At 70.9% G+C, this 41,929-nt stretch carries 41 protein-coding genes (1 of these 41 running past the window's edge); 23 read left to right on the forward strand and 18 right to left on the reverse strand.

Annotation, left to right across the window (positions count from 1 at the left end):
* On the forward strand, positions 1-182 hold the end of the coding sequence (locus KOI35_RS45035) for a site-2 protease family protein (RefSeq protein WP_308121447.1). 652 nt of this gene lie to the left of the window's left edge; the window shows 182 of its 834 coding nt (coding positions 653-834); the start codon falls outside the window, past its left edge; its stop codon occupies positions 180-182.
* A 19-nt stretch (positions 183-201) separates the two neighbouring features.
* On the opposite strand, the gene KOI35_RS45040 is transcribed toward KOI35_RS45035, so the two are convergent.
* Positions 202-1,200, reverse strand: a complete 999-nt coding sequence (locus KOI35_RS45040) for an aldo/keto reductase family protein (RefSeq protein ID WP_215795921.1) — start codon at positions 1,198-1,200, stop codon at positions 202-204.
* A gap of 20 nt (positions 1,201-1,220) precedes the next feature.
* Complete coding sequence (locus KOI35_RS45045) at positions 1,221-6,908, reverse strand: WG repeat-containing protein (RefSeq protein WP_215795922.1); 5,688 nt, start codon at positions 6,906-6,908, stop codon at positions 1,221-1,223.
* 209 nt (positions 6,909-7,117) lie between these two features.
* Between KOI35_RS45045 and KOI35_RS45050 the strand changes: the two genes are divergently transcribed.
* From KOI35_RS45050 to KOI35_RS45060, 3 genes are read left to right on the forward strand one after another with little or no spacing between them, the layout of a single operon-like run.
* Positions 7,118-7,897: an ABC transporter permease gene (locus tag KOI35_RS45050; protein WP_215795923.1), complete on the forward strand. Its 780-nt coding sequence runs from the start codon at positions 7,118-7,120 to the stop codon at positions 7,895-7,897.
* Complete coding sequence (locus tag KOI35_RS45055; protein WP_215795926.1) at positions 7,890-8,690, forward strand: ABC transporter permease; 801 nt, start codon at positions 7,890-7,892, stop codon at positions 8,688-8,690. The genes KOI35_RS45050 and KOI35_RS45055 overlap by 8 nt, the downstream gene beginning before the upstream one ends.
* Positions 8,687-9,673, forward strand: a complete 987-nt coding sequence (locus tag KOI35_RS45060; protein WP_215795927.1) for an ABC transporter ATP-binding protein — start codon at positions 8,687-8,689, stop codon at positions 9,671-9,673. Before KOI35_RS45055 ends, KOI35_RS45060 begins: the two co-directional genes overlap by 4 nt.
* Here the strand turns inward: KOI35_RS45060 and KOI35_RS45065 are convergent.
* Positions 9,622-10,176, reverse strand: a complete 555-nt coding sequence (locus tag KOI35_RS45065) for a helix-turn-helix domain-containing protein (protein WP_308121448.1) — start codon at positions 10,174-10,176, stop codon at positions 9,622-9,624. The genes KOI35_RS45060 and KOI35_RS45065 overlap by 52 nt on opposite strands.
* Before the next feature lie 67 nt (positions 10,177-10,243).
* Between KOI35_RS45065 and KOI35_RS45070 the strand changes: the two genes are divergently transcribed.
* Together KOI35_RS45070 and KOI35_RS45075 are read left to right on the forward strand one after the other, a co-directional pair.
* Positions 10,244-10,927: an AzlC family ABC transporter permease gene (locus tag KOI35_RS45070; RefSeq protein ID WP_215795930.1), complete on the forward strand. Its 684-nt coding sequence runs from the start codon at positions 10,244-10,246 to the stop codon at positions 10,925-10,927.
* Entirely contained in the window at positions 10,924-11,232 is a 309-nt protein-coding gene (locus KOI35_RS45075; protein ID WP_215795932.1) for an AzlD domain-containing protein, read from the forward strand. Before KOI35_RS45070 ends, KOI35_RS45075 begins: the two co-directional genes overlap by 4 nt.
* A gap of 28 nt (positions 11,233-11,260) precedes the next feature.
* On the opposite strand, the gene KOI35_RS45080 is transcribed toward KOI35_RS45075, so the two are convergent.
* The gene (locus KOI35_RS45080) at positions 11,261-12,046 is read right to left on the reverse strand and encodes a class I SAM-dependent methyltransferase (RefSeq protein ID WP_215795934.1); all 786 of its coding nucleotides are present in this window, start codon (positions 12,044-12,046) and stop codon (positions 11,261-11,263) included.
* A 47-nt stretch (positions 12,047-12,093) separates the two neighbouring features.
* Here KOI35_RS45080 and KOI35_RS45085 point away from each other — a divergent pair, with 47 nt between their 5' ends.
* Complete coding sequence (locus KOI35_RS45085; protein ID WP_215795936.1) at positions 12,094-12,675, forward strand: helix-turn-helix domain-containing protein; 582 nt, start codon at positions 12,094-12,096, stop codon at positions 12,673-12,675.
* Here the strand turns inward: KOI35_RS45085 and KOI35_RS45090 are convergent.
* The 3 genes from KOI35_RS45090 to nadA form a co-directional block, all read right to left on the reverse strand.
* Positions 12,672-13,292 carry a DUF3043 domain-containing protein gene (locus tag KOI35_RS45090; protein WP_215795937.1) on the reverse strand — a complete coding sequence of 207 codons (621 nt, stop codon included), beginning with the start codon at positions 13,290-13,292 and terminating at the stop codon, positions 12,672-12,674. The two genes, KOI35_RS45085 and KOI35_RS45090, sit on opposite strands and share 4 nt — an antisense overlap.
* 70 nt (positions 13,293-13,362) lie before the next feature.
* Positions 13,363-14,718, reverse strand: a complete 1,356-nt coding sequence (gene murA / locus KOI35_RS45095) for a UDP-N-acetylglucosamine 1-carboxyvinyltransferase (RefSeq protein WP_215795939.1) — start codon at positions 14,716-14,718, stop codon at positions 13,363-13,365.
* Positions 14,719-14,929: 211 nt separating this feature from the next.
* On the reverse strand, positions 14,930-16,108 hold the full coding sequence (gene nadA, locus KOI35_RS45100; RefSeq protein ID WP_215795941.1) for a quinolinate synthase NadA: 1,179 nt from the start codon (positions 16,106-16,108) through the stop codon (positions 14,930-14,932).
* Positions 16,109-16,167: 59 nt separating this feature from the next.
* Here nadA and KOI35_RS45105 point away from each other — a divergent pair, with 59 nt between their 5' ends.
* The 4 genes from KOI35_RS45105 to KOI35_RS45120 all read left to right on the forward strand — a co-directional run bounded on the left by KOI35_RS45105 (position 16,168) and on the right by KOI35_RS45120 (position 19,354).
* Positions 16,168-17,271: a glycerate kinase family protein gene (locus KOI35_RS45105; RefSeq protein WP_215795942.1), complete on the forward strand. Its 1,104-nt coding sequence runs from the start codon at positions 16,168-16,170 to the stop codon at positions 17,269-17,271.
* A gap of 99 nt (positions 17,272-17,370) precedes the next feature.
* Positions 17,371-17,739: an iron-sulfur cluster insertion protein ErpA gene (gene erpA, locus KOI35_RS45110; protein ID WP_215795943.1), complete on the forward strand. Its 369-nt coding sequence runs from the start codon at positions 17,371-17,373 to the stop codon at positions 17,737-17,739.
* Positions 17,740-17,854: 115 nt separating this feature from the next.
* Positions 17,855-18,835 (forward strand): carbohydrate kinase family protein, encoded by a 981-nt coding sequence (locus tag KOI35_RS45115; RefSeq protein WP_215795944.1) that lies wholly within the window; start codon positions 17,855-17,857, stop codon positions 18,833-18,835.
* Positions 18,836-18,850: 15 nt separating this feature from the next.
* A complete protein-coding gene (locus tag KOI35_RS45120) occupies positions 18,851-19,354 on the forward strand; it encodes a P-loop nucleotide/nucleoside kinase family protein (protein ID WP_215795945.1) in 504 nt (167 codons plus the stop codon).
* Here KOI35_RS45120 and KOI35_RS45125 read toward each other — a convergent pair.
* Both KOI35_RS45125 and KOI35_RS45130 read right to left on the reverse strand, forming a co-directional pair.
* A complete protein-coding gene (locus KOI35_RS45125; protein WP_215795946.1) occupies positions 19,347-19,559 on the reverse strand; it encodes a sulfurtransferase TusA family protein in 213 nt (70 codons plus the stop codon). The two genes, KOI35_RS45120 and KOI35_RS45125, sit on opposite strands and share 8 nt — an antisense overlap.
* Entirely contained in the window at positions 19,556-20,701 is a 1,146-nt protein-coding gene (locus KOI35_RS45130) for a cysteine desulfurase family protein (protein ID WP_215795947.1), read from the reverse strand. Before KOI35_RS45130 ends, KOI35_RS45125 begins: the two co-directional genes overlap by 4 nt.
* Positions 20,702-20,951: 250 nt before the next feature.
* Here KOI35_RS45130 and ctaC point away from each other — a divergent pair, with 250 nt between their 5' ends.
* Positions 20,952-21,833 (forward strand): aa3-type cytochrome oxidase subunit II, encoded by an 882-nt coding sequence (gene ctaC, locus KOI35_RS45135; RefSeq protein WP_215795972.1) that lies wholly within the window; start codon positions 20,952-20,954, stop codon positions 21,831-21,833.
* Between the two features lie 10 nt (positions 21,834-21,843).
* A complete protein-coding gene (locus KOI35_RS45140; RefSeq protein ID WP_215795948.1) occupies positions 21,844-22,269 on the forward strand; it encodes a cytochrome c oxidase subunit 4 in 426 nt (141 codons plus the stop codon).
* A 52-nt stretch (positions 22,270-22,321) separates the two neighbouring features.
* Here the strand turns inward: KOI35_RS45140 and KOI35_RS45145 are convergent, their stop codons facing one another.
* From KOI35_RS45145 to KOI35_RS45160, 4 genes are all read right to left on the reverse strand, one after another.
* Positions 22,322-22,513, reverse strand: a complete 192-nt coding sequence (locus KOI35_RS45145; protein ID WP_215795949.1) for a hypothetical protein — start codon at positions 22,511-22,513, stop codon at positions 22,322-22,324.
* A 121-nt stretch (positions 22,514-22,634) separates the two neighbouring features.
* Positions 22,635-23,693, reverse strand: a complete 1,059-nt coding sequence (gene trpD, locus KOI35_RS45150; protein ID WP_215795950.1) for an anthranilate phosphoribosyltransferase — start codon at positions 23,691-23,693, stop codon at positions 22,635-22,637.
* Between the two features lie 27 nt (positions 23,694-23,720).
* Positions 23,721-24,155 carry a hypothetical protein gene (locus tag KOI35_RS45155; RefSeq protein WP_215795951.1) on the reverse strand — a complete coding sequence of 145 codons (435 nt, stop codon included), beginning with the start codon at positions 24,153-24,155 and terminating at the stop codon, positions 23,721-23,723.
* A gap of 51 nt (positions 24,156-24,206) precedes the next feature.
* On the reverse strand, positions 24,207-25,199 hold the full coding sequence (locus KOI35_RS45160) for a cytochrome c oxidase assembly protein (protein WP_215795952.1): 993 nt from the start codon (positions 25,197-25,199) through the stop codon (positions 24,207-24,209).
* Positions 25,200-25,305: 106 nt separating this feature from the next.
* On the opposite strand from KOI35_RS45160, the gene ctaE reads away from it, so the two are divergent.
* From ctaE to KOI35_RS45185, 5 genes are all read left to right on the forward strand, one after another.
* Positions 25,306-25,905: an aa3-type cytochrome oxidase subunit III gene (ctaE, locus tag KOI35_RS45165; protein ID WP_215795953.1), complete on the forward strand. Its 600-nt coding sequence runs from the start codon at positions 25,306-25,308 to the stop codon at positions 25,903-25,905.
* 51 nt (positions 25,906-25,956) lie between these two features.
* Complete coding sequence (gene qcrC, locus KOI35_RS45170; RefSeq protein ID WP_215795954.1) at positions 25,957-26,805, forward strand: cytochrome bc1 complex diheme cytochrome c subunit; 849 nt, start codon at positions 25,957-25,959, stop codon at positions 26,803-26,805.
* On the forward strand, positions 26,802-27,908 hold the full coding sequence (gene qcrA / locus KOI35_RS45175; RefSeq protein ID WP_215795955.1) for a cytochrome bc1 complex Rieske iron-sulfur subunit: 1,107 nt from the start codon (positions 26,802-26,804) through the stop codon (positions 27,906-27,908). The genes qcrC and qcrA overlap by 4 nt, the downstream gene beginning before the upstream one ends.
* Entirely contained in the window at positions 27,905-29,515 is a 1,611-nt protein-coding gene (qcrB, locus tag KOI35_RS45180) for a cytochrome bc1 complex cytochrome b subunit (protein ID WP_215795956.1), read from the forward strand. Before qcrA ends, qcrB begins: the two co-directional genes overlap by 4 nt.
* A gap of 103 nt (positions 29,516-29,618) precedes the next feature.
* The gene (locus KOI35_RS45185; RefSeq protein WP_215795957.1) at positions 29,619-29,906 is read left to right on the forward strand and encodes an Lrp/AsnC family transcriptional regulator; all 288 of its coding nucleotides are present in this window, start codon (positions 29,619-29,621) and stop codon (positions 29,904-29,906) included.
* A gap of 7 nt (positions 29,907-29,913) precedes the next feature.
* Here KOI35_RS45185 and KOI35_RS45190 read toward each other — a convergent pair whose 3' ends face one another.
* Positions 29,914-30,645 (reverse strand): MarR family transcriptional regulator, encoded by a 732-nt coding sequence (locus KOI35_RS45190; protein WP_215795958.1) that lies wholly within the window; start codon positions 30,643-30,645, stop codon positions 29,914-29,916.
* Between the two features lie 263 nt (positions 30,646-30,908).
* On the opposite strand from KOI35_RS45190, the gene KOI35_RS45195 reads away from it, so the two are divergent.
* Positions 30,909-31,691, forward strand: coding sequence for an alpha/beta fold hydrolase (locus tag KOI35_RS45195; RefSeq protein ID WP_246614836.1), 783 nt, complete (start codon positions 30,909-30,911; stop codon positions 31,689-31,691).
* A gap of 10 nt (positions 31,692-31,701) precedes the next feature.
* On the opposite strand, the gene KOI35_RS45200 is transcribed toward KOI35_RS45195, so the two are convergent.
* From KOI35_RS45200 to KOI35_RS45215, 4 genes are all read right to left on the reverse strand, one after another.
* The gene (locus tag KOI35_RS45200) at positions 31,702-32,535 is read right to left on the reverse strand and encodes a nucleotidyltransferase family protein (RefSeq protein ID WP_215795959.1); all 834 of its coding nucleotides are present in this window, start codon (positions 32,533-32,535) and stop codon (positions 31,702-31,704) included.
* Positions 32,532-32,981 carry an NUDIX hydrolase gene (locus tag KOI35_RS45205; protein ID WP_215795974.1) on the reverse strand — a complete coding sequence of 150 codons (450 nt, stop codon included), beginning with the start codon at positions 32,979-32,981 and terminating at the stop codon, positions 32,532-32,534. The genes KOI35_RS45200 and KOI35_RS45205 overlap by 4 nt, the downstream gene beginning before the upstream one ends.
* An 85-nt stretch (positions 32,982-33,066) precedes the next feature.
* On the reverse strand, positions 33,067-34,854 hold the full coding sequence (locus KOI35_RS45210; protein WP_215795960.1) for a RelA/SpoT family protein: 1,788 nt from the start codon (positions 34,852-34,854) through the stop codon (positions 33,067-33,069).
* A 109-nt stretch (positions 34,855-34,963) separates the two neighbouring features.
* Complete coding sequence (locus KOI35_RS45215; protein WP_215795961.1) at positions 34,964-36,763, reverse strand: DEDD exonuclease domain-containing protein; 1,800 nt, start codon at positions 36,761-36,763, stop codon at positions 34,964-34,966.
* Between the two features lie 105 nt (positions 36,764-36,868).
* On the opposite strand from KOI35_RS45215, the gene KOI35_RS45220 reads away from it, so the two are divergent.
* The 4 genes from KOI35_RS45220 (at position 36,869) to KOI35_RS45235 (ending at position 41,045) form a co-directional block, all read left to right on the forward strand.
* Entirely contained in the window at positions 36,869-38,236 is a 1,368-nt protein-coding gene (locus KOI35_RS45220; RefSeq protein WP_215795962.1) for an NYN domain-containing protein, read from the forward strand.
* A gap of 118 nt (positions 38,237-38,354) precedes the next feature.
* Positions 38,355-38,576, forward strand: a complete 222-nt coding sequence (locus tag KOI35_RS45225; RefSeq protein WP_215795963.1) for a hypothetical protein — start codon at positions 38,355-38,357, stop codon at positions 38,574-38,576.
* A gap of 25 nt (positions 38,577-38,601) precedes the next feature.
* On the forward strand, positions 38,602-39,861 hold the full coding sequence (locus KOI35_RS45230) for a M48 family metallopeptidase (protein WP_215795964.1): 1,260 nt from the start codon (positions 38,602-38,604) through the stop codon (positions 39,859-39,861).
* Positions 39,861-41,045 (forward strand): glycosyltransferase family 4 protein, encoded by a 1,185-nt coding sequence (locus KOI35_RS45235; RefSeq protein WP_215795965.1) that lies wholly within the window; start codon positions 39,861-39,863, stop codon positions 41,043-41,045. Before KOI35_RS45230 ends, KOI35_RS45235 begins: the two co-directional genes overlap by 1 nt.
* Positions 41,046-41,929: the final 884 nt, after the last annotated feature.

Below are 41,929 nucleotides of genomic sequence, written 5' to 3' on the forward strand. Positions count from 1 at the left end.
ATCAGCGGGCGTGGAACCTTTTCGCGCCGTACGGGTTCATCCTGCTCTTCCTGCTGCTGTGGCAGACGCGGATCGGCGACTACTTCTACACGGCCGTCTTCTGGATCACCGACAAGCTGGGCGTGTCCGAGGTCCTGATCCAGGTGGGCCTGCAGTTGATGCGCTTCTGGTCCGGCAGCTGAGCTGCCGGACCAGCTTCGCCTAGGGGCGGCGGGGCGGCGACTGGGTCTTGGCCGGGTCGCGCTCGACGACCGGGTCGAGGGCCGCGTCGATCGCCTTCATCAGGTCGGCGTCGAGCTTCTTGCCCGACGCCACCGCGTTGTCGCGCACCTGCTCGGGCCGCGACGCGCCGATGATGGCGGCCGAGACGTTCTGGTTCTGCAGCACCCAGGCCACGGCCAGCTGAGCCATCGACAGCCCGGCCTGCTCGGCCAGCGGCTGCAGTTCGGCGACGGCCGACAGCACCTCGTCGTTCAGGAACCGGGAGATGAAGTTCGCGCCCGACTTCTCGTCGGTCGCCCGCGACCCGGCCGGCGGCTGCTCGCCCACCTTGTACTTGCCGGTCAGCACGCCCTGTGCGATCGGCGAGAACACGACCTGGCCGACACCGAGCTCGATCGAGGTGGGCACCACCTCGGCCTCGATGACCCGCCACAGCGCCGAATACTGGGGCTGGTTGGAGACGAACGGGATCTTCAGATCCTGGGCCATCTCCCAGCCCGCGCGGATCTCCGAGGCGGTCCACTCCGAGACACCGATGTAGAGCGCCTTGCCCTGTCGCACCACGTCGGCGAACGCCTGCATGGTCTCCTCGAGCGGCGTCGAGTAGTCGTACCGGTGGGCCTGGTAGAGGTCGACGTAGTCGGTCTGGAGGCGGCCCAGCGACGCGTCGATCGACTCCATGATGTGCTTGCGGGACAGGCTGCGGTCGTTCGGGCCGGGACCGGTCGGCCAGAACACCTTGGTGAAGATCTCCAGACCGGCGCGGCGCTCGCCCTTCAGCGCCCGGCCCAGCACCTCCTCGGCGCGCCCACCGGCGTACGCGTCGGCGGTGTCGAAGGTCGTGATGCCCACGTCGAGGGCGGCCCGCACGCACGCGACGGCGGCCTCCTCCTCGACCTGGGAACCGTGGGTGATCCAGTTGCCGTAGGCGAGCTCACTGATCAGCAGGCCGGACCGGCCGAGATGACGATGTTCCATGTCCCCGACCCTATGCCCTCTCAGAGAACGGGCCGTGTGTCCTTGATCAACTTATCGATCTCCTCGAGCACGTCGGCCCGCTCGCGGTACTTGAGCTCGACCATCGGCTCGCCCTTGCGGTCGAGCGCGCCCCACAGCCCGAACCGGTCGGCCACCAGGAACGCGGCCGGGTGAATGAGCAGCGCGGCGTGCACCGGCTGGACCAGCAGATGCCCGGCCCGGTCGACCACGCCGTAGACCTCGCCCGCGTCGACGACGGCGAGCCCTTCCTCGGTGAAGCCGTCGACCGGCTCACCCGAGGCCAGCATCGTCGCGAACGCCCGGTAGTGCGGCTGCACCACGGTCCGCGAGTGCCGGTCGATGACACCCCAGCCACCACGGCGTACGAGCGCAAGCCCGTTGTGGAACGGCCGCGCATCGTCGAACCCGCCCGGAACGATGACCCGGTTCTGCTTGTCGACGGCGTACCAGCCACCGGCGTCGTCCCGCGACACCCAGGCCAGTCCCTCGGCGAACCGTCCCGCCGCCCGGTATCCGGCCGACGCGTCGATCAGCAGCGTGCCGGCCTCGTCGATCAGCTCCCAGGCCTGCGCCTCGGGCCGGCGCACCCAGGCCACCCCGTCGGCGAACGGCTGCGCCTGAGCGAACCGCGCCGGCAACGATCCCGGATAACCCAGCAGTCCCGTGCTCTCATCCCGCGCCGGCCGGGCCGGTTGGCCGTCTCCGACGATCTCTTCCCGCGTACGCGGATAAGGTCCCCACCCCGCAGCGGCGTGCCCGGTGATCGTGTCGAGAGCCAGCTCGATCCGCTCGACCAGATCCGGATCGGCCCCCTTGCGCAGGTCGAGAGCGCTCTCCAGGTGGTTCACGGCCTCGAGCCAGCGTCCCTGCTCGAACGCGGACCGCCCGGCCAGCTCATGGATCTCGGCACTCAGCCGCGCGGGCAACTCCGGCGAATCGGCCTCGGCATAGATCCGGTCCGCCTCGGCGAACTCGCCCCGCCACTGCAACACGTGCGCCAACCGGGCCTGAACGGTCGCCACGCGCACCAGATCCCCGGTCGCCTCGGCGTGCCGCAATGCCGCGCGCGCGTCCTCGAGAGCCGGATCCAGATCGTTGAGCAGCCGCGACGCCACCGCCCGCAGACTCAGCAGCCGCGCCCGGTCGGCATCCCGCTCGGCGAACTCGAGCTTGTCGGTGAGCCGATCGATCACGACCCACATCGGCTCGGTGTCCTCGATCCGCTCCCGCAGCGTCACCGGATCGAACATGACCGGATACGCGGCCAGGATCTGCTCCGGATCGGTCCGCCGGTTGCGCGGGTCGGCCTGCTGCTCGCGCTTCTGCCGGATCGGCTGCGCCGGGCCCCGGACGATCGCTTGCGCCTGGTTTCCCGCTTGCGCCCTTTCCCCGTACGCGTCGTCGTCCGTCGTGGCTGTGCCGGCGTCCGTTTCGGTGCCGTCGTCGGTCGCGATCGTCGCGTCGCCCGTTTCGGCTGCGGCGCTGCCGGTCGCGACGTCTTCTTCCGCCGTGGCGGTACCCGACCCGGTTGCGGTGCCCTCAGCGTCACTCGCTGACTGGGCGGCCGGGTCGGTTTCGGCGGCACCCGCCTCCGGCGTGACGCTGCCCGTTCCGGTCCCGGCGTTCACCACATCGGTGGCGAAGTGGCTGCCTGCCGTGTCGTCCGGTGTTGTTGCGGTGTCGGTCGGCCGGGGTGTGGTGTTGCCGGCGTCGGTGGGGATGTGGCCGTCGCTGCCTGCCGTGTCGTCCGGTCCTGGTGCGGCGTCGGTCGGCCGGGGCGTGCTGTGGTCCGCGTCGGTTGCTACGTGGCCGGGGCGGCCCACCGCGTCGTCCGGCTCAGTCGTGACGTCGTCAGTTCCGGTTGTGGCGGCGCTCGGTGCCGTAGTGGTGTCGCCGGACCGGCTCGGTCGGCCGGCCGGGTCCGTGGCGTCGTCAGTTCTGGTTGTGGCGGCGCTCGGTGCCGTAGTGGTGTCGCCGGGCCGGCTCGGTCGGCCGGCCGGGTCCGTGGCGTCGTCAGTTCTGGTTGTGGCGGCACTCGGTGCCGCGGTGGTGTCGCCGGGCCGGCTCAGTCGGGCGGCCGCGTCGTCGGAGTGGATCGTGGTGCTGCTCGTATCGGCGCCGGCGGTCGCGGTCGGGGAGGCGAAGACCGGCTCATTCGCCTGATCGGCCGTGCCGGCCCGCCGCGTGCCACCGTCGTCGTACCCGCCGTCGGCGGACAACGGTTCGCTGTCGTGTGATCCGGCGTCGGTGTGGCTCGGCGCAGAGGTGGCGTCGGATGGCCTGTGCTGAGCGTTCCGGGGCACGGGCGCGAACGGCTCGGCCGAAAGAGCATGCGTGACCGAGGGCGCTCCGATCGCGCGCGGCTCGTCCTCGACGAGTTCGGCGTCCACGATGTCGTCGTCGGTGGTCGCCTCGGCCGGCGTAGCCCACCGGTCGGCGCCGGTGACCGAATCGAGCAACTCCGCCTCGACCGGTTCCGTGTCGTCGTGCGGGCCCAGGGCCGAGTCGGCATGGAACCGGGCCTCGGGCTCGAAGTACTCACCCGAGTACCTGTCGCCGTGCCCCGACCGCTCGGCATCGCGCGGAGGCTCCGCGATCAGCGGCGTCCCGAGGGCGTCATCGCCGGGTTGCGAGGACACGGGTTGCGAGGACACGGGTTGCGAGGACACGGGTTGAGCAGACACCGGCCGAGCGGCGACCGGTTGCGCGGAAACAGGGTCGGCCGAAACCGGCTGCGCCGAGACGGGCTGTCTGGAGAAATGTCCTGCTGTGGCGGGCGGCGCGGAGCCGGGTGGCCCGGAATCGGGGTGCGTCGAGACTGACGGCGCTGAGACGGGTTGCGCCGATACGTGCTGCGCGGTGACGGGTTGCGCGGACTCGGGCTGCGCTGAGACGGGTTGCGCCGATACGTGCTGCGCGGTGACAGGTTGCGCGGACACAGGCTGCGCGGTGACCGGTTGCGCGGACACGGGCTGGGCTGAGACGGGCTGCGCAGAAACGGGTTGCGCAGACACGGGCTGGGCTGAGACGGGTCGCGCTGAGACGGGGTGCGTCGAGACCGGCTCGGTTGAGACGGGTTCCGGCGGTAGCTGCTCGGCTATGCGCGGCTGCGTCAGGATCGACTGGACCGCGATCGGCTCGTCGTAATCGGCGTAGGGGAGGTCGGCGAACGGACGCGTCTCCGAGCGGGACGGCTCGTCGTGCGGTGAGCCGCTGGTCGGTCCCGCGGCCGGGCGGTTGGGGACGATGACCGGCTGCGCACCGGACGGCGCGAACCAGTCCTGGGTGCCGGGCACCGCGCTGACCGGTGCGGCCTCGGCGTCCGGGTCCAGCTGGGCCGAGGGTTGGCCGGGCCGAGCCCAGGGCGAGTCCTGCGGGGTGGGCTGGGCCGAGACCGGTCGGGGGCCGCTTGGCTGGGCCGAGACCGGTTCTGCCGGGGCTGGTCGCGAACTGACCGGCTGTGCGGAGACGGGCCAGGTGGAGTCCGCGTGGTCGGGGACGGCGGGCTGGGCGGAACTCGTGGGTTGCGCCGAGACCGGCCGGGCGCCGGCGAAGGGTGAAACCGGTGTCGTGGGCTGGGCCGAGACCGGGACGGCGGAGGTCGAGGCGGCGCCCGGCGGCGGCCCGGAGACTGCGGCCGGGTCCGGATCCACGATGGGCTCGAGGACGACCGGGTGGGCCACGGGTGGTTCGTCGCCGGCCTGCGGTACCGGAGGCGGCAGCGGTGTGACCGCGCCCAGGCCGCTCTGCGAGAGCAGCCAGCCCAAGCCGTGGGGTTCCTCGGCGGCCGGCGCCGGGGAATCCCACGCCGAGCCACCGGTCGGCGACTCCGGACTCGAGACGGCAGGCGGCGCGGTGACCGGTTCGACGTTCTCGGCGCGTGCGGACGGCCCGGTGGAAACCGGCCCGATCGACGGATCGTAGGGCTCCTCCGACCCGGACGAACTCGTCACCGCACCGGCGGTCTCGGCGTCGAGCCCCGGTCCGTGGTCCCGCCGATACGAACCCTCGAACTCGTCACGACGATCCCGGCCGTCCTCGGGACGCCATGTTCCCGGCGCGGAACCGCCGCCCGCCCCGGCCGAAGTCTGGTGCGGCGACACCGGCATCCCGGACGCCGGGTGGACGCCTTCAGGCTGCCCCGACGTCGGACGCGGCGCACCCGAGTAGGGCTGTCCGGATGCGGGGTGGACGCCCTGGGGCTGCCCCGAGGCCGGGCGTGGTGCGCCGGAGTAGGGCTGCGCGGAGGCTGGGCGAGCGCCGCCGGGTTGTCCTGCGCCGGGATAGGGCTGCGCGGATGTGGGGTGGGTGCCGACCGGCTGTCCCGAAGCGGGACGAGACGTGTCGGGGCGGGTGCCGTAGGGGTTCCCGGCCAAGGGCTGAGCGCTCTCCGGGTGTCCCGGCGAGTACGGCTGCTCCGAGGCGGGGCGGGTCGGCTGCGGCGGGGCCTGGTAGGCGTTCTGGGGCTGACCGGAGACCTGGCGGGGCGCGGCCGGGTAGGAACCGTGCGGCCGGCCGGAGTCCGAAGGCGAGCCGGGGCCGCCCGACGTGGGGCGTCCCGCGCCCGGTCGCATCGCCGGCGGATAGGGACCCTGCGGCGGACCGGAAGCATGCGGCGCCGCCGAGCCGGACGGGTGCTGGGCTGCCGGACCGTAGGCGCGCTGGCCCGCAGGGCTGGACGGGTGCTGAGGCGCGGGGCTACCCGGGTGCTGGGGCGAGCCAGGACCGGAAGCCGGCTGGCCCGACACCGGATGGGTCACGCCCGGCTGCCCGGGCACGACCGGACCCGAGACCGGGCGGGTGGCCGGGCCGGGCCCGTTCGGATAGGCGGGCGCGGGCGCTGCCGTGCGCGACGGGGTCACCCGGGTCGGCTGGGGCGCCGGACGGGCCTGGGCCGGCGTACCGCGTTCGGGCGGCGCCGGGCGCAGGTCGAACGGAGCCTCGCCACGCTGACCGGGAGTGGGGCGGGACGGGAGTGACCCGCGGGACGGGAAGGCGTCCGACGGCGCGGGCCGGGCGCTGCCGTAGACACCGGCGGGCGGCGACACCGGGCGCGGCGCGGGCTCGTCGGGCGCCGGCCGCCGACCGTATTGGGGTGCGGGCGAGCCCGGACCCGACGACGGTGATTCCGGCCGGCCCGAGGTCGCACGGCCCGGCGGGTAGGAACCGGAACCCGGATTGACCGGCACCGACGGCCCGCCCGAGCGGAACTGAGCCGGGGGCGGCGGCGCGGCCTCCCGCATCTGGGCCTCGCGGAACTGCACCGCGTCCCGGTACGACCCGCCACCCGGCTGGCCGGCCCCGGAACCGGTCTGACGGCCGTAGACGGGCGCCGAACCCCGCTGCTCGGGCAGAGCACCGGCCGGCCGGTTCCACAACGGCTCCTCGCGCCGGGAATCCGAAGCCGGACGGCCATCCGAAGCCGGAGCCGGACGGTCAGCACCACGGATGGGACGTGCGGGAGCCGGCGAAGAAGCGTACGGGGAACGCTCCTGATCCTCGGACGGACCGGACCAGGAGGCCGGCGCCGAAGCGGAACCCGAGTCGGACGCCTCGTAGACCGGGGTGTGCACGGCCTTGCGGCGCCCCGGATCGCCCGGATAGCGCTGGCCGGGCTGCGCCTCCCACTCCCAGGTGATCTCGTAGACCCACGCGGGCTCGTCGGCCCAGGAGCCCCAGCCGCTCATCGGGCGCTCACGGGGAGGCCCGGCGAATGGCGACGCTCCGTCACGGCTACTTCCACTTCTGGTCGAAAATGCGTCCCGTATCCCGGGTAGAGTCGCCCGGCCCTACTGCAAGGTAGGAGATTAACGGCGTGGACGGGGGTGACGCCAGGGTGCCGACGATCTCTCCCCGTCGTCCGTTGAGCGCCTCCGCCGCTACTTTCGGTGCATTGATGTGGTCGGGTTTCCGGCGCTACGCGACCTATCGGCAGGCCACGGTAGCCGGATCGTTCACCAACATAGTCTTCGGGTTTCTTCGCTGCTACGTGCTCCTGGCCGTAGCCGCCGGGGCGACCGCGGGGGCTCCCGGCGGATACGACGTCCGGCAGCTGGCAACCTTCGTCTGGGTGGGCCAGGGGTTACTCACCGTAGTCGGAATCTGGGGCTACTCCGACCTGGCCGACCGGATCCGGACCGGTGACATCGCCTCCGACCTGCTGCGGCCGGTCGCGCCGGTGACCGCCTATCTCGCCGCCGACCTGGGCCGGGCCGGTTATCAGCTGATGACCCGGTTCGTGCCGCCGGTGGTCGTCGGGGCGATCGCGTTTCCGCTGTTCGCGCCGGCGCGCTGGCAGACCGTGCCGCTTTTCGCGGTTTCTGTACTGCTCGCCGTGATCGGCAGTTTCGGCTGCCGCTATCTGGTCAACGCCACCGCCTACTGGCTGGGCGACGCGCGCGGCCCGCTGATGTTCTGGACCCTCGGCTCGGGGGTGCTGGCCGGCCTCTACTTCCCGCTGCGGCTGCTGCCCGAGTGGCTGACCATCACGATCTGGGTGGCGACCCCGCTGCCGGGGCTGTTGCAGACCCCGCTCGACGTCCTGGTCGAGCGGGACGGACCGGGGTTGCAGGCGGGGCTGGTCGCGCTGCAGGCGGTGTGGGCCGTGATCATGGTCGCACTCGCCGCCGTGGTGCAGCGCCGGGCCGAGCGCAAGCTGGTGGTGCAGGGTGGCTGAGTTCCGCGCGTACGCCGCACTGCTCGGCGGCCGGCTGCGCAGCGCGACCGCCTACCGGGCGTCGTTCGCGGTCGAGATCATCACGAACGCGGGCGGCACCGCGATCGACGTCAGCACCGTCTTCGTGCTGTTCACGGCGACCCGGCTGCTCGGCGGCTTCACGCTCGGCGAGGCGCTGATGATGACCGGGCTGACCGCGGCCGGATTCGCGCTGGCCGATCTCACCGTGGGCAACATCGACCAGCTCAAGACGTACGTGCGTCTGGGCACGCTGGACGCCGTACTGGTGCGGCCGCTGGCGGTTCTGCCCCAGCTGGTGATCGCCGATCTGCCGTTGCGCAAGCTGCTGCGGTCCGGGGTCGGACTGGCCGTGCTGATCGTGGCGGTGGCGAGCAACGACATCGTGTGGACGCCGGCCCGGGTCGCGTTGCTGGTCACGGCCCCGCTCAGTGGCGCGGTGTTCTTCGGTTCGATCTTCGTGCTCAGTGCCAGCCTGGCGTTCTGGTGGGTCGAGTCGGGCGAGGTCGGGTCGGCCTTCACGTACGGTGGTCGCGACTTCACGTCCTATCCGATCAGCGTCTACGGTGGATGGTTCCGGGCCGTGTTCGCGTACGGGCTGGGCTTCGCCTTTGTCAGTTATCACCCGGCCCTCACGTTGCTCGGCCGGGCCGATCCGCTCGGTCTGCCGGCCTGGTCGGGATATGTGTCTCCGCTGGTCGCGCTGGCCGCCGCGGGCCTGGCCGGAGTCGTCTGGAGGATCGGCGTGCGGCGCTACCGGAGCACCGGCTCATGATCGAGATGAAGAACCTCCGCAAGGATTTTCCCGTACGCGTGAAAGCGGGCCGGTTCCGCCGGGAGAAACGGGTTCTGACGGCGGTCGACGGGGTGAGCCTGTCGATCGCGGCGGGCGAGATGGTCGGTTACATCGGGCCCAACGGTGCCGGCAAGTCGACCACCCTCAAGATGCTGACCGGGGTGCTCGCGCCGTCGGCGGGTGAGGTGTCGGTGTGCGGGCTGAGCCCGGTGGCGCAGCGGACCCGGCTGGCGCTGCGCATCGGCGTGGTGTTCGGGCAGCGCTCCCAGCTGTGGTGGGATCTGCCCCTGCGCGAGTCGTTCCGCCTGCTCAAGCATGTCTACCGGGTGCCCGCAGCCGAGCACGAGACCCGCCTGCGCCGCTGCCGCGAGCTGCTCGATCTCGACGCGTTCATGGAGACGCCCGTACGCCAGTTGTCGCTCGGCCAGCGCATGCGCGGGGAACTCACGGCGGCCCTGCTGCACGGTCCCGAGGTGCTGTTCCTGGACGAGCCGACCATCGGGCTGGACGTGGTGAGCAAGCAGGCGGTCCGCTCGTTCCTGGGCGAGCTGGGCCGCGGCGGCGATGTCACGCTGGTGCTGACCACTCACGACCTGGCCGACATCGAGCGGCTGTGCAAGCGGCTGGTCGTGATCGACCACGGGCGCGTGGTGCACGACGGGACGATCGAAGACCTGCATTCCCGGTACGGGTCCAGGCGCCGTCTGGTGGCCGACCTGGACTCGCCGTTGCCGCCGGGCTTCGCGCTGCCCGGTGCTGTGCTTTCCACCGTGGAGGCGGACGGGCATCGGGTGACGTTCACGCTCGAGTCGATCGCGGCCGGGGCGGCGGTGGCTGCGCTGGTCAACGCTGCTTCCGTACGGGATCTGTCGGTCATCGAGCCGGACATCGAGGACGTGGTGGCCCGCCTCTACCGGTGTTCCATCACCAGCACGGCCCAGGACGGTTCGAGCGCCTCGTAGTGGTGGTCGACGTCGCCCGGGAAGGTCACGTAGTCGCCCGGGCCGAGCTCGACCTGCTCGCCGACCGGACCGGCCTTGATCCGGCCCGACGCCAGCACGATGTGCTCGATGCTGCCCGGGATGTGCGCGAGCGCGTCGCGGGCCTGACCCGGCTCGAGCTCCATCACGTAGAGGTCGCGCCGGGTGTGCGGCGAGCCCGCGGCCAGCAGCGTCGCCACGAAGTCGGCCTCGTCGGCCTGCAGTCGTGGCCCCTCGCCGGCCCGGATCACCCGCACCTGCGCCTCGGGCGGCTCGACCAGCCGGCTGAACGGCACGCCGAGCGCCACCCCGAGCGACCAGAGTGTCTCGATGCTGGGATTGCCGGTGCCCGACTCGAGCTGGGACAGCGTCGACTTGGCCAGACCGGCCCGGCGGGCGAGCTCGGCCAGCGAGATCCCGGCCCGCTCCCGTTCCCGGCGCAGGGCGGCCGCGATCGTGGCGAGCGGGGGCGCCGGTTCATGCACTGTTCGCTCCATCGATCGAGTTGTTCGGTTTGACGAACGCACTTCACGTCGTTCAGTATTTCGAACTATGCGTACGATACAGCGAACACTGCTCCGGGACGCGGCCGCCATCGCCGCGGCCATGGTGGCGGTGGGCGCCTCGTTCGGTGCCATCGCCATCGCGTACGGGCTGCCCACCTGGGTGCCGTTCCTCATGTCGACGGTCGTGTTCGCCGGGGGATCGCAGTTCCTGGCCGTGGGCCTGCTCGCCGCCAGCCCCGTCGCCGCCGTCCTGGCCGGCCTGCTGCTGAACGCCCGCCACTTCCCGTTCGGCATGGCGATCGGCAGCGTCATGGGCAACCGGTGGCGTGACCGTCTGATCGGCAGCCACGTGATGACCGACGAGGTCGTGGCCTTCACCCTGGCCGAGCCCGACCCCACCCAGCGCCGCCGCACGTACTGGCTGATCGGCATCACGCTGTTCACGTCGTGGAACATCGGCACCGCCCTGGGCGTGCTGCTGGGCACCGCCGTGGGCGACTACGAGTCCCTGGGCCTGGACGCCGCCTTCCCGGCCGCGCTGCTCGCCCTGATCCTGCCCTCGATGCGCGATCGCCCGACCCGGATCGTGGCCCTGGCCGGCGCCGCGATCGCCGTCGCCGCCACCCCCGTGCTCCCTGCCGGCCTACCGGTCCTGTGCGCCCTGCTGGGCTTGCTGACTTTAATCCGCCGCCCGTCCTCTTCGCGCCTGTCCTCGGAGGCTGAAGCATGATGCTCGCCGCGATCGTGATCCTCGGCCTGGGCACCTACACGATGCGTCTGGGCGGCGTCCTGCTGCGCTCCCGCGTAGGGCTCTCCGACAGCCTGCAACGCCTGCTCCCGATGGCCGCCGCCGCCCTGCTCGCCGCCCTGGCCGCGACGTCGACGTTGATGGCCGGCGCTGCTTTCGCGGGTTTCGCGCGCCCACTCGGTGTCGCCGTCGGTGCCGTGCTGGCCTGGCGCAAGGCCCCGTTCGTAGTCGTCGTCGTGGCCGCCGCCGCTACTGCCGCCCTGCTACGCCTGGCCGGCCTGGAGTAGGCGTCACCTATCCCCCCGGACACTCGCCTCAGCGGCGGCCCTGCCAGACGGTGCGCTCGGTTCGGATGGTCAGGTCGTCGCGGGTGCCCAGGCCGGTCACCAGCTTGTCCAGCTCGGCCAGCTGAGCGTCGGCCACTCGGCCCTCCAGGCGGTGCCGCATGCGGCCCAGCGACACCTCGGCATAGCGCGCCGCCGCCCGCGGCAGCGGCCCCGGCAGTTCGATCTCGAAGTGCTTCTCGGACACGCCGCTGAATCCGGCCTCGGTGATCCGGTCGAACCAGTTCTCGTGCATGTGCAGGCCCGCCTCGTGGCGCATGCGGTCGGCCTCGGTGTGCACGAGGGCTTCCAGCGGCTCGTCCGGCGTGCCGGTGAGGAAGCGCGGGAACGAGTCGAGTTCGGCGATCACCAGCAGGCCGCCGGGGCGCAGCGCCTCGCGGGCCGCGGTCAGGGCGCGGGCCGGGTCGGCCATGTGGTGCATCGACGACGCGGCCCAGATCACGTCGACCGGGCCGAAGTCGGGCCACGGCTGGTCGAGGTCGGCCTCGACCGTGCGGATCCGATCGTCCAGGCCCTCCTCGAGCGCCCGTCCGCGCAGGTGGGCCAGCATCTCGGGGGAGACGTCGACCGCGGTCACCCGGGCTCCGGGCAGTTCGCGGGCCAGGGCGAGCGAACCGGTGCCGCTGCCCGCGCCCAGGTCGACGATGTGCGGGTGGTCGCCGGCCTCGGCGCCGACGACGGCGATCAGGTTGCGGTGGTAATCGCTCAAGACCTCGGCGTCCAGGTCGAGCATTTCGATCATGTGGTCGTGTGCCATGTCTCGACGGTAGCCAAGCATTGCCCCTGGGGCATAGCATCTTGCGTATGAAGCAAGAGGAACCCGATGTGGAGAGCCTGGTCCGTCAGCGGATCCGCGGACTGCGGGTGGCCCGGGGCTGGTCGCTCGACGAGCTGGCCACCCGGTCGCTGCTCAGCCCGTCCACGCTCAGCCGCCTCGAGACCGGCCACCGGCGGATCGCCCTCGACCAGCTGACCGCCATCGCCCGGGCCTTGGGCACCACACTCGACGAGCTGGTCGAGTCGGGCTCCGACGACGACGTGGTGATCCGCCCGCACCACAGCGAGCAGCGCGGCGTCACGACCTGGCTGCTCTCGCGGGGCAGCGGTCAGACGGTGGCCAAGATGCGGATCACCCGCACGGTGCCCAAGGATCTGCGCGTGCACCCCGGCCACGACTGGTTCACCGTGCTCAGCGGCACGGTCGAGCTACGCCTCGGCGAGCGCACGATCCTGGTCGGCACGAACGAGGCGGCCGAGTTCTCGACGATGGTCCCGCACGCCTTCGGGGCGTACGGGGGACCGGCCGAGGTGTTGTGCATCCTCGACCACGAGGGCGAGCGAAGCCACCTGGCCCCGGAGAAGGAGCCCGGGAAAGGGGAAGACTAGACGGCCTGGCCCAGCTCGACCCGCGGCTTGGGCACCCGCATGCGCCGGAACGTCAGGGCCCGCATCACGCCGTAGATCTGCAGCGACCCGACCCGCTGCGTGGTCTTGGCGAAGCGCTCGTTGACCAGCTTCTTCACCTTGCGCGCGATCAGCACGCTGTCGATCACCACGCCGACCGCCAGGATCAGCCAGAGCAGGTTGCTGGCCAGCTGGACGGCCGGGATCTGCACGGTGGAGCCGATCAGCACGATCAGCGCGCCGCCGAAGAAGTAGGTGCCGACCGTGCGGCGGGCGTCGACGATGTCGCGCACCAGGGCGCGCTCGGGACCGCGGTCGCGGGCCAGCAGGTAGCGCTCGTCGCCCGCGCGCATGCCGGCCGAGGCCTCGGCCCGCTCGACGCGCTGCCGCTCGCGCATCTGCTTCATGTGCTCTTTGCGATTGGCCGGCGCGGGCTCGGCGGCCCGGCGCCCGGTGGCCTGCCGCTTGGGCGTGGTCTGCCCGAGCTCGCGCTTGCTGGGCGTGTAGCTCTTCGGGCGCGACTCGTCGGCCGTCACCTCCTCCTCGAGGACCTCGGGGGTGGCGACGTCGGACTTATTGCGGCGAAAAAGCGAGGGCACGCTAGGAGAGTAGCCAAGCGGCGCGGTGTGTCACACACCGCGCCGCTGATAAAGCTGAAACAGGCAGGGACTAAAGGCGCTCGACGTGGGCGCCGAGCGCGGCCAGCTTGCCTTCGAAGTCCTCGTAGCCGCGGTTGATCAGGTCGACGCCGTAGACCCGCGAGGTGCCCTCGGCGGCCAGCGCCGCGATCAGGTGGGCGAAGCCGGCCCGCAGGTCGGGGATGACCAGGTCGGCCGCGTGCAGCTTGGACGGGCCGGCGATGACCGCCGAGTGCTTGAAGTTGCGGCGGCCGAACCGGCACGGCGTGCCGCCCAGGCAGTCGCGGTAGACCTGGATCGTCGCGCCCATCTGGTTGAGCGCGTCGGTGTAACCGAGCCGCTGCTCGTACACCGTCTCGTGCATGATCGACAGCCCGCGCGCCTGGGTCAGCGCCACCACCAGGGGCTGCTGCCAGTCGGTCATGAAGCCGGGATGCACGTCGGTCTCGAGCGCGACGGCCTGCAGCTCGTGGCCCGGGTGCCAGAACTTGATGCCACCCTCGGCGCCGGTGACACCCGCGCGGGCGACCCGGTCGTCGGTGATCTGGAACTCGCCACCGATCGAGCGGAACACGTTGAGGAAGGTCATCATGTCGGCCTGCCGAGCGCCGAGCACCTCGATCTCGCCCTTGGTCGCCAGCGCGGCGGCGGCCCAGCTGGCCGCCTCGATCCGGTCCGGGATCGGCTTGTGCTGGTAGCCGTGCAGGCGCGGCACACCCTGGATCTCGATGACCCGGTCGGTGTGCACCGTGATGATGGCGCCCATCTTCTGCAGCACGCAGATCAAATCGATGATCTCGGGCTCGATGGCCGCGTTGCGGAGTTCGGTCACCCCTTCCGCCCGTACGGCGGTCAGCAGCACCTGCTCCGTCGCACCGACACTCGGATAGGGCAGTTCCAGCTTGGCGCCCTTGAGTCCGTTGGGCGCGCTCAGGTGCATGCCCTCGGGGGTCTTGTCGACGACCGCGCCGAACTCGCGCAGCGCCTGGATGTGGAAGTCGATCGGGCGCGGGCCGATGTGGCAGCCGCCCAGGTCGGGGATGAACGCGTGCCCGAGCCGGTGCAGCAGCGGGCCGCAGAACAGGATCGGGATCCGGCTCGAGCCGGCGTGCACGTTGATCTCGTCGGTGGTGGCGCTCTCGACGTTGGTCGGGTCCATCACGATCTCGCCGTCGTCGGCGCCGTCGCTGACCTTGACGCCGTGCAGCTCGAGCAGGCCGCGGACGACCTCGACGTCGCGGATGCGCGGCACGTCGAACAGACGGCTCGGTGACTCGCCCAGCAGGGCGGCCACCATCGCCTTGGAAACGAGGTTCTTGGCGCCACGGACCCGGATCTGACCCTGCAACGGCGTACCGCCGTGCACGACCAAGACGTCGTCGGTCAACGTAACCTCCAGCCGGCGGGCGTCAGGGGCGCCCGAAAGATGATCGAGGGGGCAGCGCGGGCAGGGGGCGCCCGCGATCTGCAACCGGGGAAGCATAGCCCTGAGTGACAGCCGCGCCAGTCGGCAAACGCCCGGGCTGGCACGAAACCCTGATGATTAAGACAACAAAAAGGTTGTCTCCGGCAGAGCGGATCTTTCCGGCTACGGACCGTTACGGCAGCGCGAGCATCTGGTCGAGCGCGACACGCGCGTTGGCCGCGGTCTGCTCGTCGACCGTGATCACGTTGGGCACCCGGCCCGCGACCAGTTCCTCGAGCGTCCACACCAGGTGCGGCAGATCGATGCGGTTCATGGTCGAGCAGTAGCAGACGGTCCGGTCGAGGAACATGATCTGCTTGTCCGGGTGGGCCAGCGCCATCCGCCGGACGAGGTTGAGCTCGGTGCCCACCGCCCAGGCTGAGCCGGCCGGAGCCGCGTCGAGCGCCTTGATGATGTATTCGGTCGAGCCCACCTGGTCGGCCGCCCGCACCACGTCGTGGCGGCACTCCGGGTGCACCAGCACGTTGACGCCGGGCACCCGCTCGCGCACCTCGCGCACGCTGTCGATGGTGAAGCGGCCGTGCACCGAGCAGTGCCCCCGCCACAGGATCATCTTGGCGTCGCGCAGCTCGTCGTCGGTCAGGCCACCGCCGGGCTTGTGCGGGTCGTAAAGAACACAATCTTCAAGATCAAAGCCCATTTCCAGTACGGCCGTGTTGCGCCCCAGGTGCTGGTCGGGCAGGAAGAACACCTTGCTGCCCTGCTCGAACGACCAGGTCAGCGCGCGCTTGGCGTTCGATGAGGTGCAGACGACGCCCTGGTTGCGGCCGACGAACCCCTTGATGTCGGCCGACGAGTTCATATAGGTCACCGGCACGACGTCACCGGCGATCCCGAGGTCGACGAAGCGCTCCCATGCCGTCTCGACCTGACCGAGAACGGCCATGTCGGCCATCGAGCAGCCGGCCGCCAGGTCGGGCAGGATGACCTGCTGCTCGGGCTTGGTCAGGATGTCGGCGCTCTCGGCCATGAAGTGCACGCCGCAGAACACGATGAACTCGGCGTCGGGCCGGGCCGCGGCCTGCTGGGCCAGCTTGAACGAGTCGCCGGTGACGTCGGCGAACTGGATGACCTCGTCGCGCTGGTAGTGGTGGCCGAGTACGAAGACCCGGTCGCCCAGGGCGGCCTTGGCCGCGGTGGCCCGCGCGACGAGATCGGGGTCGCTCGGGGCGGGCAGGTCACCCGGGCAGTCCACGCCGCGCTCGGAGGCGGGATCGGTGCCCCGGCCCAGCAGCAGCAGTGCGGTGGCGGTGTTCGAGGGTTCGGTCCAGGTCGACGTCACATTCGTCATCGTCGCACAGCGCGGGACGGCCATCCCCTACGAGAAGAGTGGCCTGCCACACTCGATCCGTGCGCGTTTTGATCTGTCCGGACAAGTTCGCCGGCACGCTGTCCGCCCCCGAGGTCGCCGAGGCTGTCGTCGCGGGATGGGCAAAACCGGACGAGCTGGTCAAAAGGCCGCTGAGCGACGGCGGGCCCGGGTTCATCGAGGTGCTCGCGGGTGCGCTCCCCGGCCGGCGAGTCCCGGTGCCGACGGTCGACCCTCTCGGGCGGCCGGTCGAGGGCGAGATCCTGCTGTCCGGCACGACGGCCTACGTCGAGAGCGCGCACGCCTGCGGTCTGCACCTTCTGACTGCCGAGGAGCGAGACCCCAACAGCGCTTCCTCGTACGGGCTGGGCCTGCTCCTCCTGGCGGCGGTCGAGTCGGGCGCGGGCGAGATCGTGATCGGCCTGGGTGGTTCGGCGGTCAACGACGCCGGGGCGGGCATGCTGGCCGCGCTCGGCGCTCCGCCGGTCGACATCGCCGGCTACGCCCTCCCGTACGGCGGTGCCTACCTCAACGCGGCCGCGGCGCTCGGTGGGGCGCCCCGGTTGCGGCAGGTCAGCCTGGTCGCGGCGACGGATGTGGACAACCCGCTGACCGGTCTGCAGGGAGCGAGCAACGTCTTCGGTCCGCAGAAGGGTGCGAGCCGCGAAGACGTGTATCGACTCGATGCCGCGTTGGAGCAGTTTGCCGGCGTACTGGAAAAGGCCTTTGGGGTGGAGGATCTTCAGCGTGTGCCCGGGGGTGGTGCGGCGGGCGGGATCGGAGCGGCCCTGATCGCCCTCGGCGGGCGTGTGGTGTCCGGAATCGGGCTGGTCAGCACGGCCATCGGGCTCGAGAAGGAGCTCGACGCGGCCGACCTGGTGATCACCGGAGAGGGATCTTTTGATCATCAGTCGCTGCGCGGCAAGGTGGTGGCGGGCATCGCCAACGCCGCGCGCGACCGTGGACTGCCCTGCGTCGTGGTCGCCGGGCGCAACGAGACCGGCTACCGGGAGGCCGCGGCGGCCGGCGTGACCGAGACGTATTCCCTGACCGAGCACTTCGGCAGCACCGAGACGGCGATGGCCGAGCCCGCCCGCGGCATCCGTGAGCTGGCCGGACGCCTGAGCGAGCAGTGGAGCCGCTAGAGCGGGGTGAACTGGACCACCCGGATTGGGAATCTTCCGGAATGGGGCTAGCGTTGGCCAGTACGGCAGATCTGTCCGCACCTGCAGGGAGATATCGCAGTGACCACTGAATCGCACACCGAGTCGGCCGAGGCGACCGCCCCGACCACTGTCCTTTTGACCGATGTCGCCGCGGTGAAGGTCAAGGCCCTGATCGAGCAGGAAGGGCGCGACGACCTGCGCCTGCGCATCGCCGTTCAGCCCGGCGGGTGCTCCGGCCTGCGCTACCAGCTGTTCTTCGACGAGCGCTCGCTCGACGGCGACATCGTGAACGAGTTCGGTGACGTCGAGGTCGTCGTCGACCGCATGTCGGCCCCCTACCTGGCCGGCGCGACGATCGACTTCGCCGACCGGATCGACGCGCAGGGCTTCACGATCGACAACCCGAACGCGCAGAACTCGTGCGCGTGTGGTGACTCGTTCCACTGAGTTCCCCAGAAACCCCTCAGCAGGCCGCTCCGTTAACGGGGCGGCCTGCTGCGCGTAACCAGCCGGTAGGCTGCTGTCGTAAGCCCCCCGTTCCCAAAAGCTCCCGAGGGCCCTCATGAAGATCGCCGTCACCGGCTCGATCGCCACCGACCACCTGATGCACTTCCCCGGGCGGTTCGCCGACCAGTTGATCGCCGACCAGTTGCACAAGGTCTCCCTGTCCTTCCTCGTCGACGACCTGGTGGTCCGGCGCGGCGGCGTGGCCAGCAACATCTCGTTCGGCATGGGCAAGCTCGGCCTGCGCCCGATCCTGGTCGGCGCGGTCGGTGCCGACTTCGCCGACTACCGGTCCTGGCTCGAGCGGCACGGCGTCGACTGCGACTCGGTGCACGTCAGCGAGGTGGCGCACACCGCCCGCTTCGTCTGCACCACCGACGACGACCTCAACCAGATCGCCTCGTTCTACGCGGGCGCGATGTCCGAGGCCCGCAACATCGAGCTCGCCCCGGTCGACCAGCGGGCGGGTGGCCTCGACCTCGTGCTGATCAGCGCGAACGACCCGGCCGCGATGATCCGCCACTCGCAGGAGTGCCGGGCCCGCGGCTTCAAGTTCGTCGCCGACCCGTCGCAGCAGCTCGCCCGCATGGACGGCAGCGACGTGCTCACGCTGATCAGCGGGGCCGAGTTCCTGATGACCAACGAGTACGAGCGCTCGCTGCTCGAGACCAAGGCCGGCCTCACCTCCGAGCAGGTCCTCGAGCAGGTCAAGATCCGGGTCACCACGCTCGGCAAGGACGGCGTCGAGATCACCGGTCGCGGCATCGAGCGGATCCACGTACCGGTCGCGCGGGACGTCATCGCCGAAGACCCGACCGGCGTCGGCGACGGCTTCCGGGCCGGCTTCTTCAGCGGCGTGTCGTGGGGCCTCGGCCTCGAGCGGGCGGCCCAGGTCGGCTCGCTGGTGGCCGCGCTCGTGCTCGAGTCGGTCGGCCCGCAGGAATACGACATCCGCGCCGAAGACTTCGTCAAGCGTTTCGCCGACTCGTACGGTGATGAGGCGGCCGCCGAGATCAAGTCGTTCCTGCCCGCCGCCTAGCTCCGGGGGAAACAAGTGGTGCTGGCCGTCTTCGCCGGGTTGCCCGGTGTGGGAAAGAGCACGCTCGCGGCGCGGGTGGCCACCCAGCTGCCCGCCTGCGTGCTGGCCGTCGACACCGTCGACTCCGCTCTCCAGCGCTACGAGGTGACCGAGCCGAGACCCGGGTTCGCCGCGTACGGGGCGGTGGCCGCCCTCGCCGAGGTGCAACTCGGGATCGGCCACCACGTGATCATCGACGCGGTGAGCCCGGTCAAGGCGGCGCGGCAGCTCTGGGTCGACGTCGCCGAGCGGGCCGGGGTGCCGCTGCGGGTGGTCGAGGTGGTGGTCGGCGACGACACCGAGCACCGGCGGCGGGTCGAGAAACGCTACGAGTCCCGCGACCACGACGGCGTGCCCGACTGGGTGCGGGTGCTCGAGCGCCAGGCCGAATACGAGCCCTACCTCGGCCCGCGCCTGGTCGTCGACACCCACCTGGCCAAGGAACCGGTCGAGGCGATCGCTCAGTACCTCATCAATTGAGCCGTCGCACCTCGAACGCGTCGGACTCGGGGGAGCCCAGGTACTCCTGTTTCTTCATCCGGCACCAGGCCGGGATGTCGTTGGCCGCGGCCGGGTCGTCGGCCAGCACCCGCACGACGTCGCCGACCTCGACCCGGCCGATGTTCTGAGCCAGCCGGATCACCGGCAACGGGCACTTCTGGCCCCGACAGTCGAGCTCGATCACATCCCCGCCTCCCGCCGGATCCGCTCGACCAGCCCCGGAAGCACGGCCAGAAAGCGCTCGACGTCGGCCTCGGTGGTGCCGCGGTGCAGCGAGACCCGCACGTTGCCGTGGCTGAGCACGCCCATCGCCTCGAGCACGTGGCTCGGTTTCAGCGTGGACGCCGTGCACGACGAACCGGACGAGACCGCGAAACCGGTCCGGTCGAGCGCGTGCAGCAGCGCCTCCCCGTCGACATAGAGGCACGAGAACGTGACCAGGTGGGGGAGCCGCTGCTCCGGGTCCCCGACCACCTCGACGTCCGGCACCAGCTCGGGGACGCGCGCGCGGATGCGGTCGACCAGCGCGCTCAGGCGTACGGCCTCGGCCTGGGAATCGGCCTGAACCGCGCGCAGGCTCGCCGCGGCCGCGACCACCGCCGGCAGATCGACACTCCCCGGGAGGCCGGGGCGATAAAGATCATCCTGCGGGTACGGGGAGATCCATCGCACACCTTTGCGCACCACCAGCACGCCCACTCCCGGCGGACCGCCCCACTTGTGGGCGCTCGCGCTCAGCAGCGACCAGCCCGCCGGCACCGCGGCCCGGCCGACCGACTGCGCGGCGTCGACGAACAGGGGCACCCCGGCCTCGCCGCAGTAGCCGGCCGCGGCCGCGACCGGCTGCACCGTGCCCACCTCGTGGCTGGCGCTGATCAGCGACGCGAGGGCCACGCCGGGCGCGGAGACGGCCGTGTCCCAGGCGCTGAGGTCGAGGCGGCCCAGGCGGTCGACGCCGACCTCGACGGCCTTGCCGCGGCGGGCCGCGTGCAGGACGGCCGAGTGCTCGATCGCGGAATGCACCAGCGTGTCGCCACTGCGGGCCCGCCCGGCGAGTGCGCCGAGGACGGCGGCCTGCGCGGCGGTCGTACCCGAAGGCCAGAAGGACACCTCGTCGGGGCGTACGTCCAAACTCTCCGCGAACGCCGCCCGGGCCGCATCGGACAGTTGCTGGGCCCGCCGGCCCGCGGAATAGAGGCGCGCCGGGTCGGCCCAGCCGTCGGCGAGCGCGGCCAGCCAGGCCTCGCGGGCCACCGGATGAAGCGGAACAGCGGTCGCTGCGTCAAGGTATGCCGCCGGACCGGCGGGATCGCCCGTGTATTCCACCCGAGGAACGGTATCGTCCGTTTGTTGAGGGGTATCCACGCATGCTCGAAGATCGGACCCCGAAACGGTGTGACAGGGCCTGGTCGAGTAGTGTGCGACCGTCGGTAACGCCTGGCCACTCGTGTCCGAATCAGGGCGGGAGGCGGCGGTGCTAAGGAGGCAAAAGCAGGTGAGCGCAAAGAGTTCAGCCGCGCGATCGCGGGCTGCAGTCCGGATCTCCGGGCTCGGTCTCAGCGGGGCGGCGCTGCTGATGCTGCTCTCGGGATGTTCCCTCGAGGGGGTCGGGAACGCCTTCGGCCACTTCGGATGGCCGGGCAAGGGCATCACCCTGCAGGCGCACAAGATGTACGACCTGTGGATCGCCTCGGTGATCGCGGCGCTGATCGTCGGCGTCTTCGTGTGGGGCCTGATCTTCTGGTGCATCATCCGGTACCGCAAGCGCGGCGACGAACTGCCCGTGCAGACCCGGTTCAACATGCCGATGGAGGTGCTCTACACGGTCACCCCGGTGCTGATCGTGGCGATCCTCTTCTACTACACGGCAATCGTGCAGACCGACGTGGACAAGCTCTCCAAAAACCCCGACCAGGTCGTCGAGGTCGTGGCGTTCAAGTGGAACTGGCAGTTCAACTACCGCGACGGCATGGGCGAAGAGGCCAACACGGTCGCCTCGACCGTCGGCTCGTCCGACGTGATCCCGATCCTGGTCCTCCCGACCAACGAGAAGATCCGGTTCGAAGAGACCAGCAAGGACGTCATCCACTCGTTCTGGGTCCCCGAGATCCTGTTCAAGCGGGACGTCTTCCCGGGCAACGTGCGCAACACCTTCGAGATCACCCTCGACAAGGAAGGCCGCTACGTCGGCCGGTGCGCCGAGCTCTGCGGCACCTACCACGCCTTCATGAACTTCGAGCTGGTCGTGGTCTCGCCCGACCGGTTCAACACGTTCCTCGAGGCCAAGAAGTCGGGTTCCTCCACGCAGGAGGCGATGGCGGCGATCGGCTACACCGGTGACGCGGCCTACGCGACCACCACCGAGCCGTTCAACACGCGGCGCCAGAAGAACGGCTGGAACCAGAACGGCGCGGTCGCCGCTCCGGCCGGCTCCGCCGTGACGACGGCCGGGAAGTAGGGATACAGCGGTGCGTACCGAATACAAGATCTTCGCGGGTGTCGCCGTCTTCCTCTTCGGCGCCTCCGTGGTCTACGGCTTCTACACCCACGGGGCCACCGGGCATCTGGAGTGGATCGGCACGGTCGCGCTGATCCTGTCCGGACTGCTCTGCTCGATGTGCGGCGGCTTCTTCTGGTTCGTGGCCCGGCGCATCGACCTCCGCCCGGAAGACCGGGAGGACGGCGAGATCGCCGAGGGCGCCGGCGAGATCGGCTTCTTCAGCCCGGGCAGCTACTGGCCGTTCGGCATCGCCCTTTCGGCCTCGGTCGCCGGTCTCGGCCTGGTGTTCTGGCTGTGGTGGCTGCTCGCCCTCGGCCTGATCCTGGTGATCGCCTCGTCCAGCGCCATGATCTTCGAGTACTACACCGGCACCCGCCACCCGGCGGAGCATTAAGAAGAGTGCGCCGAAGCCCGCGTCCCCTGGGGGACGCGGGCTTCGTTGTTTTCTACGCGGCTCGGCGCTGCTGCGGCAGGTGTCGCGGCTGGGCCGGCCAGAGGTGCGCGACGATCGGCGCGACCACCTCGGCGGCGCCGCAGCGGGCGCAGACCAGCTCCTCCACCTGACCGTCCGCGGTGGCCGGCACCTCGAACATCATGTCGTTGTCGCAGATGACGCAGCGGGGCTCATGATCCGACACGGGTGGCTCCTCTCTTCGCCGGAAGGTGGATTACCCGAAACTGATTCCGACGCTGCCACGTAAAAGCGGCATAAGGGAGCATTAACGGCGGCGTGTCCGCTGTGAGTTTGCCCGCGGGCCCCTACTCGGCGGCCTTGGCCTTCTGGGCCGCTTCGACCCAGCGGGCCAGCTGAGACGTCGCCGCCCCGGAGTCGATCGTCTCCTGGGCCCGGGCGATTCCGGCCCGCAGCGTGTCTCTCAGGTCGCCGGGGAAGCCTCCGTGCGCGGCCAGGGCGGCCGCCGCGTTGAGCACCACCGCGTCGCGGACCGGGCCGGGCTCGCCCGCGAACGTGCGGTGCGCCACGTCGGCGTTGAACGCGGTGTCGCCGCCGCGCAGGGCGTCCGGCGCGCTGCGCGCCAGGCCCAGCTCGACGGCATCGATCACGTGCTCGGTGACCTGGCCGTCCTTGGCCTGCCAGAGGCGGGTCGGCGCGGTCGTGGTGAACTCGTCGAGACCGTCCTCGCCGCGCATCACCAGCGCCGAGTCGCCCCGCAGGGCGAACACCGCGGCCATGACCGGAGCCATCCGGATGTCGAAGCAGCCGACCGCGGCCGCCGTGGGCCGGGCCGGGTTGGTCAGCGGGCCGAGCACGTTGAAGAACGTGGGGACGCCCAGTTCGCGCCGGGTGACCGCGGCGTGCCGCATGCCGGGGTGGTAGCGGGCGGCGAAGCAGAAGCCCATGCCGGCGCCGGTGACCGTGCTGGCCACGCCCTCGGGGCCGAGGTCGAGCGGGACGCCGAAGTGCTCGAGCAGGTCGGCCGTGCCGGTGGTGGAGGAGGCCGACCGGTTGCCGTGCTTGACCACGGTCACCCCCGAGGCGGCGGTGATGATCGCCGCCATCGTCGAGATGTTGACCGTGTTGGCCCGGTCGCCGCCGGTGCCGACCACGTCGACCGCGTCGGTGCGTACGTTTTCCGGCAGCTCGACCAGCGTCGCGTTGGCCAGCATGGCCTGGACCAGGCCGGACAGCTCGCCCGGGGTCTCGCCCTTGGCCCGCAGCGCGATGGCGAAACCGGCGATCTGGGCCGGCGTGGCGTTACCCGACATGATCTCGCCCATGGCCCAGGCGGTGTCGGGGGTCCCGAGCTCTTCGCCCCGCAACAGGGCACTCGTCAGGTTCGGCCAGGTGCGTGCGCCCACGTCGGGGGCCCTTCTTCTATGAGTCTCTTAACCGAGGGTGCCGAGGGTGCCCAGCGGGATCGCGCCGTCGCGGCGGGCGCGGAGCATGGTGGCGATCGTCTGGCCGGTGGTGACCGGGTCGAGCGGTGCGACCAGGGTCTGGTCGACCTGGGCGTAGGCGGCGAGCCAGCGGTCGGCGGCGCGCGCGACGACCACGCAGACGGGCGGGGGAGTGGCGTATTCGTCCTTGGTCTGCCGGGCGATGCCCATGCCACCCGCGGGGGTCGCCTCGCCGTCGAGCACCATCAGGTCGATCTCGTACTTGTCGAGCAGGTCGCGGCAGTCCTCCCAGGTGGAGGCGTCGGCGAACTCGACCCGGAGGTCGGCGGCGGGTCGCACGCCGATCGCCAACCGGATGCGATCGCGCACGGCGGCGTCGTCGCTGTAGAGGAGGACCGTGTATTGCGTCGGTGCGTCGCTCATGAATGTGCCCCGGTTCACGTCGTAGGTGCCCGCCGATCGTAACGGACCGGTTTACAAGCGGTCGGACCCCGGTCCGGTGTCGCCGGGGGCGCCGTTTGTGATCTTGGCTGCATCCTGGCGGGCCTGCTCGGCCGCCTCCTCGGCTTCCTGCCGGTCCAGGGCCCGGTCGATGCGCCGCGCCTCCCGCTCGGACTGGCGGATCCACTGCATCACCAGGATGCCGAGCATCGTGACGCTGACGATCTCGCCGCCGGCCCACAGGATGCCCCCGGCCGTGACCTGGTCGGCGACCGGATCGGTCCAGCTCAGCCCCAGGTTCGGGTAGTAATCGCCGGCCAGCAGCGTCTTGCTCTGCATGATGGTCAGCCCGAGCACGGTGTGGAACGGCACCGACAGCACCATCAGCAGCGCGCGCCCCGGGTAGGGCCAGCGGTTGGGCAGCGGGTCCAGGCCCAGCAGCGGCCAGAAGAACAGGCAGCCGGTGACGATGAAGTGGATGTGGATGAACTCGTGCAGCCACGGGTGCAGCAGCGTCTGCCGGTAGAGGTCGGTGAAGTAGAGGACGAACGGGTTGGCCACGAACAGGCCGAAGGCGAAGAGCGGGAAGGTCAGCACCCGTACGACCCGGCTGTGCACCACGGCCAGCAGTCGCTTGCGCGGCACGGCGGGCAGCGTGCGCAGCGCCAGGGTCATCGGCGCGCCCAGCGCGAGGAAGATCGGCCCGACCATGGACAGGACCATGTGCTGGACCATGTGTACCGAGAGCAGCGTGGTGTCGTACGCCTCGATGCCGGTGACCGTCACGGCCGCGATCGAGCCGAGTCCACCGACGACGAACGCCACCGTGCGCCCGGTGGGCCAGTGGTCGCCCCGCTGGCGCAGCCGATACACGCCGTACCCGTAGAGTGCTCCGGCGATCAGCAGGAACAGCGCCACCAGACTGCCCAGATGGATCTCCGTGAAGATCACGCCCGGGGTGAACGGCGGAAGAACAGTATCCCCGCCCTGAGCGGCGAGTGTGGGCGTTTCGGCTAGCTGCACCACTCGAGGCTAGGCCTATCCGGTCGGTACCCGTTCTTCCGGGCTGCAACTCGTGCCGGAATTCGACCCCCGCAGCACGTTGGACTGATCGCGGGGCAATAATGAGCCCGTGACAGCGGCCTCAGCCATCGACAAGAGCAGGATCCACTCGTTGACGCGACCGAACATGGTCAGCGTCGGCACGATCGTGTGGCTCTCCAGCGAGCTCATGTTCTTCGCGGCGTTGTTCGCGATGTATTTCTCGATCCGTGCGGCGGACTACAGCATGTGGGAGGAACACACCCCGCATCTGGAGCTGCCCTACGCGACGACGTTCACGGTGATCCTGGTTCTCTCCTCGGTCACCTGCCAGCTCGGCGTGTTCGCGGCGGAGAAGGGCGACGTGTTCGCGCTGCGGCGCTGGTTCACGATCACCTTCGTGATGGGCCTGATCTTCGTGCTGGGCCAGGCGAACGAGTACCGGACCCTGGTCAGCGAGGGCATCAAGCTCAACGCCGACGGCTACGGCTCGATGTTCTACCTGACCACCGGTTTTCACGGCCTGCACGTCACCGGCGGTCTGATCGCCTTCATCGTCTACATGATCCGTACGACGATGGGCCGGTTCACACCGGCACAGGCGACGTCGGCCATCGTCGTGTCGTACTACTGGCACTTCGTGGACATCGTCTGGATCGCACTGTTCGCCATGATCTATTGGCTGCAGTAGAGACCGACTTCGTCCATGAGCTTCTGGTCAAAACTTAGAGGGACACAGCCCATGACTTCAGACACCCCCGCCGGTCGGCGTTTCCGGGTGTTCTCCCGGCGGCGTGGCGCGCCGAGCCGGACGCGCCGGCGTCTCGGGGCCGCGGTACGCATGATCGCCGCGCTCGCGCTCGCCGGTGGCGTCTACACCGCGTTCGCTCCCGGCGCGTTCGCGGAGGAGCCCCGGCAGCTCTCCGCCACCGCACTCGAGGGCAAGCAGCTGTACGACAACAGCTGCATCACCTGCCACGGGCGCGACGGTCAGGGTGTCACCGACCGCGGTCCGAGCCTGATCGGCGTCGGCTCGGCATCGGTCGAGTTCCAGGTGGGCACCGGCCGCATGCCGATGACCCGCCAGGAGGCTCAGGCCGAGGAGAAGAAGCCGCAGTTCGACAAGAACCAGACCAAGCAGCTCGGTCAGTACATCCAGGAGCTGGGTGGAGGCCCCCAGCTGCCCTCGGGTGAGCTGGTCGAGAACCTCGAGGAGAACCCCGAGGCGCTGGCCCGCGGCGGCGAGCTGTTCCGCGTCAACTGCACGTCCTGCCACAGCTTCACCGGGGCCGGCGGCGCGCTCAGCTCGGGCAAGTTCGCCCCGGCGCTGCACGACGCCACGCCCGAGACGATCTACGCCGCCATGCTGACCGGCCCGCAGAACATGCCGGTGTTCGGTGACAACCAGCTCACGCCGGACGAGAAGCGCGAGATCATCACCTACATCAAGGTGCAGCTGCAGGACGACCGCGACCCGGGCGGTATCTTCAACCTAGGTGGTTACGGTCCGTCGACCGAGGGCATCGCGATCTTCGTGGTCGGCATCGTGCTCCTGGTCTTCACGGCGCTGTGGATTGCGGGGAAGTCATGACCACGCTGCACCACGACAAAACCGACGCACCCGAGCCGATCGACGTCGACGACCCGCGGCTGAGTCGTCTCGACATCGTCAAAGAGGGCCTGCGCCGCGACGAGATCGAGATCATCACCTACGAGTCGCAGTTCCAGGGCACAAACTCGAAGGCCGAGAAGCGGGTCGTCCGCAACATCGCCTTCCTGTTCATCATCGCCGGCCTGGGCGCCCTGGCCTTCCTCGGCTTCTACATCTGGTGGCCGTGGCGCTTCGAGCTCGGCGAGACGCTGAGCGACTTCTACACACCGGCGCTCGGCATCTCGCTCGGCATCTCGCTGTTCGCCCTCGGCCTGGCCATCCTCGCCTGGGCCAAGAAGCTGCTGCCGCACGAGGTGTCGATCCAGGCCCGCCACGACGGCCCGTCCGCGTCGGACGAGCAGAAGATCACCGGGCAGACGATGATGTTCGTCGCCGACGAGCTGGGCAACGGCGTTCAGCGCCGTCCGCTGCTCAAGGGTGCGATCGGCTTCGGCCTGGCCCCGATCGGCCTGGTCGCCGCGGCGCCGCTGATCGGCGGTCTGATCGAGAACCCGCACAAGGACGAACTGCCGATCATGTACACCACGGGCTTCAACCCGGGGTTCAACGGCGGCAACCTGGTGCGGCTGACCCGCGACGACGGCAGCCCGATCCGCCCCGAGGACGTGAGCACCGGCGGCCAGATGACGGTCTTCCCCGGCATCCCGCACGGCGCCACCAACGAGTACGCCGACTCGCCGACGCTGCTGATCCACCTGCGGCCCGACGACGCGCAGAAGACCCGCGAGGCGGCCGACGCCGACCGTCGCAACAAGGGTTCGATGTGGGGCGACTACGTGGCCTACTCGAAGATCTGCACGCACGCCGGCTGCCCGGCGAGCCTCTACGAGCAGCAGACCAACCGCCTGCTGTGCCCCTGCCACCAGTCGCAGTTCCTGATCACCCGCAACGCGCAGCCGATCTTCGGTCCCGCCACCCGGCGTCTGCCGATGCTGCCGCTCGGGGTGGACGAGGAGGGCTACTTCGTGGCAACGTCCGACTACAAGGACACCGTCGGACCTGACTTCTGGGAGCGGCCGTGAAGCGCCGGAAAGTAGACCTCCAACAGGCGCCCATCACGGCTGCCAAGGGCGTCGACGAGCGGTTCCAGGCCGCTACGCCACTGCGCGCACTGCTCAACAAGGTTTTCCCTGACCACTGGTCGTTCCTGCTGGGCGAGATCGCGCTCTTCTCGTTCATCATCCTGCTGCTCACCGGTGTCTTCCTGACGCTGTTCTTCGACCCCTCGATGTCGGAGACGGCCTACGACGGCGCCTACTCGGCGCTGCGGGGCACCGAGATGTCGCAGGCCTACGCGTCGTCGCTGCACATCTCGTTCGAGGTGCGCGGTGGTCTGTTCATGCGCCAGATGCACCACTGGGCAGCACTGCTGTTCATGGCATCAATCGTCATCCACATGGCGCGCATCTTCTTCACCGGCGCCTACCGCAAGCCGCGCGAGGCCAACTGGGCCATCGGCATGATCCTGTTCCTCCTGGGCTTCCTGGCCGGCTTCACCGGCTACTCGCTCCCGGACGACGGGCTCTCCGGCACCGGCCTCCGCATCGCCTCGGCGATCATGCTGTCGCTCCCGGTGGTCGGCACCTGGATCTCCGCCTCGATCTTCGGCGGCGAGTTCCCGGGCCACCTGATCATCGGCCGCTTCTACATCGCGCACGTGCTGCTCATCCCGGGCGGTCTGCTCGCGCTGATCAGCGTCCACCTGGGCCTGGTCTTCAAGCAGAAGCACACGCAGTGGCCCGGCCCGATGCGCACGAACACCAACGTGGTCGGCGAGCGCATGTTCCCGCGTTACGCGCTCAAGCAGGGCGGCTTCTTCATGGCCGTCTTCGGCACGGTCGCGCTGATGGCCGGTCTCTTCCAGATCAACCCGATCTGGCTGTTCGGCCCCTACCGGGCGTCCGAGGTGTCGTCGGCATCGCAGCCCGACTGGTACGTCATGTTCATGGACGGCCTGGTCCGGCTCATGCCGAACTGGCAGATCTACATCGGCGACTACAGCATCCCGCCGCTGTTCTGGCCGGCCGTGGTCGGCCTGGGTGCCCTCACCACCGGCCCGATCTTCTGGCCGTGGATCGAGGCGCGCAAGTCCGGCGACAAGCGGATCCACAACCTGCTCGAGCGCCCGCGTGACAACCCGGAGCGGGTCGGCATCGGCGCGATGGCGTTCACCTTCTTCATCATCGCGACGCTGTCCGGCGGCAACGACGTCATCGCCGACAAGTTCCACATCAGCCTCAACGCGATGACGTGGGCCGGCCGCATCGGGATGCTGGTGCTGCCCCCGCTGGCCTACTGGATCTCGGTCCGCATCTGCCTGGGTCTGCAGCAGCACGACCGTGAGGTGCTGGCCCACGGCGTCGAGACCGGCATCATCCGGCGCCTGCCCAACGGCCAGTTCATCGAGGTGCACCAGCCGCTCGGCCCGGTCGACGAGCACGGCCACCCGATCCCGCTGGAGTACGGCGGCTGGGTCGTCCCCAAGAAGATGAACCGTGTCGGTGCGCTGGCCCCGGCCGTGAAGGGCTTCTTCTTCCCGGTCGAGAAGCCGGCCGAGGCCCCGGTCTCACCCGGCATGCCGCCGATCAGCGGCGACAGCCGCGAAGAGATCACCTCCGGACGCAAGTAACACGAGCACCGCAGTCGAGAAGGGGCCCGCTTCGGCGGGCCCCTTCTTCGTGCGCCGGATAGCATGGTCGCGACTGTCCTGCCTGCATAGCCGAGGAGCTCGCGTGAACACCGCGATCGTGCACATCGACTGCGCCACCGACTCGATCCCCGAGGTCGCCGAGGCGCTGGCCGCTCTGGACGGGGTGAGCGAGGTCTACTCGGTGGCCGGCAACGTCGACCTGATCGCGATCGTCCGGGTCGCCAAGTTCGAAGACATCGCCGAGGTCATCGCCGGCAAGATCTCCAAGACCGAGGGCGTACTCAACACGGAGTCGCACATCGCGTTCCGGGCCTACTCCAAGCACGACCTCGAGGACGCGTTCGCGATCGGCCTGCCCGACGCCGACTGACCGGCGCTCAGCCTTTCCCCGGCGGGGCTGCCTTGGTCTCGCGCAGCAGTTCGCGCACCTGGTCGGCGGCGCGCATGATGCTGTCGCTGATGAAGTCTAGGAAGCGCGCGATGTTCTCGAGCCGGGCCGCGGCGGGCGTGTCCGGCCCGAGGACGGCCGCGCCCGCCCGGGCGGTGGCGACGAGCTGGTCGTTGGATCGGGCACCGGCCACCGTCGCCTGATAGAAGAGCTCCTCATCGACGACGTAGCGGTCGCGGCGGCGCTCGTCGCGTTCCCGCCGCACCAGGCTCTGCTGGTCGAGGAAGGCGATCGCCTTGGATACGGACGCCGGGCTGACCCGCAGGCTCTCGGCGAGCTGGGCCGCGCTGAGGCTGCCCTCGTCGGTGATCAGCAGACAGGCCAGCACCCGAGCGGCCATCCGGGACAGCCCTGAGACCATCAGCGCGGTGACGAGGGTGTCCTCCAGCTCGGCCACGGCCCGGGCGTCGCGCCCGTGCGCCGGCGGTGCTGACGCCGGCCCGCGGACGGTCGTGGGCCGCCGCCGGTGCGCCCGGCGTTCGGTGGCGCGGTGGGCCAGGTCGGCCCGGTAGGCGTTGGGGCCGCCGTTGCGCATCACCTCGCGCGTGACGGTGGAGGTCGGGCGGGCGAGGCGGCGGGCGATCTCGGCGTAGGACAGGTCGTCGGCCAGCCCGGTCGCGATCTGCTGGCGTTCGGGTTGGGTGAGTCGGCCGCCCGGCATCCTGCGCCTCCTGGGTTTCGTGGCCGTCGGGTTCGGTTCTGGCCGCCGGCCTTCTGATCGCGTCCACCATAGCGTTCGATTCACACCCATTGCAACGAACGGGGTAAGTCTCGTTGCGTTATCTCACTGTCCATTGCAATGATAAATGTACGTTGAGCTGCTCTTAGGGTTTCTGCATGCAACATTGCTGTTGCCCGGATCTGGAAAGGCAACGTAGCGTTTCCAGCATCGAGAAAGACAGTGATCACGTGGGGAGAACGACCATGATGACTGACCTGAGGGCATGGACCGGCATGGTTCCGGTCGACGACACGGCGCTCGCCGTCACCGACACCGGCGGCCCGGGAGTCCCGGTGCTCTACCTCAACGGCCAGTTCGCCACGCAGGGCTACTGGCGGCGGGTCATCGACGAGCTCGGCCCGCAGTGGCGACACGTCACCTTCGACGAGCGGGCGCGCGGACGGAAGTCGAAGCGCTCGGCCGACTACTCGTTCGAGGCCGCCGTACGCGACGTCGACGCCGTTCTCGCCGCCCGCGGCGTCGAGCGGGCGCTGGTCGTGGGCTGGTCGTACGGCGCGGTGGTGGCGGCGCACTGGGCCGCCCGCAACCCGGAGCGCGCGGCCGGTGCGGTGCTCGTCGACGGCGCCTTCCCGTACGACTGGCTGGATGACGCCATGGAGCAGCGGATCCGCACGATGTTCAAGCGGATGGGCTGGTTCCTGCCGCTGCTGCGCCCCACCGGCATCACCCCTCGGATGAACCCCGAGCAGCTGGCCGAGAGCAACATCGAACTCGGCCGGCTCTCGCGGACGAGCGAACTGGCCCCGGTGCTCGACTCGCTCGCCGTGCCGACGCGCTATGTGGTCGCGTCGGGGACATCACTCGGCAGCCGCGGGAACGAGCAGGAGCGCATCCGGGAGGGGCTGGACGGGGCGATCGCCCGCAACCCGCACATCCGGCTGGCCGCCAAGGTCACCAGCAACCACGGGGCGATTCTGCGCAAGGACTTCCGAGCGGTGGCTGACGCCGTACGGGAAATGGTTTAGGTCTGGGAATTCAGATGTGGACGGTGAGGTCGCCGGGGGCGCGGATCGCGTCGGTCAGGGGCTCGCCGGCGTGCACGGTGGCGCCGGGCCAGATCACGGACCGCGTCACCGGCGCCGCCACGGTGGCCCCGGCGCCGATCACCGAGGCCGTGACCGGCGCTGACACCGTGGCGTCGGGGTCGATCAGGGACCCGGACCCGGCCGCGTGCAGGTTGGCTCTCAGGTAGTCGGCCGGGGTGCCGGTGTCGATGTAGGTCCCCGGGTAGTCGACGAGTTCGAGGGCACCCTCGGCCTCGGCGGGGCGCCACACCGTGCGCACGAGGTTGCCGTGCTCGGTCGAGAGGTCGCGGACGTAGCGCCAGGGCAGCAAGGAGAACCCGGTGAACCGACGGCCGCTGAAGCCGCCGGTCGTGCCGGGCCGATTGGGCTTGGTGAGCATGCGGACCGTGTCGCCCGACCAGCCGTCGAGCAGGGCCGCGATGTCCTTGCCGGGGTCGCGGGCCGGGTCGGCCAGGTAGGCGTCGGCGTTACCGACCAGGGCACCGCGGCCGTCGATCCAGCCCTTGAGCCGGCCGACGCCGCCCGACGTGCCGAGCGGGTCGCCGGGCTCGACCGACAGGTGGGCGCGCTCGCCGACGTGGCGGACGACCTGGTCGCCCAGGTAGCAGGCGTTGACCGCGACCGTCGCGGGCCCGGCCAGGCCGAGCGCGGCGAGCCGGAAAAGGGCGCGGTCGAGCAGGGCGACGTTGCCGACCGGGCACAGCGCCTTGGGCAGATGCTCGGTCAGGGGCCGGAGGCGCTGACCCTCGCCGGCCGCCAGCACCACCCCGGCCGTCTCGATCATGCTTTGCGGCCGATGTCGTAGCGGGCCAGCAGCTGGGCCGTGTTGCGGGTGAGGCGGGGGAGGTCGTCGACCGGGAACCAGCCGGCCTCGAGAATCTCGCCGCCGTCGACGCGCAGTTCGGTGCTCGAGGCGGGCACGCGGCCGAACCAGACAGTGTCGACCACGCCCACCGGGTGGATGATCGCGTTGGGGTTGCCGGGGGTGAGCTCGCCGGGGTCGATGCGCACCCCGGTCTCTTCGAACAGCTCGCGCGCGGCGCCGACGGCGGCCGCCTCGTGGCGCTTGAGCAGCCCGGCCGGCAGGCTCCAGCCGTGTTTGGTCGGCTGGCGCAGCAGAAGCAGCTGCCCGGGCTCCGCGGACTCCGAGTCGTGGATCACCGCGACGGCGCCGACCAGGTATTTCGGGGCGACCAGGCTGGCCACGGTGCGGCGCACGGAACTCGGCATGCGATAGAACGTCTGATAGGCGTACGCCCGCACGCGCCGAGGAATGCTCACGAAGGCCAGGCTATCGGGCGCTTTCCCGCGGGCATCAGTCCGGGTGATCGACGAGGGCGATCAGCTGCTCGACCACGGTGTCGGGCTCGAGGGTGCGCTCGCACACCGCGACCAGCATGGTCTCGAGGTCAGGATAGCCGAGTTCCTCGGCCAGCCGGCGCAGCGGCACCTCGCTGGCCAGGCCCCGGTCGTGCTTGCGCAGCGTCAGCCCGATGGTGGCCCGGCCCAGTCGCACCTTGTCGGCGATGCTGATGCCGGGCTCGTTCTTCTCGTCGAAGTAACGGTTGATCTGGAGCTGGGCCTGGCTCGATTTCACGAAGCCGAGCCACTCACGGCGCGGGCCGCGAGGAGCGTTCGGCTCCACCTCCACGTGACCGTCGGTCTCGGAGAAGATCTCGACCACGTCGCCGTCGCGGAGCTGCGAGCTGAGCGGGGCCAGCCGGCCGTTGATCGTCGAGGCCAGGCACTGGTCGCCGGTCTCGGGGCCGAGCTCGTAGGCCAGGTCGACCGGGGTGGAGCCGCTCGGCAGCTCGAACGCGTGCCCGTGGGCGAAGACCGTGATCTGGGCCTCGGCCAGGTCGCAGCGCAGCGACGCGAGGAACTGGGCCGCGTCGGTGTCCTGCTGCCAGTCGAGCACCCGCTTGAGCCAGGTGAGCTGGTCGGCGCCCGAGGCCTCGGCGGTCTCGGCGTATTTCGGGTAGCGGTAGGTCGTCGCTACGCCGTACTCCGAGAAGCGGTGCATCGCGCGGGTGCGGATCAGCACCTCGACCAGGCGCCCGTCGGGGCCGGTGACCGTCGTGTGCAGCGAGCGGTAGAGGTTGTTCTTGGGGGAGGCGATGAAGTCTTTGAAGCGGCCCGCGACCGGGCGCCACTGGCCGTGGATCGCGCCGAGCGCGGCGTAACAGTCGGTCTCGGGGCCGTCGACCACGACCGCGATGCGCGGCAGGTCGAAGGGCACGGTGTGGCCGCCGGCGACCGTGTCCTTCCAGATCGAGTAGTAGTGCCGCGGGCGGGGCCCGACCTCGGCGGTCACCCGCTGCCGGCGCAGTGCCGAGCGTGCCTTGGTGCTGACCTGGTCGAGGTAGTCGTCCCAGCCCGGGCGATTTTGTACGTGGTCGTCGATGCGCGCGTAGGAGTCGGGCTCGAGGTGATAGAGCACCACGTCGTCGAGATCGCGCTTGAGGGCCTGGATGCCGAGCCGGTCGCAGAGCGGGACGAGCACGTCGAGCGTGGCCGTGGCGATGCGGGCCCGGGAAGCAGTGGAGCGGGCGTCCAGCGTGCGCATGTTGTGCAGGCGGTCGGCCAGCTTGATCACCAGGACGCGGACGTCCTTGCCGGCGGCCACGATCATCTTGCGGATCGTCTCGGCCTCGGCCGCCTTGCCGTAGAACGCTTTGTCGAACTTGGTCACCCCGTCGACCAGGTGGGTCACCTCGGGTCCGAAGTCGCCGTGCAGCGCCTCGAGGGTGTAGCTCGTGTCTTCCACCGTGTCGTGCAGCAGGGCGGCGACCAGAGTGGTCGTGTCCATGCCCAGCTCGGCGCAGATCTGCGCCACGGCCAGCGGGTGCGTGATGTAGGGATCGCCCGACTTGCGCATCTGGCCGCGGTGCATGTTTTCCGCGATGGCATAGCTGCGCCGCAGGACGCCCGCGTCGGCCGACGGGTGCACGGCACGGTGCGTGCGCGTGAGGACCGTCACCGGGTCGTCGTCGTTGCCCGGGAAACTCAGGAAGGAACGTAGCCGCTGAGTGATCGACATGTCGCGCTGGGTTGTTGGCAGGGCACGTCCAAGGGCGGCGCCGTGGCCGGCGTCGACGTCCACTGGACACCCCCTCACCGCTGGGCCGACGGACTCTCGCGCGGGGGACCGCGGGAGCCGAGGGCCAAATCGTCGTGAAGCCCCGCGAACCAGTCCCGAGAATCCACTTGCCTTACAGCCTAAGCGAGCGAGCGTCATCCGAACGGTCAGTTACGGATGAGCGAACGGACGAGTCTTTGCCCGATGCCGCCGCTTCTGCCCTGTTGAGCAGGGAGGTGAAGCGCGCGGCGCCACGAACCGGTGACACCCAGTCGCCAGAAGTTTCCACCAAGCGGGTGTCGGGTTGCTCGAGCCAGGCCAGGATCCGCTCGGTCTCCTCGGCCGTGGCGGACGGGACCGGACCCGGTCCTCCTAGGACCGTCTCGGCCGTCATCCGGGCCGCGTCGAGGGTCGGTCGTGGGTGTTCGTAGGGCGGCGAGGTGGCCGCCGCTGCCAGCCGGCCGTGCCGGACGACGGAGATCTCCCAGCCGCCCACCGTGTCGCGGCGCGCGGCCACGATCTCCGTCAGACGGGTCAAAGCGGACAATCGCTGCATCCGGACAGTGGCTCGCAGGAGGGCGATGAGCCGGGAGCGCAGCACCGCCGCCTCTTCGTAGCGGCGCTTGTCGGACAGCGCCTCGATGCGTTCCATCAGGGCCCCGACCACCACCTCGGGGTCACCGTGGATGGCCGACCGGAACGGCAGTGCGGCCGTGGCCGCGTAGTCCTCCGGGGTGATCTTGTGTTCGCACGGCGCCGGGCAGCGGCCCAGCTCGGCCAGCGCGCAGGCCGGCGTGGGGCTGCGGACCGAGAGCTTGTGGCTGCACTGGCGCAGGGGGACGGCATCGTAGACCCCGGCCGCGGCCAGTTCGGCCGTGCGGCGCGACGAGAACGGGCCGAGATAGGCCGCGTCGTCGTCGGCCAGGGCGCGGACCACCGACAGCCGCGGATAGGCCTCGGCGGTGAGCTTGAGCCAGACGACCCGCTCGGGATATTTCGAGCGGCGGTTGTAAGGCGGGGAGTGGGCCGCGATCAGCCGCAGCTCGCGCACCTCGGCCTCGAGCGGGTGGGCGCACTCGACGGCCTCGACCCGGGTGGCCGCGCCCAGCATCTCGGAGATGCGCGCCCGTTTCTCGCTGGCGGTGAAGTAGCTGCGGACGCGGGTGGCGATGTCTTTGGACTTGCCGACGTAGAGAGCGCGGTCGTCGGCGGCGCGGAACACGTAGACCCCGGGCACGTGGGGCAGGCCGTCGGCCAGGTGCCGCTGGCGGCGCTGGGTCGGGGTGACCGCCTTGGCGAACTCGATCGCGTCGCCCAGGGTGTGGACGCGGAAGCTACCCAGCCGCTCGATCAGCCCGTGCAGTACGTCGACGGTGGCCCGGGCGTCGTCGAGCGCGCGGTGGGTGGGCTGGACCGTCGCGTGGAAGAACTGGGCCAGCGTGCCGAGCTTGCGGTTGGGCACCTCGTCCTTGGTCAGGGCGCGCCGGGCGACGGCGGCGGTGTCGAGCACCCGCGGGTTGGGCCACGTGTAACCGTGCCGGGCGCAGGCCGCCTTGAGGAAGCCGACGTCGTAGGGCGCGTTGTGCGCGACCAGCACCGCGCCGCGCAGGAACTCGAGCAGGCTGGGCAGCACCTGCTCGATCGGCGGGGCCGGGGCCAGCATCGCCTCGGTGATGCCGGTCAGCACGGTGATGAACGGCGGCAGCCGCTCGCCCGGGTTGACCAGGGTCGCGAAGACGCCCTGCTCGGAGCCGCCGCGCACCTTGACCGCGCCGATCTCGGTGATGCCGGCGCCGTCGGCCGCGCCGCCGGTCGTCTCGAGGTCGAGCACCACGAAGGTGGTGTCGGCGAGCGAGAGCGCGGCCGGCTCGACCGACCCGTCGGCGCTGAGGAGGGTGTCCAGAGTGCCCTGGACATATGCCGGTTGTGCCACGGCGGGGAGATTAGACAGGGGGTACGACATAAACCGCGAGGGGCGCTTGAAAAGATCACTTGCTTCGACAAGCTTTTCGGTGGTCCGCGGTGGGAGAATGGGGAGATGTCAGAGCTCCTGCCGTCCGGCGACCGCCCCGAGGAGGCGGCTGTCCAGGATGCGGAGTTCGCCCCCGAGCCCGTCCTGCCCGAGCCGGTCCGTCAGCGGGTGATCGCGCTGGCCGCCGCCGCGCTGCCCGCGCTGCCGGCCGACGAGATCCCGCTGCCGATGCGCCGGGTCGCCCGGTTCGCCCCCAATCGCCGGGCCCGGCTCGGCGGCCGCGAGATCGCCGCCCAGCTCACCGCCGACCCGCTGTTCCGTCAGCGGATCAGCGGCCGGGTCGTGGAAGACGCCCGTGACCTGGGCACCGCTATCGCCTCGGGGGTGGCCCCGGGCGCCGCCGACCCGGTCGAGGTGGCCGCGCTGGCCTATCTGGCCCGGCCCGACGGCTGGCGCGAACTGATCGAGGATGCCGGGCACGCCGTCCAGGCCGAGGCCGACAGCGCCGCGATCGCCCACCAGGTGCGCGACGCCGAGCATCGGGCCGTCCGGGCCGAACACGACCGTACGGTGGCCAAGGTCGAGGCCGACAAGCTCCGCGACGAGCTGGCCCGGGTGCGGGAAGAGCTGGGCCAGGTGCGTGAGGAGGCCCGCTCGGCCGGCAAGGCGCTGCGCGAGGCCCAGGCCGCCCAGAAACGGGCGAGCGACCTGCTGGCGACCGAGAAGGGGCGCGCGTCCCGGGTCACCGCCGACCACGACGCCGAGGTGCGCCGCCTGAAGACCCGGCTCGCCGAGGCCGAGGCGCTCGCCGCCACCGGCAAGGCGGCGGCGAAGGACGCCCGGGCCGCCGACGACGCCCGGCTCTGGCTGCTGATCGAGACGATCGGTCAGGCCGCCTCCGGGCTACGCCGTGAGCTGGCGCTCAACCCGGCCGACCGGATGCCGGCCGACCTGGTGGCCGACGCCGCGGCCGACCGCCCCGGCTCGCCCGAGCGGTCCCAGGCCCGGGCGCAGGACACCGACGACCCCGGCCGTCTCGACCAACTGCTCGCCCTGCCCCGGGCCCACCTGATCGTCGACGGCTACAACGTGACCAAGCGTGGCTTCGCCGAGATGTCGCTCGAGCAGCAGCGCAAACGCCTGATCACCGGTCTCGGCGGCATCGCGGCGCAGACCGGCGACGAAGTGACCGTCGTGTTCGACGGCGCCGAGCGGGTGCACGGCCTGCCGCCGGCGCCGCGCAACGTACGGGTGCTGTTCTCGCGCAAGGGCGACACCGCCGACGAGCTGATCCGCCAGCTCGTCCGGGGCGAGCCGGCCGGGCGGCCGATCGTGGTCATCTCGTCCGACCGCGAGGTGGCCGACGGCGTCCGCCGGCACGGGGCCTATCCGATGGGTGCCGACTCGCTTTTGCGCCGGCTCTCGCGGTCCTGACCTGCGGCGACCGGTTTTTGTCATACCCCGCCCCTAGCGTTGTGGTCACCGATGGTGGTCGGTCCGCGACGGTGCTTCCCCCGTTGACGTCGCGCCGCCACCCGGGGGAGGAGGAGTGATGATCATCGACTGCGGTCGCTGCGACCGGACGGCTCGCGAGTGTCGTGAGTGTGTGGTGGGTGCCCTGCTGACCACGCCCGACGGCATCAGCGACCTGACTCCGGGCGAGCTGCAGGCGATCGAGGTGTTCGAGCTGGCCGGCTTCGAGGTCGAGCTGCTCGAGACGCCCGAGCCGCCCGTCGTGGTCCCGATGTTCCCCCGCCGCCGTCACGTGGCGTGATCACGACTCTCTAGGATGGGCTTTCATGGCAACGAATCGGGTCTGGGCGATCGGCACGCTGGTGGTGCTGCTCTCGGTGCTCGTCGTCGTCGCCTGGCAGACCATCCCGTGGCATCGGCCGCCGTCCGCACGGTCCGACCAGCTGGCCGCGCTCGGCCAGTTGCCGGCCGAGCAGGTGGCCCGGGCCCGTGAGTTCCACGCCGAGCTGCGCCCGGGGTCCTACGCGTCGATGATCCTGACCCTGGTCATCGCGCTGGTCATCGGGCTCACGCCGCTCGGCGCCTGGCTGGTCACCCAGGCCGGGCGCCCGTTCGGTGGTCACTGGCTGGCCCAGGCGGTCGTCGGCGGGTTCGCCGTCGTGCTGGTGTCCGAGGTGGTCACGCTGCCGCTGGCCGCCTGGCGGCACACGATCGTCGTCCGCTACGGCATCTCCACCCAGTCGTGGGGAGCCTGGACGGTCGATCTGCTCAAGTCGTTCGCGGTCGGCGCGGTGATCGGCGGGCTCGTGCTGGCCGGCTTCTACACGGTCACCCACTTCGCGCCGCGCTGGTGGTGGGCGTTCGGGGCGGCGGGCGCGGCCGGGCTGGTCGTGCTGCTGTCGTTCGTGCTGCCGGTGCTGGTCGAGCCGGTGTTCAACAAGTTCACGCCGATGGCCGACGGTCCGCTGCGGACCGAGCTGATGCAGTTGGCGGCCCGTGACGGCGTACCGGTGAAGGATGTTCTCGTCGCCGACGCCTCCCGCCGCACGCGGGCGGTCAACGCCTATGTCTCCGGCCTCGGCCCGACCCGGCGCATCGTCGTCTACGACACGATGCTCACCGAGGCCGAGCCGGCCGAGGTCGTCTCGGTGGCCGCCCACGAGCTGGGCCACGCCAAAGACGGCGACGTCCTGACCGGCACCATCCTGGGCGCCTTGGGCACGGCTGCGGCGGTGATCGCGCTGTTCCTGCTCGGCTCGTGGCAGTGGCTGCTGAGCCGGGCCGGGGCCGACACGATCGGGGAACCGCGTGCCATCGGGCTGCTGATCGCGTTGGTCACCCTGGCGGGCCTGGTCGCCGGGCCCGCACAGGCCTTCGTGTCGCGGCGCATCGAGGCCCGGGCCGACGAGCACGCCCTCGTGCTGACCGGCGACCCGGCCACGTTCGAAGCCATGCAGCGCCGCCTCGGCACGGTCAACCTGTCCGACCCCGATCCACCCGCCTGGGAGCACGTCATGTTCGCCTCACACCCGTCCACCGTGGAGCGGATGGCGGCCGCCCGGGCCTTCGCGCGGGGCGAACGCTGATGGGCCGCACCCTTCTGGTCACCAACGACTTCCCGCCCCGCCCCGGTGGCATCCAGCAGTTCGTGCACAACCTGGCCGTCCGGCAGCCGTCCGGCTCGGTGGTGGTCTACGCGTCGAGCTGGGCCGGCGCCGGGAAGTTCGACGCCGAGCAGCCGTTCGAAGTGGTGCGGGAAAAGACCGGCATGCTGCTGCCCACCCCGGTGGTGGCCCGGCGCGCGGCCCAGATCGCCCGGGCGCACGACTGTGACCGGGTCTGGTTCGGGGCGGCGGCGCCGCTCGGACTGCTGGCCGAAGGCCTGCGCCGGCGGGCCGGCATCACCCGGGCGGTCGCACTCTCGCACGGCCACGAGATCGGCTGGGCCGCCCTGCCCGGCGCCCGGGGGCTGCTGCGGCGCATCGCCCGCGGCAACGACGTGGTGACCTACCTGGGCGACTACCAGCGCGTCCGCCTCGACCGGGCGTTGCACGGGCTGACCTCGCTCGAGCGCCTGGCCCCGGGGGTCGACGTCGACGCGTTCCATCCCGGCGTCGGCGGCGGCGAGGTGCGCGCCCGGCACGGGCTGACCGGCCGCCCGGTGATCGTCTGCATCTCGCGCCTGGTGCCCCGCAAGGGGCAGGACATGCTGATCCGCGCGCTGCCGGTGATCCGGCGCCGGGTGCCCGGGGCGGCCCTGCTGCTGGTCAGCGGCGGCCCCTACCGCAAGACGCTGGAGCGCCTGGCCCGCGAGCACGACGTGGAAAGCGACGTCGTGTTCACCGGGTCGGTGCCGTGGCCCGAGCTGCCGGCCCACTACGCGGCGGGTGACGTCTATGCCATGCCGTGCCGCACCCGGGCCGCCGGCCTCGACGTCGAGGGTCTCGGCATCGTCTATCTGGAGGCCTCGGCCACCGGCCTGCCGGTCGTCGGCGGCGACTCGGGCGGGGCGCCGGACGCGGTACGCGAGGGCGAGACGGGCTATGTGGTCGGCGGCCGCGATGTGGCCGCCCTGGCGGCGCGGGTGACCGATCTGCTGACCGATGCGGCGCTGGCCAAGCGGATGGGTGCGGCCGGGCGGGCCTGGGTCGAGCAGGAGTGGCGCTGGGAGACGCAGGCGGCCCGCTTGAGCCGGCTGCTGGGCGCGACCCCGGGCACACCCGGTGCGGGCGGCACGGAGGGCGCGGCAGGCGCGGGCGTGACGGGCTGATCGCGGCGGGGCCGGGCGCGGCGGGCGCGGGCGTGACGGGCTGATCGCGGCGGGGCCGGGCGTGACGGGCTGATCGTGGCGGGGCCGGGCGTGACGGGCTGATCGTGGCGAGGGCCGAGCGTGGCGGGCGCTGGCGTGGCGGGCTGATCGCGGCGGGGCCGGGCGTGGCGGGCGCGGGCGCGGCGGGCGCGGGCGCGGCGGGCTGATCGCGGCGGGGGCCGAGCGTGGCGGGCGGGGCGTGGCGGGCTGATCGCGGCGGGGCCGGGCGTGGCGGGCGCTGGCGCGGCGGGCGCGGGCGCGGCGGGCGCGAGCGTGGCGGGCTGATCGCGGCGGGCGCGAGCGTGGCAGGCTGATCGCGGCGGGCGCGAGCGTGGCGGGCTGATCGCGGCGGGGGCCGAGCGCCGCGGGCGTGACGGGCTCGGATGCGACGGATGCCGGCCCGACTGGTGTGGGCGGTCCGGGGTCTCCGACGGGGTGTGGCGTCCGCGCGAGTCCGGGTCTACAGATGGCGGCGTGCGTTGAACGAGCCGGGTGCGGTGGGCAGGTTTGCGAGAGGTGGCTGGTAGGTGTGGCCGGGGGCGTGAGTGAAGGCGTGACTCGATAGACGAGTGTCGGCGCCGGGCGTAGGAAGGGCGAAGAGCTTTTCGTGACGCCGAGCGGAGCCGACGATGCCCGACGCCGACACCAACTCGCACATCGCCGCCGATGCCCGCGCTGGTGACGACGCTCGCGCTGGTGACGATGCCCGCGCTGGGAGCGATGCCCGCGCTGGGAGCGATGCCCGCGCTGGTGACGACGCTCGCGCTGGTGACGACGCTCGCGCTGGTGACGACGCTCGCGCTGGGAGCGATGCCCGCGCTGGTGACGACGCTCGCGCTGGTGAC

The organism is Paractinoplanes bogorensis (genome assembly GCF_018829635.1).
Taxonomy (GTDB): domain Bacteria; phylum Actinomycetota; class Actinomycetes; order Mycobacteriales; family Micromonosporaceae; genus Actinoplanes; species Actinoplanes bogorensis.

Excerpts from the sequence above, each read along its gene's own strand:
- KOI35_RS45040 (WP_215795921.1), bottom strand. The coding sequence starts at position 1,200 with ATGGAACATCGTCATCTCGGCCGGTCCGGCCTGCTGATCAGTGAGCTC.
- KOI35_RS45045 (WP_215795922.1), bottom strand. The coding sequence starts at position 6,908 with ATGAGCGGCTGGGGCTCCTGGGCCGACGAGCCCGCGTGGGTCTACGAG.
- KOI35_RS45050 (WP_215795923.1), top strand. The coding sequence starts at position 7,118 with ATGTGGTCGGGTTTCCGGCGCTACGCGACCTATCGGCAGGCCACGGTA.
- KOI35_RS45060 (WP_215795927.1), top strand. The coding sequence starts at position 8,687 with ATGATCGAGATGAAGAACCTCCGCAAGGATTTTCCCGTACGCGTGAAA.
- KOI35_RS45070 (WP_215795930.1), top strand. The coding sequence starts at position 10,244 with ATGCGTACGATACAGCGAACACTGCTCCGGGACGCGGCCGCCATCGCC.
- KOI35_RS45075 (WP_215795932.1), top strand. The coding sequence starts at position 10,924 with ATGATGCTCGCCGCGATCGTGATCCTCGGCCTGGGCACCTACACGATG.
- KOI35_RS45080 (WP_215795934.1), bottom strand. The coding sequence starts at position 12,046 with ATGGCACACGACCACATGATCGAAATGCTCGACCTGGACGCCGAGGTC.
- KOI35_RS45085 (WP_215795936.1), top strand. The coding sequence starts at position 12,094 with ATGAAGCAAGAGGAACCCGATGTGGAGAGCCTGGTCCGTCAGCGGATC.
- nadA (WP_215795941.1), bottom strand. The coding sequence starts at position 16,108 with ATGACGAATGTGACGTCGACCTGGACCGAACCCTCGAACACCGCCACC.
- KOI35_RS45115 (WP_215795944.1), top strand. The coding sequence starts at position 17,855 with ATGAAGATCGCCGTCACCGGCTCGATCGCCACCGACCACCTGATGCAC.
- ctaC (WP_215795972.1), top strand. The coding sequence starts at position 20,952 with ATGCTGCTCTCGGGATGTTCCCTCGAGGGGGTCGGGAACGCCTTCGGC.
- KOI35_RS45155 (WP_215795951.1), bottom strand. The coding sequence starts at position 24,155 with ATGAGCGACGCACCGACGCAATACACGGTCCTCCTCTACAGCGACGAC.
- qcrC (WP_215795954.1), top strand. The coding sequence starts at position 25,957 with ATGACTTCAGACACCCCCGCCGGTCGGCGTTTCCGGGTGTTCTCCCGG.
- qcrA (WP_215795955.1), top strand. The coding sequence starts at position 26,802 with ATGACCACGCTGCACCACGACAAAACCGACGCACCCGAGCCGATCGAC.
- KOI35_RS45190 (WP_215795958.1), bottom strand. The coding sequence starts at position 30,645 with ATGCCGGGCGGCCGACTCACCCAACCCGAACGCCAGCAGATCGCGACC.
- KOI35_RS45195 (WP_246614836.1), top strand. The coding sequence starts at position 30,909 with ATGATGACTGACCTGAGGGCATGGACCGGCATGGTTCCGGTCGACGAC.
- KOI35_RS45200 (WP_215795959.1), bottom strand. The coding sequence starts at position 32,535 with ATGATCGAGACGGCCGGGGTGGTGCTGGCGGCCGGCGAGGGTCAGCGC.
- KOI35_RS45205 (WP_215795974.1), bottom strand. The coding sequence starts at position 32,981 with ATGCCGAGTTCCGTGCGCCGCACCGTGGCCAGCCTGGTCGCCCCGAAA.
- KOI35_RS45220 (WP_215795962.1), top strand. The coding sequence starts at position 36,869 with ATGTCAGAGCTCCTGCCGTCCGGCGACCGCCCCGAGGAGGCGGCTGTC.
- KOI35_RS45225 (WP_215795963.1), top strand. The coding sequence starts at position 38,355 with ATGATCATCGACTGCGGTCGCTGCGACCGGACGGCTCGCGAGTGTCGT.
- KOI35_RS45230 (WP_215795964.1), top strand. The coding sequence starts at position 38,602 with ATGGCAACGAATCGGGTCTGGGCGATCGGCACGCTGGTGGTGCTGCTC.
- KOI35_RS45235 (WP_215795965.1), top strand. The coding sequence starts at position 39,861 with ATGGGCCGCACCCTTCTGGTCACCAACGACTTCCCGCCCCGCCCCGGT.